This window comes from Streptomyces sp. NPDC041191, assembly GCF_055591945.1.
In genome coordinates this window covers 221,690-277,226 of sequence record NZ_JBVIZC010000003.1, presented here as the reverse complement: position 1 = coordinate 277,226, position 55,537 = coordinate 221,690, and the positions used below count along the sequence as shown (strand labels likewise).

Here is a 55,537-nt window from a genome sequence, read left to right as displayed (position 1 = left end):
AGGTCGGGGCCGTTGCTCGTGTCGAGCCCTTCGAGCCGGAGCGTGTGGGTGCCGTCGGCGAGCCGGACGATCCGCACCGTGCCGGTCGTCGTGTGTTCGTGGCTGATGAACGAGCCCCGCGCCACGGTGGCCGGACCGGCGGGCGGCGCGGCTCCCGGGGAGGAGGACGGGTTCGCGGACCCCGTCCGCGTCCCGGTCGGCGTGGCCACCGGGGGCAGTGCCTCGTTGACGGTCTCGTCCACCCACAGCGCCCAGGGCTTGAACCACACCAGCCCGGCCACCACGACCACGGCGGTGACGACCGCCGCCGCCCACCCCTGCTTCTTCGTGACGCGCCCCACGGCGCACCTCCTTCGTCCCTCACGTCTTCTCGGGGCCATCCAACGCGACCCGGCACACCGGCGGAAGACCCGGTCGGCGGTCGAAAGGCGTTGTGCCGTCGGGCCAGGACAGGGGGCGCCTCCGGGCGAGGGGCCTGCGGACGGGGAGGGAGGTCACGGCCGCGTCCGAAGGAAGGCGCTCCCCCGGTGAACCGGAGCGCTCTCTCCCCCGTTGCGTCGACGGGACGCGCGTGCGTCCCGGCGCCGCCGTGCGCTGCGGCCCTCGGCGGCACCACACCACCACGGAAGGAACAACGCACCAGTGAAGCGTTTCATCGCACGCCTCGCGGTGGTCGCGGCGGCCGGCGCCATGGCCGTCACGCTGCCGGCTTCGTCGGCGTTCGCCATCAACCGCACCGACTGCAACGGACTGGGCCTCCTGTCGCTCCACAACGCGGGCGGCTCCCTCTGCTTCGCCAACGCGGGCGCGCAGAACGTGGCCATCTACGGCGTGGACCGGATCTGGACCGGGGACAACAAGGTCACGCTGGAGTACGTCCCGAGGCTGGGCGCGCCGGCGACCGGCATGACCGTGGACAAGTGGCACTTCGGCAACGTCCCCGGCGGGTCCATCCACAAGATCACGAAGATCGTGATCTGGTAGCACCCGCCGCCGCGAACGAGGCGACGGCGGGCCCTCGTCGGCGAGGGCGCCGGTCGCCGGCCGGCACCGCCCGCACCACGGGGGTCGTCGCCCTCCCGGACACCCGGCCCGATCGAGGTCCTGCGCCAGGGTGAACCGGAGTACGTCCTGCTCGACGGGTCCCCCGCCGAGCGTGACCGAGTGGGCGACGGGCGGCCCGGCCACACACACCGGCACCGCCGCCACGGCCTGACCGTGCGGGTCGTGACCGACCCGCACGGTCAGGTGCTCCGGAACGGATACGAGAGGGCCCCACGACGCGCGAACCGCGAGATCCAGGACCCGGAGGCCGGAACGGCGACCGCACGGCCGCGGCGGAACCGCGGTCAGCTCGACGACGACCGGTCGCCCTCGTCCACGGCCTGATCCGCTCTCCGCCGACGTCTCAGGACACGGCCTTCACGACCCGGCTGCGGGACCCGCGCCCCGCCCGCGGCCGGGGAGTCCTCGTCACGGACGACTTCCCCCGCGATGACCTGGTCGGCGGGCTTGCCGCTCAGCACCACACCGGCTCGGCGCAGCTCATCGATCGCGGCGCTGGTGGTGTCGGCGGCAACGCCGGCGGTGCGGTCGAGCAGGACCCGGACGGCGAAGCCCGCTCGTACCCCGTCGAGCGCGGTGGCCTTCACACGGTGGTCGGCGGCGATGCCGACGACGTCGAGACCACGGATGTGGCGGGCACGCAGCCGGCCGGCCGGCGAGGTGCCGTCCTGAACCGAACCCTCGAAACCACTCTTCGAGGCGGAGTACGCCTCCGTGGAGAACACCTCGTGCACACCGCCAGAGGTGACGGCGGGCACGAAGTCCGGATGGAACTCGCCTCCCTCGCCGCCCACGACGCAGTGCTCGGGAAAAGAGTTCCGGAAGTCCGGGTGCTCGGAGAAGTGGGCCCCCTGGTCGACGTGGTGGTCACGGGCGGCGACGACGTGCGCGTACCTTCCCTCCGCGGGGCTGCGGAGAGCCGAATCCGCGCGGCCGTGGGAAGACTCGTGCCCCTACAGGGTTCGGCAGCGGGCCGCAGGGGGAGTCTGTGTCCTGCGGCCCGTCAACTGACCCGGTTCCCCTGCGACATGAGTGGCCGCTGTCCAGGAGCCGGGAAAATTCGGAGACGGAGTTGAGGCATCGTGGAACGACGCATGTCGGTCGCGACGCACTGGGGCAGTTTCGTCGCGGTGGTTGATTCCGGTCGGCTGGTACGCATCGAGCCGAGGGGCGACGACCCCGCGCCGTCGCCCATCGGACCCGGAATGGTGACAGCCGCCGACGACAGCGCCCGCGTGCTGCGCCCCGCGGTGCGCAAGGGCTGGCTGAACGGCCTGCCGCGCGCGCACGACACGGCCAGGGGCTCGGACGCCTTCTTGGAGGTGAGCTGGGACGACGCGATCACCCTGGTGAGCGAGGAACTGCGCCGGGTGCGTTCTCAGCACGGGGACAGCGCCGTGTTCGGCGGCTCCTACGGCTGGGCGAGCGCGGGCACGTTCCACAACGCGCAGGCGCAACTCCACCGGTTTCTGGCGTTGGGCGGGGGATACACCGACTCCCGCAACACGTACAGCACCGCGGCTTTGGAGGTCGTCCTCCCCCATGTGATCGGCGGAGCTCCGTGGAGCTACCAGTCCCGGATGCCGATGTGGGACGAGATCGCCGAGAACTGTGAGCTGGTGGTTGCGTTCGGAGGGCTGGCTCTCAAGAACAGCCAGATCAACCCCGGCGGACTGGCCAGACACCAGACGCAGGACCTGCAGCGAAAGTGCCGTGCGGCCGGGGTGCGGTTCGTGAACATCAGCCCCATCCGCAGTGACACCGCCGGCTTCCTCGACGCCGAGTGGCTGCCCGTCGTCCCCAACACCGACACCGCCGCGATGCTCGGCATCGCCCACACGATGCTGGTCAACGGCTGGCACGACGAGGACTTCCTTCGCCGTTGCTGCGTCGGCTTCGACCGCTTCGCCTCCTACCTGACCGGCGAAGTCGACGGCGTTGCCAAGGATGCCGCCTGGGCAGCGAGGATCACGGGCATCAGCCGGGACACGATCACCGAACTGGCTCGCCGCCTGTCCACGCGACGTTCGCTCATCATGGTCAACTACGCGATCCAGCGGGCGGACCACGGCGAACAGCCGATCTGGATGTCGGTCGTACTGGCCGCCATGGCGGGCTCGATGGGGCGGCCCGGCTGCGGCTGGGGTGCGGGCTACGCGACGATGGACGCGACCGGCGTCGCCCCGGGCCGGCCCCCCGTGGCGTCGGTTCCCCGGGTTTCCAACCCTGTCGCGGATTTCATCCCTGTCGCACGGATCGCCGACACTCTGCTGCATCCGGGCAGGACCATCGACTACGACGGCCGGCGCCTGACCCTGCCCGAGCTCCGCCTGATCTACTGGTGCGGAGGCAATCCGTTCCACCACCACCAGGATCTCCACCGCTTGACCCGCGCCTGGCAGACCCCTGACACGGTGGTGGTGCACGAAGCCTGGTGGAACACCACGGCCAAGTTCGCCGATATCGTCCTTCCCGTCGCCACCAGCCTGGAGCGCGACGACTTCGCCGCCGGATTCTCCGACCCCCACCTCGTCGCGATGCCGAAAGTCCGTGAGCCGGCGGGCGAGTCACGCACCGACCACCACATCTTCACCGCCCTGGCCTCCCGGCTCGGATACGAGCGCGAGTTCACGCAGTCACGCTCCGAGATCGAATGGGTCCGGCACCTTTACGAGCAGACGAGGGCCGACCTCGGCGACGACGGGGCCTTGCCGGGCTTCGACGACTTCTGGCGGAACTCCACGGCTGAGCTACCGGCGCTGCGCGGCCCGTTCCCCGGCAGCTTCGAGGCGCTCCGCGCGGACCCCCAGCGCTTCCCCCTGACGACCCCGTCGGGCCGGATCGAGATCTTCTCCGAGGAGATCGACTCGTTCGGCTACGACGACTGCGTCGGGCATCCGGCATGGTTCGAACCCGTGGAGTGGCTCCGTGCCGACCTGTCGGACCGGTTCCCGCTGCACTTGATCTCGAATCAGCCCGCCTCACGCCTGCACAGCCAGTACGACAACGGCGGCCACAGTCTGGGGTCGAAGATCCGTGGCCGTGAGCCCGTGACGATCAATCCGCTGGACGCCGCGTCCCGTGGCATCGAGAACGGCATGATCGTACGCGTCCACAACGACCGCGGCAGCTGCCTGGCGGGCGCAGTCCTGTCGGACGACGTCATGCCGGGCGTCATCCAACTGTCCACCGGAGCATGGTGGGACCCGGCCCGGCCAGGCCGGAGCGGCACCTTGGACCACCACGGCAATCCGAACACCCTCACGGCCGACCGAGGGTGCTCCCGCCTGTCCCAGGGGCCGAGCGCCCACAGTGCGCTCGTCGACGTCGAGCCCTACGACGGCCCCCTTCCGGACGTGCTCGCCTTCACACCACCCCACCTCGAACACTGACCCGCAAATCGTCCGCCTCTTCGAGCAGGTCCTCCGTGTTCGCCGTCGTCAAACGCGCAGCGGGCCGCCCCGGCTGCCGGAGGCTCCACTCCCGTTTTGCAATTGCGTAATCAGGTGAATACTGTGCGCAGTCGTGACTGCACTTCAAGACCTCAAGTACGGACAGTGGTTCAAGGGCGCCGACGTCGACGGCGACGGGTTCATCACCCAGCGAGACGTCCGCGCGATGAGCGAGCGCTACATCGCCGCCCGGGACACCGCGCCGGACTCCGCGACCGCCCGCCGACTCGTCGAGGGAATGGACGGGTTCTGGACGCATGTGATCGCCCCGATGGACCAGGACGGTGACGGGAAGGTCGATCTGCGGGAGATGACCGAAGGCTTCCGGAGCGCCCTGACCGACCCCGCCCTCTATCCGCAGCAGATCGCGCCGATCGCCGACTGCTTCTTCGACCTCGTCGACCTCAACGCGGACGGCAAGATCGACCAAGGCGAGTTCCAGCAGATGTTCGACTCGGTCGCCGGTGTGCCCGGCGAGGACTGCGCCACGGTCTTCACCGCTCTGGACAGGGACGGCTCCGGCGGGCTCGACCGCGCCGAATTCCACCAGGCCCTCACCGAGTTCTTCTACGGCAACGACCCGGACGCCCCTGCCAACCACCTCTTCGGCAGGGTCACCGCCTGACAGCCCGGCACCCGGCCGCCCGCACCACTGTTGTGCGGGCGGCCGGCATCGAGGCCCCGGACCAGGCAGCCCCTGGCGCGCCCCCCGTTCGGCGGCCGACCCGTCGTTCTCGTAGGACCCCGCAGCGCGTCCGGGTCGCGCAGCGAACGCAGAGCACCGGCGCAGTTCCGCCGACGAATCCCGCCGGGCATCGTGACGCAGCAGACTCATCCTCGCGGCCTTCGTGCGGGACGTGTGCGCTCCCTGGCCGGACCGCATGTTCAGACGAAGGCCGCTTCCGCGTACGACGGGTACCGAACCGGGTGAACGAGTACGACGCACCGTTCGAGGAACGGGTTCCCAGGAGGCACGCCCGTTCACGACCTCGCGGCCTCACGACCAGACGAGTCGCCCGTCGACAACCGAACAGACCGGACAGTCCCCCGCGCCGATCCTCGTCAGCGTCTCCGCCACGGAGTCGAAGTAGCGGGCCAATGACGCGTACTCGCCGGTGATCGTGGGCTCGCCCACGAACCATCTGCCGACACGTCCGTCCGCCGCATCAGTGAACTTCCCCATCCAGCCGTCCTGATCCGACAGGAACGGGATCCACTCCTCGCGCCATTCACCCCCGCCGGGCAAGGGGTGATTCGCGTAGAGCTTCTCCATCGCCCGGATGCCCAGAAAGAAGCTCCCCTCGTCCGGGAACCCGGCGTAACCGCAGCAGGCGACGTCGTCGTCCGCATTTTCCTCGGGAAGATCCAGGTTGTTCCGCAGCAGCCACGCCCGCAACTCCGGAGGCAATGAGACACCCATGCGTTCCTCGGCGGCCGCGAGCATCCGCTCCGTGGCCGGGCCGGGCAGATCCGCGTGATCGGCCGGAGCATGCTCCCGGAGGAGATCCATGACGCGGGACCAGCTCTCCACCCCACTCACCCCCCGCTCCCCCTCTCTGCACAGATTCGCCATGCCACTCGACGGGCTCGCCTACGGTAGCCGGACAGCACGGCGGGCCGGTCGAAGCGCCCCCGGGCTGCGGGATCCTACGCTCTGAATCGCCCCGGTTTCGATGGACATCGAAACCGCGAGGCCTGACAGTCGCCGAGAACGAACCGCGCGGAGGTGTCGAGCCGGCACCGGTCGAAACCGCAGGTCGGAGGCGCTCCCGGACATACGGCGAGACTCCGCACCATGCACCTTGGACAACAGGTCGAGGAACCACCGGCGATCCTCGGCAATCCAGAGAAACAGCAGCTCAGGGCCCCTTTGCTGCGGGCTCCAAGATTGCCACGCACTCCACGTGGTGCGTCATCGGAAAGGGGTCGGCCTAGACGGCTGTGCACGAAACAGCAGGTCAGGCGCCGTTTTCCGACTCGACCAGGGAGACGGACAGGGCTCGGAGCGTCAAACGAGCGTCACGGTGATGAATGGATGACGCTGGGGTAGACCGCTGCGAGACCCTACACCGCCGCCATAACGGCCGTGGCCGGTATCAGCCCGAGGTACCTGTACGGAGGACCATCGCACTCCAGGTACGGTCCACTCCCCTAGGTTGGCCTTCCCGCCCACGGACCGCCGAGGAGCCGACGTAGTGAAGTACGCGTTGACGGAGCCCCAAGTCGACTTGCTCCGTGAGATCGCGGCAGCTTCCAGTGCGATGCCTATCCCACCTGCCCGGATCCAGACGTCCTGGGCCTTGGAACAGCGGGACCTGATCAAGCGGACCTGGCGTGGAAGCGGACACGTCGCCGTAGTCACTGCGGATGGCCGTTACTACCTCAAGCACGGCAAGCATCCCCGGCAGGTCCAGGTCGAGAAGGAACGGCTGGAGGGCGATGCCGCCCAGGCCGCGCGGGCTCCGGCGGACGGAGCCGAGCTGATCTCCCGTCTACAGTCAGCCTCGGGGAAGATCACGGTTCCCGATCCTGCCGAGCAGACCCGGGGACGATGGCGGGCGGCGTACTACGACGCGCTCCACCACGGGCACGTACCCACAGGGTGCAAGCTGCGGTGGAACGGCCGACAGCGCGGCGATTGCGTCTTCACGCTGGTTGACGAGGAGGCTGAGAAGGCAGCACAGTCTCCTCCCGTTCCGGCCGTCCACGTGCCGGAGACCTTAGATCGCCCTCATCGTCTTGTTCGTGCGACGCGCAAGGCTCTCGGCCGATCCCGGAGCGTGGTCGACACCCGGGGCAAGTCGGAAGTCATCCCGCTGTACCTGTCGCGTCCACTCGCCGACCGGGCCCTGCGGATCATGCACGCACTGTTGAAGGAAGCGGAAAACCGCGGCTACGCGGTCGAGACCCAGAGCGACCTGAAGCGCGGAGAAGCCGTGCACACGGTGGCAATTGTGATCCGGGGCCGGACCTTTCCCCTCGCTCTCACCGAACGGACGACCAAGGTCCCGCACGAGCCCACCCCACAGGAGCTGCGTCAGCAGGAGCGCAACCCCTGGACGCGCCTGCCCAAGTACGACGAAGAGTTCAACGGCCGCCTCGCTCTCGGCGCGCCCTCTGGGAGCTGGTATCAGCACTCGTACTCCTACAGCGACGGTGCCCGGTGGACACTGGAATCACGGCTGGGCCATCTGCTGCAGGATCTCGAACGCCTTGCGGCGGAAGCCGACCGCCGGGAGCGGGAGAAGGAACTGCGTGAGGCCGAACAGCGGCGCCGCTGGTACGCGGCCGTCGCGCGGGCTCGCGAGCAGCAGATCGAGCAGCACCGGGCGACGGTTCTTACCGGGCAGATTCGGGCCTGGCGGCAGGCCGACGAGATCCGCGCCTTCTGCCAGGCAGCCCGCGCCCGAGCCGGCGACGCGCCGGTTGCGGCGGACGAGGCGGACTGGCTGGAGTGGGCTGAGGCGTACGCGGTGCAACTCGACCCCCTGAAGAAACCTTTGAGCCCTCCTGTGGATCCGCCGGCCGGGCGGGAGGTACTGCGTGAGCTGGCAAAGGTCGACTCCTACGCCTACCCGTGGCCATTCGACGCCGACGGCCGTTGGACGCTTCCCGACGACCGGCCAACCGACCCACGAACGTGACCCGGCCCTATCCGACCGGGAAACGACTTCGCCCTGTCCATGGAGGACAGGGCGAAGGAACGTTCATGCGGCGATGGTGAGCGGGGTTTCCATGCGTTCCCATGCTCCCAGCACGGCTTTGTGGGCGTCCGGCTGTAGGTGGGCGTAGCGCTGGGTAGTCTGGAAGCTCTCGTGGCCGAGGAGGTGCTGGACCTCGTAGAGCGAGACTCCCCTCTGGACGAGCCACGAAGCGCAGGTGTGGCGCATGGAGTGCGGCGGGTAGTGCGGGACGAGCTGCAACTCGCCGTCGTCGCCGAAATGATAGGCAGCCTCGACAGCAGGCCACCAGGTCTGCCGACGCCAGTTGCTGTCGGCGAGGAGGCGCCCGGAGCGGCCCTTGGTGATGGTCGTGAAGACCACTGCGTCGCGGTCGAACCGGTGGATGTGGCGTTCGAGGGCTTCGAGGACGTGGGGCGGGAGCGGGACTTCCCGGCGGCTCTTGGAGCTCTTGGGGTACTCCTTGATGCCACTCTTGGTATTGACCTCCACCACGAACAGGCGCGAGCGGCGTGTGTCGATGCGGTGGCGGTGCAGGCCGGAGAGCTCTCCCCAGCGCAGTCCGGTATAGAAGCCGAGCAGGCACATCGTCCGCCAGGCGGGGGCGAGTCCGTCGAGGATGCTCTGCGCCTGGTCGGGCGTGAACCACTGCGGCGGTTTGACCGCGATGGGCGGCAGGTCGATGCTGCGGCACGGGCTCACTGCGATCACATCGTCGTCGACCGCCGCACGCATGATGGATGACGTCAGGTTGTAGGCCCGCTTGATCGCGGCAGGGCCTGCGCCCTTCTCGACCAGGGAGCGTATCCAGCTCTGGACGTCCATGCGGGTGATGGCCCGCATTTCCCAGTCAGCCCAGTAGGGCATGACGTGATTCTTGATGCTGGACGCGTCGCCCCGCAGCGTGTGGGGTTCGACGATGCGGGCGTTCCACCACCGGTCGTGCCACTCCCGGAACGCGATCTCGCCGGCCCGCGGGTCGCGCATGGTTCCGCGGGCGAACTGGGTCTCTAGCTCGATGCCCCAGGCCCGCGCCTGGGCCTTGAGGGGGAAGGACTCGCTGAACCGGTCTCCGGCCCGGTTGCGTACGGTCGCCTGCCACTTGCCGGACTTCAATTTGCGCAGGTACGCGGTACTACTCCTTTGGTCGGAAGCGGTGAGGGCTGGGCTGGGGGCGAGAATTCACCGACGGGGGCGCGGGGAACCAACCAATCTCCTGGCGATGAACTCCTCAAGCCCGGCAGCAGGGACGCGGACGCAAGATCGTTCCGTCCCGGTGCGCAGATCGACGACGGGAAGATCGCCAGCGGCGATAAAGCGATAGACGGTGCGGCGGTCCACGTCCAGGGCGGCGGCCACAGCGGGAATGGACAGCAAACGGGCAGGCATGCGCGAGTCCTCGGAAACAGAAGGGGAAAGGCCAAGCAGGTAAATTGATCCAGCCGGGCTGCCGGCAGTCCACGGCACAGGTCAACCGGCCCTGTAGGGGAGTGGGACCAGATCGCTGAGGGTCGAGCCATGTGACACGGCCGCGTGCGGCGTGGACCGCCGACGTTCGAAATATGCTCGGCGGGTGGTCTCGCGCTCGGATCGTGAGTCAGAGCGCGAGAGGGGAAACTACCGCTCGGGAATGTCCGGAAGGCGCAGGATCTCTTCCAGGTGCTGCCAGTCGATCTCGACGTCTTCCAGCCGGAAGCGGTGCGGGTACCGCAGTGCAATCCAGCTCGCACTCACGCCAGCCCACTCGGCGACGCCCCACGCAGGAACGCCCGCCCCGAGCCAGCGGTCCAGGCAGGAGTCACGCAGGCTGGAGACCTGCTCCCCCAAGCCCGCCTGCACCTCGTCCGGGCTCAACACCGCTTGGCGAGCGTGCCTCCACGCCCTCTTGTACTCGGAGGACGCCAACGGCCCACCCTGCTTGGCCGGGAACAGCAGATCTTCAGCTTCCAGATCCACCTCGTCGACCCAGCGCCTCAGCACACGCACGATCTCCGGGGAGACAGGAACCCTCCGACTCTCGCCGGCACGGACCAGCACCTCCCCGAACTCCCCGTCCGGGAGCGTCACGTCCTTCACCCGGACCGAGGCTGCTTCGCCAGGCGAAAGCGCGGCGCCTGCCATAGAGGCGAGAAACGGGAAAACGGCCCCCGAAGATTCCTTCTGAATCCTCCCCAGAAGGGCGCGAACATGGTCTGCAGAGAGCAAGGACGATTCGTCTATGGCCAGCTTCGACAAAGCTACATGACTCCTCACACGAGACATCGGGACGCATCGGCGCCCCCTAGTCATTCAATGGTCTGGAGAAGCGCCGGTTTGGCCAACCGGCGATCGTCGACTATGTTGCGCCCGCGACGTACCTCTCACGGTCCCGGTTGGTGCCGAGAGAGTAGGTTCTGCTTTCCCAAGACCACTCTAGGTTTGCTTCCTTCGCCGAGTTAATCTAGTCCGTATGGGAATCAATGTGTCTGCTGTTGGCGAATCTGCCCAAACTCACATATACCTGCACGTCGGCGGCCATGAAACGCGAGGACAGAGCAGGCGTCTTCTAAGCGCTTGGCCGCAGGTTCGAGTCCTGCCGGGGGCGCCACTGACACCATGTCAGGTTGGCGACGTTTTCGCAGGTCAGAGTGGGTTTACCCGGCCTTCCAAGTAAACCGGACCCACTCCCTCTGCAGGCCACCGAGTCCGGCTGGCACCGGCCAAAAATGGGTTTCTACGGGCGTCCGTCCCACATACGTCCCACAAAATGAGGGGTGCGCGGACCGCTCTCCAGCCCCTCCCCGCACACAGCAGAGTGGCCTCGGAGCCCCATCTTCTGGAGTTCCGAGGCCACTCGTCACGCCGCCACCTTTGGAAGGTCTTGGTCACTTTCGATCCGGTTAAGGTAGTCGTCTAGCTGGCCGACAACGCATCGTGCGTAGATGGCCAGCAGCACCGGCACGCTGTTGCCAGCCCACTCGGCGACCTGGGCTGGCGGGATGCCGTTGTTGAGCCAGGTCGTCAGGCAGGTGTGACGCAAGTCATACACACGTTTGCCGGTCGGCGACTTGAATTCGTGCTCGGGCAGGATCTCCTCGCGAGCCTTCGCCCAGACACGCCGAAAGACCGAGCCCGCCAGCATGCCGCCCTTCTCCCCCGGGAAGAGGAGGTCAGCGGGCTTGAGGTCGTACTCCTTGATGATCTCGCGCAGGAGTACGACGAGGGAGGGGTGGATGGGCACCAGGCGCGTATCGCCTTCGCCACGCCCCTTGAGAGCCCGTTCCTCGTGTACTTTGCCGGTGTCGGTCCACTGGCTGCCGACTTCAGGCTGAGCTTCATGGACGAGGAACTCACCCCACCCCGTATCCGGCAGTGTGGCGTCACCCACCCGGAGGGCGACAGCCTCTTCAGGCCGGAGACCGGCGTAGTAGAGGGTGGCGAAGAAGGCCCGGTAGAGGCGCCCGCGGCGCGGGCGCCTGCCTATCCAGTCCAGCATCTTCGCGACCAGGTCACGGTTCAGCAGGCATCGCTTGTCGATGGCCGGCGCCACCTTCGGCACCGTGCGCTCACCCTTGCCCTTCGGGAGGGGATTGACCTTCAGGTAGTTGTGCCGGATCGCGTAGCCCATGACCAGGTTCATGATCCGGTCATTGCGCGCGATCGTACTGGCGGCTGCCGCAGTCCCGTCCAGCCGGGAACCGAGAGCCGTGACGACCTTGTCGACGGTCTCGGTCTTCTCCCAGGCACTCATCGGAAGGGCATTGCGCTGGACCCAGTCAAGAATCGTCTGGACCTCGGCCGGCACCGGCTTCTCGGGGTCGGTACGCCGGTTGACGTTGAAGGCATACTCTCGCAGCGCCCTACGGACCTGCACCGGCTCAAAGTGTTTCGGCGGCACCGTGCGCAGCAGCGCGATGGTCGCGGGCGTGAGCGCCTTGGCCATGTTCTTCCGGGTGTTTCCTGAAGAGCGGGGCCACTTCCAGTCGACGTACTCGACCGCGAAGTCGTACCAGTTGGCCTCGGCGGCCTTGGAGGTCCAGGAGACCGGCTGTCCAGTTTCGATGTCGAACGGCTCGCGCTTCCTGTGCGCAGACATCAGCTTCGCGCGCTCGTCGTCGGCTACAGCACTCTTCTTGTACGTCTTGCTGTGCTTCTTGTGGGCGACCTTCCAACGGACAGTGTAGGAGTTTCCCTTGGCTCGCTTGTTCGTCTCAATCGGATAGAAACGAACATCCAGGGAGCTGGTGTCCATCAAGAGGCGTCCTCGCAATCCATAAGCCAGTTCTCAAAATCTGCGCGCCGTATCCGAAGCGACCCGTTAGGCAGCCGGATACAACGCGGCCCGCGCCCCTTCTGGCGCCAGTCGTAGAAAGTGGACCGAGCGACCTGAAGTTCGGCGCAGACCTCATCCACCGTCAGCTTCTGGGATACCCTTGCCGCTGCTACCATGCGCCCACCCCCTCTCGCCAGGAGCTGGAAAGACTCGGCAAGTTCCTGAAGGAATCGGCTGAATCAAATCGAAAGAAGGCAGGGGGTATCGCAGATCGGCTCACGGGAGGGAATTTCCTTGCTGAAGCACGAGGAGTGAAAGCGGCAGCAGCACAACCTCGCGCAGCGACGCTAGGGTGACCGCCCGCCGACGGCCCGTGCTGCCCACGGCAGAGGCTGCCGTGGCGGAGCTACTCCGTGCCTCCTCTCGACTGCACGAAGCTGCTCACGTTCGCCACGGCTCCACCGCCAAGCGCAACCGAATGCGAACACTTCAATAGTCGCGGCGATCGCCGGTTTGGCTAACCGGCGATCGTCGGCTATGTTCCGCGCGCCGCGCCGGATGACCCCGGCGCTGTGCAGTGAAGCGGGCAGATCGAGTGGTGAAGTTTGACAGGTGGACCCCCGAGGCAGGACCGCGCCAGCACGGCAGCTTGACGCAGATGGTTTCCGATCAGCACATCCCTCTTGCCCTCGCGCAGCCCCACGATCTGACCTGGCGCTTTTCCGGGCCGTTGTACGTTGACATGGAACTGCCGGGCATATCCAGTCTTCCTTCGAGATTTCCCGTCTGCCGTAAGCGAATGGCCAGTCGGATCGAATCGGCGAAACAACTAATTTGGCCCCACGGAGACGGAAGCACGACACAGAGGGCACCGCAGGGCCGTTGCGCACCTCGTCGGCCCACACGCGAAGGTGTCCCCGGCGTGAGCCAGGGCCGCTCCCTGCGACGCGGTACAGCCGAAATCGCCTTCGCAGCGCCTCGCCTTGGCTCCCGCCAGGTTGAGGTGCTCTCATGGCTCCGCCGACAAGGGGCTCGACATCAGCACATGGTTCATGGCGGGCGGTCATAATCACCGTCATGAGGATTCTTGTGCTCGGTGGAAGTTGGTTCCTGGGGCGGGCGGTCACGCAGGCGGCACTCGATCGTGGGTGGGAGGTGACGGCCTTCAACCGTGGCCGGTCCGGGAGCGTGCCGGAAGGCGCTCGGACGGTACGCGGGGATCGCACCGTTGCTGCGGATCTCGTTCGGCTGGCTGGTGAAGGGCCGTGGGACGCCGTCGTGGATACCTCCGCGTCCGAGATGGCCCCACGCGATGTCCTCGCCGGCGCCCGTATCTTGGAGCCGGTCGCCGGCCGTTACATCTTCGTGTCTACGGTCAACGCATATCGTGGCTGGCCAAACGACCCGCTGACCGAGGGCTCCGAAGTTCTGGACGGTCCGCCGGACGCCGACGTGGACTACGGCCGTCTCCCCGACGACTGGGACGGGCCGGACTGGTATTACGGCCGTCAAAAGGCAGGGGCGGAGCGGGCAGCCACTGCAGCGTTCGGTGAGGACCGCGTGGTGATCCTGCGGCCCGGCGTCATCCTCGGTCCCGGCGAGTACGTAGGTCGTCTGCCATGGTGGCTCAACCGAGCGGCCCGCGGCGGCCGGATGCTCGCTCCGGGCACGCCGGGCACGTGGATCCAGCCGGTCGACGTACGGGATGTGGCAGGGTTCGCCCTCGATCAGGCAACTGTTGACCGGGGCGGGGCATACAACGTCGTCGCCCCGATCGGCAGAGACACCATGAGCGACCTTCTCACGGCCTGCGTGCTCGTCACCGGTGGGAACGCGCAGCTTGCATGGGCTCCGGACAAACTACTCCTGGACCACGGTGTGCAGCAGTGGACGGAGCTGCCTCTGTGGCGGACACATGAGGGTGTGTGGAGAGTCGATTCCGCCCGGGCGCAGGCGGCTGGGCTGGTGTGCCGCCCCCTGGCGGACACCGTCGCCGACACCTGGTCGTGGCTGCACAGGGGTGGTGTCCCGGTCGAGCACTCTCGTTGGGCCGAGCACGGAATCTCGCCGGAGAGGGAGAGGGAGATCCTGGCCGTGCTCGGCCGGTAGGTCAGCCTTCGATCGCCAGCGGGTTCGCGGCGCCGAGCCGGCGGATCGGGGAGAGGGAGCTGAACTCCTCGATCTGCTCCGCCAGCGACAGCGCTGCGGGTGCCGTGCCGATCCCCGGGCGTGTCAGCTCGATGCGGGCCGCCACCAGCCGCTCCATCATCCCGGATCCACGCCAGGCCGGCGGCACCTGGAAGACGGGGGCCAGGGCTTCCTGGGCCCCTTCCACCTCGTCGCGGAGCAGGCGCGCACGGGCGAGGTCGATGGCAGCCGGCGCCGCGACGACGATCGGCTGCTCCTCCTTGGGGAGCATTCTGAGCGTGGCGAGAGCGGTCGTGGCGTACTCCTCTGCGCCTGCGCCGTCGCGGAGCAGCAGGCACGTGGTTGCGTTGCTCATGGCTGTGCGGGCGGCGTCGAAGCCGAACTCGCCACCGATATCGTCGTGCAGCTCGTCCCGGCTGCCGCTGGCCTGGGCGAGTGCCTCTTGGATGGAGCGTTCGGCCTGGCCGGCGTTGCGCAGATGGCCGTGAGCACGGGCCTCGATGGAGTACAGGCGGCGACGAGCGGTGTCCCCCAAGCCGCCGAACTGCTGCCCCTTCTTCGCCAGGCGTACGGCCTCGGCGGGGCGTCCGTCCCAGAACGCCATGAAGGCCATCATCCCGTAGGCATATGCCTGCACCGGGCCATGATCGATGGTTTTGCCGTACTGCGCGGAGGAGCGGGCGAATGTGACGGCAGGGGCCAGGGCTCCCAGGTCGAAGGACACCGCGGCGAGCAGGGCGCTGGCCTGCGCAGCTGCGTAGTACAGCTGCGTGTGCTGTTCGGGAGAGCGCGTACGTTCGAGGAGTACCTGGGCCTGGTTCAGCAGGGTGGTGGCGCTCTGGTATGCCTCGGCCGGAGCGATGTGGCCGTAGCTGCGTGCGAGGTGGACCAGGTCGTCGTGGAGTTGGTCGAGGGTCATCTCGTCCAGGTGGAGCGAGGCTGCTTCGCCTGAGTGAGAGGCAGCGTCCCGAGCGGTCATCAGCAAATTACTTTCGTCGAGCACGGACGGGGAGGGGGTCCGAGTGGAATGCCCCGGCTCAAGCTCCGCGATAGCAGAGGCTGGGCGGAGCAGGTCCGCTACGGGCATTTGGAACATGTGCTCCAACACCCGCGCCGTCGAAGCGTGGGGGGCCGTCTTGATCTCCCCGGCCTTCAACAAGCGCTCGTAGTGGCGTGCTGTGGGAGCGGGAGCAACTTCGCGGCCCTCGCTCCGTAACTGGTCAGCCGTGCGCGTGTATTCATCGCTGAATGCCGGATAGGAGCGGATGCTCCGTCTGGTGACCAGCAGGAACAGCACCGTGCGCTGACTCTCGGTCATGTCCCCTCCACGGAATCAGTACCCCTCCATGGGATACCGCAGCGACCGCTCACCGGAACCGTCTCCCGCCAGAAGGCAGGAAGAAGTCATAACCCCGTCATGGTGTCACCCGAAAGGTCAGCGAGAAGTCCTAACGCCGACATAGGCGCCGCGCTCGCTCTCGCACGACGCTGGGTGCCCGCATCGTGACGAAGGGAAGTCAGTGGGTATCGCTACAGCGTCGAGTACGACCGGGCTTCCCGGGTGCAATCAGGACATCGCCACCCTCATCCTGTCGACCGGCGTAAAGGCCAGCGGGGCCGACAAGCAGCACGGATCGGGCGCTCCGCGAAGGAGGACGCCGATGGCCCTCCCGCTTTCCGCTCAGTTGACGGAGTACCTGGACAGGGCCGCCTTCCTCTCCCAGATCCCTCTGCACCCGCCGGCCGAGGCCCTGCCTCCCCTGACTCGCCTGGTAGGTCGCGGGCGAAAAACTCCGATGTGGATGGACGAGGAACGGGGCAGCCACAGATGGTGGCGCCTGGATCGTCTCGGCACCTTGCCGGACCCTCTCATCCGGCTCGGGACCGTCCGTCGAGACGTTCTCACACAGCGCCTTGGCGATCTCGCAGCGCGTGGCCGAACCCCCCGCGTGTGCATCTACACCCACGCCCTCAGCGAGGGGGGCCAGGCGTCCGTACTTGCCGAAGCCCGCATGTACATCGCCGCCGAAGGGTGGAGGGCTACGGGGCCGGAAGTTTCCGACCGTACTGCCACAGCTCCGGTACACCGGCCCGGGTGGCGCCTCGTCCTACGCCTGGTGCGTGCCGGAGAGATCGATGGCGTCGTGGTTCCCCTGTACGGCACCGTCAGCCGGCACCTGGACGAGTACGAGGACCAGCTCGCCCGTATAGAGCAGCTGGGCGGCTTCCTGGCCCTGGTGACGCCGGAGACGGGAGGAAAGCGATGACCCTCGTTCCCAGCACGCTCTCCGATCGCGCGGCGTTCGAGATCGCCATGGTCCCGGTGCTGACGTGTGCCACCGAGGCCCGGAGGGTGACGGGCGTCCACATGCTGCGCTGGAAGATCGCGTCCGAAGCGGCGGACGCCGCTCTCCTCATCGTCTCCGAGCTGGTCACGAACGCCGTTCTGCACGGTACGGGGACCATCGGATTACGTGTCCGGTATGAGGAGGGTGACCTGCGGGTCGAGGTCCGCGACGAGAGCCCCGTGCCGCCCCGGATCAGGGTCGCGGACGACGAGGACCTCGGTGGACGGGGGCTTCACCTGGTGGAGACCCTGTCGCGCAGCTGGGGCACGAGCACGGACGGCCACACCGCCTGGGCCGTCCTGCCGGGACGAGCGGAGGCGTCCTGATGCCGCCCGCCGCCACCGGCATGGTCGTGACCCTGTGCCCTTCGTCGGCATTCCCCGCACCGTCTTCCACAGTCAGTGTCCTGCGGGGCCGGCCCTCTTACCGGTCAGAAGCCGAGGGGCCGGGGGTGGTCACATGAACCTCGATTCGCCCCGCCTTCCTACAGAGGAGTTCGTCCGCAGGACTCAGGGCCTTCTCGTGTCACTGCGCGATTCCTTCCTACGCGACGAGGACCTCGCGAACGATGTGGACGCCGTCCTCGGTTCTTCTGGGGCGCCGGAAGGACTGGCCGGTGCGAAGCGGTACCACGGTCGGGCCAAGGGATTCCTCGGACGCCGGACCAAGCCCAGCAGTGACCGGGGCGCCGAGGCTGGCAGGGCCATCACCCGCCTGGACCGGATGCTCGGCCAACTCGTGAAGGTCGCGCAGGAGCGCGAGTGGCTGCCCCCTTACCCGGACGTCGGCGATGCGATTGCCCAGGCCAAGGCCGTACGAGGCCAGCAGGCCGGCCCAACAGGTGAGTTCGGAGCTGATCTGGCGCATCTGAGGCGGCTGGCGAGGGTGACGGATGAACTGCTCGGCCGACTGGCCGGCGACGAGGAGGAAGCATGACCGCCACACCTGGGGCGGCCCAGAGCCTCTTCCAGAAGGCACGGGCGCTCGCGGGCGGGACGTCCTCGGTGCCGCCGTTCGTCCTCACGGTCGACGCCGTCGTCCGGCGTGCGCAGAACCTCGCACGCCTCGTGACCGGGCTGCTGTCCGTCCTGGACGCCGGTCCTTCCGCTCCGCCCGCACCGGGCGGCAACACCAGCAACCCCTAATCGAAAGGATGGTCCGATGAGGATCAGTACCGCGGTACTGCTCGCGGGCGCGGCTGTCGTCGGCGTCGGCGTGGCCCGCCTGCGCCAGGAGGCAAAGCACCAGCACGAACGGGTCGACATCGCCCTCACGCAGAACCAGCTGGACTGGCTGGAGCAGGTCTTCACGGACCCCGCCGTGGCGGCAAAGTGGGCGCCTGCCGGCATGGGGGTCGAGGAGTACATGGGGCTGATGTCCGCCAACCACATGCTCTGCGGCCTCGACCTGCGTGACCGACTCGGCCGCGTGAGCAAGCACCAGCTGCACCTCTACGCCTCGATGATCATGGGCAATGAGGTGGCCCGACGGTACTGGGAGCGGTTCGGGCACCTGCGCGTCCAGGAAGCGGTGGGAGACCGGCGGGCCGAACGTCTCAACGACGCCCTGGCGAGGGCCGCGGACACGGCTGCGCGAGCCAAGCACCAGAACCAGCCCGCCACCACCTGATCCGGAGAAAACGTCCCGCGTCGCGATAAAGGCGCGGACCTGGACCGGGGCCTCCCTCACCTGGGGGAGGTGGCGCACCTGACGGTGCGCCCCGGCCGCCACTCCGTGGGGGAGGCTCGCGGTCGGCCCTTCCTCCCCACCGTCCCGGACCGGCACCGAAGCCGAGGCCGAGGTCGGCACGGGAACCCCTTTGCCCTAACCAGCCCCTTTAATCCCGATAGATCCGTAATTGGGGGCGTAGAGGCTCCGTTCCGCCTGCCGCTGGGTGGCTTCCAGGCCGTCCGCTTCTCGTGGCAGGCGCCGACAGACGTAGAGGGGAGGAGAGCGATGACGTGGTGGGGAGCGGTGTTCGTCGCCGGATTCTGCGGCGCGGTCGTCTTCCTGGTGGAGATCGCGCCCCGCCTGCCCGGCCAGCGACGCGACGCGGACACGCCGTCGCCGGTGGACGACCAGCACATCCAGAACAAGCAGAAGGGAGCGCGTTGAATGAGGGCCTCGGCCTCTTCGACGATGCGCAGGAACGCCGGTCCGGCGGTCCCCTCGAAAAGCCCCGCCCCGCCCGGTCCTGGCCGGGTGCGGACCGGTACGCGGCCCGCGGTCCGCATCCCGAGGATGGGTGCGGGTCCGGACGAGCCGATGCTGCTTACTCTTCGTGAGGAACTGCGCTCGGGTGCCTGGTCGCCGGGCACGCTTCGTACCCAGACCGGTCTGCGGGGCCGTTTCGGTGTGCCGCACCTGATGGTGAGCGCGGTGGTCCGGGTCCTGCGTGACGAGGGTCTGGTGACACTCGACGGGCAGCGCGGTGTGCGGGCCGCCCGGGCCGGTGCCCGCGCCCCGCGCCGGGCGGACGCCGTAACCGACCTGGTCGTACAGAGGGTCCGAAAGCGGCTGGCCGATCGCACCTACCCGCTCGGGCAGCGGCTGCCGTCCCAACGGGTGATCGCCCGCGAGTTCGACACGTCCCTGACGACGGTCCGACTGGCCCTGCTCCAGCTGACGCTGGAAGGGCTGCTGCGCCCCCACCATTCGTACGAGACGCCCGGGACGTACGCCGTCGACCCCTCGCGGGAGGCCCGGGAGGCTCTTCTCCTGGCCGATCTGCAGGCGGCGATGCGCCGGGGCGGATGGACGCGCACGGAGTACCCCGATGCCGTCGGGCAGGCGCTGCACGTCCTGGTCGGGTCCGCCGCGCGGGCGGGGGCTGAGCCGTGACCGACGCCTTCACCGCGCTCGCCGCCCTGCTGACGCTCGGCCTGGCCGGCCTGAGCGTCCGGCACCGGCAGAAGAGACCGGTCGCGGCGCCTGCGGCCCCGGAGGGCCGGAACAGCGGCTTCCTTTCCTGCGCCGGCTTCCTCGTCGTGGTGCTGCTGCTGATCGCCTCCACGTCGGTGATCGAACACAACCCCTGGCCCCAACCCTCTACCCTGACGAAGGAGTCCCGGTGAGTGAGTGGACCCCCGACGGGCCCGTTACCGAGCCCGTCTACGACCGGTCCGATCCGCAGAGCGGGCGCGCGCTGGTGGATTTCCGCCTGCGCGAGCTGGGGCTCGGCGAGAGCCGGCTCGTCAGGACCGACGCCGACGGCCAGCGCTTCTGCCGGCAGGTGGTGCCCCAGGGTCTGGGGGTGTGCCGCGCCTACGTGCTCACCGAGGCCGCCTGGCCCGAGGGCGCCGAACTGTGCGTGACGGTGGACTGGACACCTGACGCCGCGCTGCGCCGCGACGCGCGGACGGGCCGGGTGCCGGCCGGGGCCGAGGAGCACTGGCGGACGCGGATCGCCGCGACCGCCCAGGCCCTGGAGTCCCTCGGCTACGTCGTCGAGCCGAGCCGGGTCAGGTGCTCGCCCCGCTACCATCCCACCGCCGAGCTGCTCGTCTACCGGATGCCCGACGGCGTGCCGCCGAGGCCGGTGCCGGCCGACACCGCCTGGGCGCTGTCGGCTCCCGTTCCCCCGCACTACCAGCGAAGCGGCTGGTATCCCGACCGGTCACCGCAGGAAGTAGTCCTCGACGCCCTGCACGCGGCCGGACTCGGCTCCCACCGCCAGGACCAGATCTCCCCGTTCGGCCGGATCGGTGTCCGTGACATCACCCAGACGGTGTGGCCGCCCGAGGCCGACCGCTGCGCCTGGGTGATCTGGTGGCCGGCCGCCGCCTTCGTCCGCGACCCGGACACCGGTCTGCTGCCCGCCGGGGCGGAGGACCACTGGCGCGAGTGCCTCGATCGCCTGCGCGAGGCCCTGGCCGGTGCCGGTCTCGTCCTCCGTCCCCGCGCGCGCCCCTGGAACCCGGCCACGGACGAGACCGCCGACTTCCTCGTCTACCGCACCGCCCCCTCGACCTCAACCTCGGAGTGACCGTGTCCCGCTTCCCTTCCCCGCTCCGCCGACCGGCGGACCCGGCCACCGCAGCGACGGCGGCGATGCTGACGCAGGACCTCGACGCGCTGCGGAAGGTGCCCGTCGTCGGCATACGGACGGCGGGTGCCGTCGACGGCGCCTGCCACCGCATCTACGCGGCGACCGGACCGTGGCTGGGGCTGGCCCGATCCCGGCGCGACACCACCGACTCCCCCGCCGACCGGGCGCGCTGGGACGCCTGGATCTCCGCGCTGACGCCGCCCGAGCGCTCCGTCACCAGGGGCTATGCCGAGATGTGCGTCCTGTCCGGAAAGGGCCGGGAGATGCTGCGGACGCTGCGGCAGACGCTGCCGCCCTGCCCGTCGGTCGGGTCAGTGGCCGCCGAGATCGAACGGCAGATCCGCAGCGGCGAGCTGGCTCCGGGCAGCCGGGTCCGTCACGCCCCGCTGATCAAGCGTTTGCACGTGCCCGACCAGCACATCGTCCTGGCCTTCGCGGACCTGGCCGCGCGTGGCCAGGTGGAGGTCACCGCCAGTGGCAGGGCGGTGGTCACCAGCGCGCCGCTTCTTGCCTCCGGGCGTTCCATGGACGCCTACGGCCGGCAGGCCGTCACCCCGGGCGGGACCGGGGTGACGGCGGCGTGAGCGCGATACGGTCCGTCCCCTCCACGGCGCTTCTGCCGGATCTGGAGCGGCGTGTCCTTGTACTGGTCGCAGAGGGGCACCGGGATCAGGAGGTGGCCGCCCGGCTCGGGCTGCCGACCGCCCGTCGAGTGCCCTACCGGATCCGCCGGATCCGTGAGCACTTCGGGCTGGAGGCCGCGTCCCGGCCGCAGCTGGTCGACCACGCCTACACCGTCGGCGCCCTGCCCGCCCCCGACCCCCTCCAGCCCCTCGTCCCGAAGGCCGGCGAGTACCACCTCATCTGGACGCTCGCCGCCGGCGGCACCGTCGAGGCAGTCGCCCGGAGCCAGGGCCTGTCCCGGTTCCAGGTCGACTACGCGGTGCGCAAAGCCCAGAAGATTCTGGGCGCCGTCAACCCGCCCGACATGGTCCGCCGGGCCTGGCAGCGGCAGATCCTCGGGCCCACCCGCTTCGCCGCCGATCTGGCCCGGATGCGTGCCCAGCAGCCGGCCGAGCCGGACCTCGGGCGTCACGTGATCGTGCCGCTGGCCAGCGGCCACCGCCTGGCGCTCCCGGCCTGGGGGCCCCACCCCACCCGGCACCTCGACGTCCACGACGAGACCGAAGCCCTCGCCGCGGCACGGCTCCTCTCCGGCCGCGACGGCTACGCCCTCGTGTGGATCTCGCCGCCCGCGAACTCCGGCGGCCCGTTCCGCGTGAGCTGGGGACGGCCGGAGGCGATACCTCGGACCGGTCCCGTCCTCATTCGGCCGAGACAGCCGCCTCTGCCCCGAAGCCGACCCGCCTGACACACCGTCCCCCTCGTCCCACCACAACCTCCCCTGCCGAAAAGGGATCCACCATGTGCCAGCACCAACCCGCCTGTCCCACCGCCGACTCCGCCGACCGGGAGGCGGCCCGCCCGACCGCGGCCCATCCCGAGCAGGGGTGGAGCCTGCTGTGCAACGGAGTCCTGCTCTTCGAGGACACCGGGGAACTGCTGCCCGACGGACAGATCATCGCCCCGCACCGCCCCACGACGGCGGTGGCCGCGTGAACGCCTTCGCCGACTCCCGCACGCTCGCCCGGCAGAGGGACCTCACCTCGGCGCGTGCCGCGCTGCGGACCCTCGTCGGCCGGCTTCCCTACGACACGGCCCTGCCCCCGGTGGAGACCCTGGCCCGGGAGATAGCCCGGACGGTGAAGCTCACCCGGGAAGCCCTGCGCGAGCTGGACGCAGACGGCGACATCGTCCTCCCCGGCCGGGGGCCGGCCCGGCGCCTGCGCCCGGACGAGGCACACCCCAAGGACACCGGCCTCGTACGGGAGATCCGTGACCAGATCCTCTGCGGGCACTACCGCAGCGGCACGCCGCTGCCGACCGGGCTGCTGGTGCGCCGGCACGGCCTCGGGACCCGCCGGATGGCGCGGGTGTGCCGGCCCCTGCTCGCCGGCGGCCTCCTCGTCCACCGCGACGAGCCCGGCGGCCCCCGCCTCTACGTCACCCCGCCCGCCCCGGACCAGAACGGTCCGGGGCTGATCGAGGACTACGCCCTGCTCAGCGACCAGCGGGGCTCCGCGCTGGTGCGGCGGGACGGCAGCATCGACTGGCTGTGCCTGCCCCGCTTCGACTCCGCCGCCCCCTTCGCCCGCCTCCTGGGCACCGCCGAGCACGGCTTCTGGCAGCTCGCCCCCACCACCCTTCCCGGCGCCGCCGCGCCCGTCCCGGTGCGCCGGTACGCCGCCGACTCCCTCGTCCTGGAGACCGAGTGGGCCTGCGAGACCGGCACGGTGCTCGTCACCGACTTCATGGTCCCGGACGAGGTACCGCAGGTCGTCCGCACCGTCACCGGCATCCAGGGCCACGTGCCGATGCAGATGCTGCTGCGGGCCCGGCCCGGATACGGACGCGACCTCCCCCGCCTTGGGCGCCTCGACGAGCGGCGGGTGGCCATCGACCTCGGCGAAGACGCCGGGCGGCTGTGGTTCGACGGCACCCTTCGCGTCCAGACGGACGACGGCGACATCCACGCCCGCTTCACCGTCACCGAGGGCGAGACGGTCTCGGTCACCCTGGCCTGGCGGGAGGGCGCCGACAGCCCGCCGCCGCAGCCGGCCCCCGACGCCCTGCTGAAGGCGACCCTCGACCACTGGTCGGCGTGGGCGTCCCGCTGCACCTACACCGGCCCGGACCGCGCGGCCGTCGTCCGCTCGCTGCTGACCCTGGCCGCCCTCGTCTACGCCCCGACCGGGGCGATCGTGGCCGCGCCGACCACCTCGCTGCCCGAGGAGATCGGCGGCGTACGGAACTGGGACTACCGCTTCGCGTGGCTGCGCGACGGCGCCCTCGCCGTCACCGCCCTCGCCCGCTGCGGGTACCTGGACGAGGCCCTGGCCTGGACCAGCTGGATGGTCCGCTCGTGCGCCGGCACCCGCGGGCGCAGGCAGATCATGTACGGGATCGGCGGCGAGCCCGAGCTGCCCGAGCAGGACCTGCCCCACCTGCCCGGATACGAGGGCTCGACGCCGGTGCGGACCGGCAACGGCGCGGCCGGCCAGCTCCAGCTCGACGTGTACGGCGAACTGGCCGACACCCTGTACGAGGTCGCGCTCGCCGCCCCGAACGCAGCGCCCGGTATCGCCGCCGTTCTCGTCGACCTGGCCGCGGAGCTGGAAGTGCTCTGGGACGAGCCGGACATGGGTATCTGGGAGATCCGCGGGCCGCGCCGCCACTTCACCCACTCCAAGATCATGGCCTGGGTGACCCTCGACCGGGCGGTCCGGGCCGTCGAACGCGGCTGGGCCACCGGCCCGCTGGCGCGGTGGCGGGCCCTGGCCGAGACGATCCACCGCGAGGTCTGCGAGCAGGGCTACGACCCCGACCGCAACACCTTCGTGCAGTCCTACGGGTCGGCCGCGCTCGATGCCTCCCTCCTGCACGCCATGCTCGTCGACGGGTTCCTGCCGGCGGACGACAAGCGGGTCATCGGCACGATCGAAGCAGTGCAGCACGAACTGGGCACCGACAGCGGGCTCGTCCTGCGCTACCGGACCGAGGGCGAGCAGCCGGGCGTCGACGGCCTGCCCGGCGACGAGTCGCACTTCCTGATCTGCACCGGCTGGCTCGCCCAGTGCCTCGTCCGGATCGGCCGCACCGACGAGGCCGCCGCGGTCCTCGACCAGCTGCTGTCGCTGCGCAACGACGTCGGCCTCCTCGCCGAGGAGTACGACCCGCACACCCGCCGCCAGCTCGGCAACTTCCCCCAGGCGTTCAGCCACATCTCGCATGTGTGCGCGGCCCTGGAGATCGACTCCGCCCCCGCCGGCGGCGAGCCCGCCACCGTCCTGGCGGCCATCCCCGCCCAGGCCACCCCCGACTCCGAAAAGGTCCACCAGCCGTGAGATTCCAGAAGGCCGCCTTATCCGCCCGGTACGGAAGGACCGCCCGTGCTCCCCACGGTGTCCCCGCCGGCCTCGTTCTGATCGGGGCGAACGTGGCCGGTTTCATCCTGACGAGCAGTGTGGTCGCCCAGGAGTTCAACCGCCCCCCTGTGCTGGGGGCCGTGATGGTGCCGGACGAGGTACCTGCCGAAGAGCAGCCGCAGCCGCAGCAGCAGCGCAACGCGGCCAACGCCACGGCAGGCAGCATCCGGACCTACCGCTACATCCCTCGCACGACGGGTCCGGCCCGCCGGACCGCCCCGTCGCCGCTCCGCGGTGATGGCCTTCGCGGGGAGGTCTGGTCGTGACCCGTCACCCGGTCACCTCGTACATCGGCGACAGGCCGCCCACGCTGGCCGAGCTGGACCAGGAACTGGGGAAGATCGCCGCCGAACACCCGGCGGTCGCCCTGCGCGAGATCGGCCGCTCCCGCGACGGCCGGCCGATGACGATGCTGACCATCCCCGGCGGCCCCCTGCCCGTCCTCGTCCTCGGGGCGCCCCACCCGAACGAACCGATCGGGCTGGCAGTAATTCCCGCGCTGGCCCGGTACGTCGCCGAACACCCCCAGGCCCGTGAACAGGTCTCGTGGCACCTCGTGGGATGTGCCGATCCCGACGGCGTCGCGGCCAACCAGGACTGGTGGGCGGCGACTTGGCCGCCGTCGGTGGAAACGTACCACCGCGGCCTGTACCGGCCCCCGGTGGCCGCTCAGCCCGAGTGGACCTTCCCCGCGCCGGACTTCACCGCGACCCTGCCGGAGACCCGTGCCCTCATGGGCGTGATCGACACGGTGCGGCCGGCCCTGACCCTCTCGCTCCACGGAAGCGACTCCGGCGGCGTCTGGGCCATGGCCTCCCGTGCCGAGCCCGGCCTCGCGGAGATCATGGCGGACCTGGCCGCCCGGTACGAACTGTCCGTCGAAGAGGCGCCGATGGACTGCGTCGGCCTGCCCGCCAGCGGCCCGGGAACCTTCGTCCTGCCGTCCCCTTCCGCCCCGGAAACGAGCGGGAAGGCCGAAGGCGCGGAGCGGGAGTGGGAGCCGGCCGGTGCCAGCAGTGCTCACTACACCGCCCGGCACGGCGGCCTCGGCGTCCTGCCAGAGGTGCCGATGTGGGCCACCACCCGGATCAGCCTCCCGCCCGAGCAGGCCGTGGACATTCTCACCGACGCCCACCGCACGCTCGGCGAGTTGATCGCGCTCCTTCCGCAGGAGGCGTCGTGTTCCTGACCGCCGCGACCGAGGCCCGGTCGATCATGCGCCTGATGATCCGGCAGGTCCAGGAGCATCCCGAGGCCGGCCGGGACCAGGACCTGCTCCTTCTCGTGCCGGTCCGGGCCGCGGGCATGCTGCTGCGGCACATCGAGACCCTCCTCGCCGCCGACCCGCACTGCGAGCAGCTCCACGCGGTACGCGACCAGACCGAGACCGTCCTGCGGGCCTGGTGCCACCGCGCGGAACAGGCCCTCCGGCCCCGGCCGCTGCCGCTGTCCCGCACGGCCGGCTACCAGGCGGAGATGGTCCTGGCCCTCGCCGGCCTGCTCTCGGCGGCGCCCCCACCACCTCCCGGACCGGAGGCACGCGGTGAGCACTGACGAACTGCTGCTCGCCGACCGCTACCGGCTGCCCGCCGGGCCGGGCGCCGGGGCCGGTACCGACCTGCGCACCGGCATCAAGGTCCGTCTTACTCCGCTCGTCTCGGGGCGGCACGTCGCCCGGGACGGACGGGACCCGGACATCGTCCTGCGGCAGGTGGCCGAGGCCGCGCACACACTTCGGTGTCTGCCGGTCCACCCCCGCGTCGTGTCGGTTCTCGACGCGGTCGTGGACGGCGGTGTGGTGTGGGCGGTCACCGAGGCGGTTCCGGCCCGGTCTTTGGCCACGGTGCTTGCCGGCGGGCCGCTGCCGGTCTACCGGGCCGCCGAGGTCGCCCGGGACGTGCTGGCCGGGCTGCACCACCTTCACCGGCACGGCTGCCTGCACCGCGACCTGACGCCTGGGTCGGTTCTCGTGACCGCCACCGGGCGGGTGCTGCTGGACGGGCTGGCCCAGAGCATCGCCGCCGAGACGCTCTGCGGCTACCCGCCCCTCCCCCTGACCCACGACACCGGCGTCCCGGCAAACCCGCCGGCCAGCACGGCATCGGACACCCCCTCCCCGGCGGCGTCCCCGGATCAAACCGCCCCTCATCCTGCTCCCGGCGCCGCGAGCGGGGCAGGGTGGCTGGGCGATGCCCGCAGGGCGGACGAACAGCGCCGCCCCGCTCCTCCACCACCACCGGCCCCGCAACACCGGGCCGGCGCGGCGGCCAGCAGCACGCCCGGGACAGGACCGGCCGTGGACATGCCCAATCCCGGCTCGCCCCGGGAATGGGAAGCCGCGCGGCAGCGGCGGATCGCGCTCCTCGGACCGGTCGCCGAACGGTGGGCGCCCGAACAGGCCGCTGCGGGCCCGTGGCCGGCCCCGATCGGCCCGTGGACCGACCTGTGGAGCCTGGGCGCCCTGCTGGTCCGGGCGATCGAGGGGCATCCGCCCTACCCCACGAGCACGACCACCGAACTGCTGCTGGCCGTGTGCACGGAAACGCCGGCCTTGGCCGAGCGGTCCGGCCCCCTGCGTCCCGTCATCGAAGCCCTCCTTCGCCGGGACCCCGGCAGGCGCCCGGACATCCACACCACGGACGCCTGGCTGCAGACCATCCTCCGCGCCGCCCCCGAACCCGCCCCGCCGGCTTCCCCGGCCCCCGCTCCCCGGCCCGCGTTCCGCCCGCCGGCCCCCGGCCCGGCCGGGCGCCACCGTCTGCCGCGCCCCGCCCGCCGCCTGTCCGGATACATCGCCGGCCTCCTGCCCAGAAACCCGGCGCTCCCCGGCATCGGCGAGGACTCCAGCCCCGCCGCCCCGCCCGGGGCCGGTCCCGGGACGGATGCTTCGCCCCGGGGCAACGCGTACGCCGAGATCCTGCGGGCCGCACACGCCGGACGGCACCAAGAGGCCCTGGCCATCGTTGCCGCCCAGGAGGACGACGACCTGCGCCGGCACGGCATCGCATCCCTGCGAGCCGTCCACTGGATGGAGGTACGGGCCGACCTTGCCCGGCTCGCCGGCGACCCGGCGGGCAGCTGCGCCCTGTGGGTGGCCGCCGCCCGCGCCCGCCTCGTCCTGCTGCAGCCGCCGGACACTCCGGGGGTGATCGCCGCCGTCGACAACGCTCACCACCAGTGGCGTCTCGCTGTCCGCGCCGCTCCGGACCGGGCCTGGGATCTCGGTCCGGCGCTGATCGCCCTGCGCCACCACGTCCCCGGCAAACCGGGTGCTCGGCACGACCTCGAACAGCTCGTGAAAAAGCTCACCATCACCCGCGGACCGACGCCCGCCGCCACTTCGCAACCGGCGGAACCGGGCCGCTCCGCTCCTGCGCCGCCCAACGCCACAGGGGCCAGGGCAGTGCCTGACGGCAGGCATCTGCCTGCCATGGTCAACGCCGCCACGGCGCATCTCCTGCCCACGTCATACGGCTCGGGTCCTCGCTCCTCGACTGCTCATTCGCCGCCGCGGAAGACCTAGCTATTGGCATGCGTGTGTCATGGCGACGGGCCATGCCGCCACGGCAGACGTCGCAAGTACCGCTACGAAGAACACGCAATGGGTTCGACTCATCCGACCGCCACGTTGAGCCTCCACAATGATTGCCCCCAGGACTCTGATCATGACCCGCTACTTAAATGCCCTACCTCGGCAACAATTCGCCCTATATTGGCGAGTTAGACCAGGCTCTGCCCAGGGTCGCCACCGGTCCCAGGAGGTCTTTCGCCGCAGGGAAGGGATCACGCCGGCTGCGGGCGGATCAATGCGCGGCCGGTGTGCCGAGCAGTGTGCGCTGCCACTGGGCTGGTTCCATCGCAATGGCGGCGTCCGCGAGGCTGCAAGCGGATCCAGTCGCCAGCGTGGCGCGGCACCTTTCGATCTTGCCGTCGGTGCGGTAGCCGATCGCCCGGTATTCCAGGGCCCGGTAAAGGCAGTCCAACTTGTCGGCGTCGCGGGCACACCTGGCTTCGAGGGTCTCGCCGGCTTCGAACTCCTCAACGGCCGCTGTCACGGTACTCCCGACGGCCGGATGGGTGCCGGTCACCTGGTCGGCCGTCACCTTCCGCGGGTCGACGGTCGTGACATAACGGCGGGTGACCGGCGTCTGATCTCCGACGCGGGTCTCGTGAAGGTCATGGAGCGCACACAGCAGAGCGGTGCGGGCGGGGTCGGCGCCTTCCATCGCGGCCAATGCGACGCTGATGACGGTCGCGCGATGGCTGTGCTCGGCGACGGTCTCGGTGGCAGAGACGGGAACGCCGTCATAGGGCCAGCCGGTGCGCGGCTGGTTACGCAAGGCGCCGGCTTCGAAGAGCAGGGCGGCTGTGGCGACGGTTTCGGCGTCAGAGGGCATGTGTTCGGGCACGTCGTTGCTCCTGGCAGTACGTCAGTTCATCTGCTGGAGACGGTAGTGGACCGATTCGATGTCCCGCCGCGATACCGGCGACAGGGCCCCGGCGTCGAGGAGTTCGACGGCGCGGTCCTTCAGGTGCCGGGCGGAGACAGGGTCGGCCAGCGGCAGCCAGGGGTGGAGGTGAAGCAGGGTGTGGAGGGAGTGCACATACAGGTCGACGGTACCGGGCGCGTCGTGGAGCGAGCCGGTCAGCTGCTGGAACAGATGGGTCGGGCTCCACGCGGCCGGATCGGGCCGGTGGAGGAACCCGTCATCCGGCTGGGTGGGTGGCATGGCGCCCAGCCAGTAGGCCCAGTATGCGAGGTTGGCAAGCTCGCTGTGCTGGTCACCAGCCAGGGCGTCGACGAAGTCGTACAGGGGCACGGGGTCGCCCTGGCGGGCGGCGACCGTCGCGGCGGTGCGGGCCTCGATCCATCGTGGCGTGTAGGCACGCAGGGCCAGGGCCGGGCGCATGGTGCGCAGTGCCTGCTCTGCCCAGTCCTCAGCGTCGGGAGCCGGGTCGTAGGAGGCAAGGTAGAGGCTCTGACGGCGCAGGAGCAGCCCGCGCTCCCCCGCCTGGTCGGCGCCTTCCGCGGTCCGGCGAAGCTGGGCGAAGAAGTCCGCCCTGTCGGCGGCCGAGAGCTGGGGTCCGGCGGCGACGGGACCGCGGCGTTGCCGGGTGGCGCGCGACCGCAGGGCGGGCGGGGTGATGCCGCGTACTGCCCAGGCGACCAGGTGCGCCGTTTCGCGGGACTGCACCCAGCCCGCCAGCGGGTGGTCGGCGGGGTCGACCGGCGGGTGCAGTACGGCGCTGAGGATCCGGTCGGCGTCCAGTGCGGCGTCCAGCCATCCGAACAGGGATCCGTCGGCACCCAGGAGCGCCAGGGTGCGACGCAGCTGCAGCAGATCCATCGTGCGGACGTTGCCGAGCGGCCGACGCCCGCTCTCCCAGCCCTGGACGGTGCCGAGGTCGATACTCAGACGCTCGGCCAGGCCGGTCTGCGGGAGGGGGATGCTCTCGCGCAGCATCCGAAGGACGAACCCCGAAACCATGCCGGTGGCGGGCCGGCTGCGGCTCCCGGTCCCCATTGTGGTTCCTTCCGGTCGGCCCCGGTTGTGTCTCGTGCCCGCCCGCGCGGACAAACCCGTACCGGGAGTGAGTCTTTTTCAGGATGCCGTTTTCTTAGGCTAGTTCGGCGAGTCGGACCGCAGTGGCGGTTCAGGACATCGGCCGGGGCGCGAGCGCAAGGCCGACCCCAGCTCGATGCCGTGCCGTCCGGGTGCGTTGCCCAATTCCCTGTTCCTGCTTCCGGTCCGTCGTGCTCGTACGGGCAGCGGTCGGACCGGTCGACCATTCGAGAGGAGATCGACGTGCAGTCTCCGTTGGATCGGGCGAACTCCGTGCCGTCCGTCCCTGTCCGGTCCAGTGGGCCGTCCTGGCTGGTGACTCCCGGCATCACGCCCGCGCGTTTCGACACGGCAGTCGAATCCGGTGCTGAGGTGGTGCTGCTCGACCTGGAGGACTCGGTGCCGACCGGGGCCAAAGCCGATGCCCGGGCGGCCGTGCTGGCGTTCGCCGGTACACGGACGCGGGGGGTCGACGGGCCGCTGCTGGGCGTGCGGATCAACGCGGTGGACGACGCCGAGGGCCTGCGGGATCTTGCCGCCATGGAGGAAGGGCGGTTATGGCCGGACCTCGTCGTGGTGCCCAAGGTTGAGTCGGGTTGCGAGATCGAAGCCGTCGTGCAGGCTGTGAGCGGGGGGCGGACGGCGCCGAGGGTCTGGGCCCTGATCGAGTCTCCGCAGGGGATCGTCAGGCTGTCCGGCATCATGCACACCCCGGGCCTGGCGGGCGTACTCTTCGGCGCCGCCGACTACGCGGCGGCAGCCGGGTGCCGGCTCACATCCCGGGCGATGTGGTACCCGCGCGCTCAGCTCGTCACTGCAGCTGCCGCAGCCGGAATCCCTGCCGTGGACTCGCCCTTCTTCACCCTCGACGACCAGGACGGGCTGCGCCGGGATGCCCTGGAGGCGGCCGAGCTGGGCTTCGCGGGCAAGGTCGCTGTCCACCCGTGCCAGCTGAGCGTCATCGCGCAGGCGTTCGCTCCGAGCCTGCACGAGCTGGAGGTGGCTCGGGCAGTGCTCGACGCGGCCTCCTTGGCGGCCGAGGCCGGCGGCGCCATCACCACGGCGGGCGGCGTGATGGTTGGGCCGCCGCTCGTCGAGGCTGCCCTCGCGGTCATCCGCCGGGCCGGCCACCACCCCACCGTCACCACCACCTCTGTCACGAAAGCGAGCTGATGATGCAGAAGCAGCAGCCTCCGTCGTCCGTCCCGGCCGGGTTCCGCCAGGTGGAGGACGGCCGCCTCCGCGAGGTTGTCGGCCTGGGCCTGGACGACCTCGCCCCCGGCCTGGTCATCGAGCACCGGCCCGCCCGGACGGTGACCGAGACCGAGCACATGCAGGTCCTCGCGCTGATGGGCAACGAGGCACCGGTCCACTCCGACATCGAGTACTGCCGCCGTACCGGCCACCAGCGAGTTCTGGTGTGCGGGATGCTCACCCTCAACATCGTGCTCGGCATGACGGTCCGCACGACCAGCGGCATGACCACCGGCAACCTCGCCCTGGACGAGGTCAGGTGGAAGAAGCCCGTCCACGTCGGCGACACCCTGTCCGCGCGTAGCACCGTCTTGTCCGCCCGCCGCTCGAACAGTCGCCCCGACCAGGGCATCGTCACCTGCCGGGTCGATGGGTTCAACCAGCGCGGCGAGCTGGTCGTCACCGGCACCCGCACCTTCTTCGTCCCCGCCGATCCGGACGCCGTTCGCGACGCCACCGGTTACTAGAAGAAGGGGAAGCCGCCACCATGGACGTGGAGTTCACCGAGGCCGACGACGCCCAGTGGAAGGAATACGACGCTCTGGCCCGCCGTGCCTACGGCCAGCCGGTACCCGACATCACGGGCCTGGGTCCGTACGCGGACCGGCGGGTGGCGCTGCGCGGCGGCCGGGTCGTCGCCGGGGGCATGGGCATGCTGGTGCCGCAGTGGTTCGGCGGCAGGTCGGTGCCCGCCGCGAGCATGGGCTGCGGATGCGTCGCCCCGGAGGAGCGTGGGAGCCATCTCGCTGCCCTCCTCGCGCAGGAGAGGGTACGCGCCTTGCAGGACCAGGGCGCGGTCCTCGCCACGCTGTGGACGGCGTCCAACGGCTACGTGCGGCGGCTGGGCTGGGAGGCCCCGGCACAGGTGTTCTCCTGGACGGTGCCCACCGCCGCCCTCAAGCAGGCCGCCGCCGACACGATGGAGATCACCCACGGCGACACCGCGCAGCTCGCGGAACTGCGGGACCGGCTGGCCGGGCGGTGGAACGGGCCGTGGCAGCGCCCCTCGTGGTGGGGCAGTTGGCAGCAGGAACGGCACCCTGACTCGGAGACCTACGCGTTCGCCGGGCACGGGCGAGAAGCGAACGGCGTCCTGACGACGGCGACGCAGCGCACCCCGGGCGGTCGGCAGCTGGTCGTCCACGACTTCTGGGCCGCCGACGCGCCGACCGCCGACGCGATGCTCGCCTTCCTCGGACGGCACCACGGCCGCATCCCCACCGTGATGTTCGAGCGCACCGGCCTGCCTCCCGGCCCGCTGCTGCAGCAGCGCCTCGCGAGCGTCGGCACGGCGACGGCCAGAGCCTGGCATCCGTGGATGCTGCGCGTCCTCGACCCCGCCCGCGCCGTCGAGCTGCGCGGCTGGCCCGGGCACCTGGACGATGAGATCGTGCTCGACCTCGCCGACCTGGACGGCGCCGGATTCAGCCGCCACACCCTGAGCATCAGCGCCGGCAGCGCCCGCCTCACCCCCGGCGGCGCACGGCGAGGCCGTACCGCCGACGTCACGCTGACGATGGGGCAATTCGCGCTCTGGTACGCCGGCGGCTACCGCAGTCCGGCCGCCGCCGCGATGGCGGGCCTTCGCGGGAAGGACTCCGCCCTCGCCCGCCTGCTGGCCGCCACCTCCGACCGGGAGCCGTGGCTCGCCGACTACTTCTGACCCTCGCACCCCGCCCGGCACCTGGCCGTTGAACCGGCAGGAACCGTCGCGCGCCCCTCGCACCCGCGGGCACGGCCCCACCGAATCCACCCGCTTCACGCCCGTTCGGAGACCTACCTTCATGACGACCGCCAAGCCCACCAAGCCCTTCCCGCCCGAGCTGCGCGACTGGGTCGCCGGCCATCTACCCGGCCTGGACGCGAACGAAGACCGTTCCTGGCCCCGCAGCACCTCCCTGGTGTGGCGCGTGAGCGCGGCCGGCAGGGACGCCTACGTGAAGATCAGTCCCAGCGACCTCGAATTCGAGCGCGAAGTCGCCGGATACGCCTTCACCGCGGCGCACCTGAGCGAGACGGAGGCTCCGCGGCTGCTGGCCTGCGACCCGGGTCTGCGCGCGATCCTCAGCACGCCGCTGCCCGGCCGCGTCGTACGGAACCTGCCCCTGGAACCCGGCACCGAGCTGCGCCTGTACGAGGATGCCGGGCGGCTGCTGCGCCGCTGGCATGACGCGTCCGAGCCCGGTACGGACGCGGACCGCGCCGCGGTGCGGTCCGACATGGAGGATAAGGCCCGCGAGGCCGCCGACTGCCTGGAGGATGTCGCGCCGCACCTGGCCGCCGACCGGCTCTCCCTGGTCGAGGCCGCGTCGAAAGAACTCCCCGGCCTCGCCGAGCAGCTGCCGCTGGTGTACCGGCACGGCGACTACGAGACCCGGAACTGGCTGTACGACGAGGCCACCGGTCGTCACGGTCTGATCGACTTCGCGATGGCCGCGCACGGTGTTGCCGCGTCCGAGTTCGTGTGGCTGTGCGGCGCCGTCTGGTCGGTCCGCCCGGAGCTGCGCGAGGCGTATTTCACGGGCTACGGCCGGCCGCTGACGGCTGAGGAGGATCGTCTGCTGTATCTGCTGACCGTCCGCCTCGGCGTGTCCTACCTGCGCAACGGCCTGGTCAAGGACCGCAACGAGTTCGTGGCGCGCGGCCACCTCGTCCTGGACCGGATGGCCGCCCATCAACCCTAGCGCACGAACCGTGCGCGGACCCGGCACGCCCCCCAGACAGGGTCCGCGTCCTTCCCCCTCTGCCGCAGCGATCCGGATCAGGAGGTGCCCGATGACTCTCACCCCCGACCTGCCCGCCCTCGCCTCGCCGACCGTGTGGGGCGGCGTCCCGCAGCCGCTGCGCGCCGCCGTCGAGGCCGCCGCCGGACCGGTCCTCGACGCCGTCGAGGCCGCGGCGGGCAGGACCGCCCGGTTGCGCCTGTCCCTGGACGTCCCCGGGGGCCGGTTGTTCCTCAAGGCCACTCCGCTGTCCCACCGCCACGCGCCCACCCTGGACACCGAGGCCCGCCTCGCGCCCGCCGTCCGCGCGCTCGCACCCAGGCTGCTACACCACGGCACCGCCGGCGCCTGGCGGTGGCTGCTGTTCGAGCACGTCCCCGGCCGGGCGGTCGACCTGTCCCCGGGCTCGGCGGACCGTGACGCCGCCGCCCGCGCGCTGCGACGCCTCGCGTCCCTGCCGGCCCCCGCCGCCACGCTTCGGGCCGAGGACCGGTGGGCGCACCTCGGCGCCGACCTGGACCTCGGCCTGTTAGTCGGCGACCGGCTCGTGCACACCGACCTGAACAAAGGGAACATCCTCGTCCAGGGCGACGGCAGTGCCGTCCTGCTGGACTGGGCGTGGCCCGGGCGCGGCGCCGGGTGGCTCAGCGCCGGTTTCCTCCTCGCGCAGCTGATCGACGCCGGCACCCCAGCGGCCGACGCCGAGGCGTGGGCCCGCCGGGCGCTGCCCGGCTGGGCCGCCGCCCCCACCGACGCGGCCGACACCTTCGTCACCGCGCTCACCCGGCGCCGTGCCGAACAGGCCGCCACCTGCCCTCCGGACCGCCGCGCCGAGCGGGAGGGGCAGTTGCGCTCCGTCACGACCTGGCACCGCTTCCGCACCCACACCTGAACCGCCCCCTCTCTCCTGCCACCGTCGAACGGAGAACCATGTCCGACACCACCATCTCCACCCCCGGCCCCGCGCCCGCCGAACCGGCGAGCGTGCAGGTGCCGATCGCCGACGTCGAGGACCTGATGGCCCGGATCTGCGCGGTCGCGGGCGTCCCCGACCGCGCGGCCCGCCGGGTGGCCGACCACTTCATGACCGGCGAACTGCGCGGCAAGCCCTCCCACGGGCTGGCGAAGTTCGCCTTCGAATCCCGGTTCTTCCCCGAGCGGCAGGCCCTGCCCGAGATCGTCCGCGAACGCGGGGCGTTCGCCGTCATCGACGCGCACCGCGAGATCGGACCGCTCAGCGCCGACTTCGCGACCGCCGCCGCCATCGAACGGGCCCGCCGTCTCGGCGTCGGCCTGGTCGGGGTCATCAACACCCAGCGCTACGGCGTCCTGTCCACCTTCACCGAGGCCATCGCCGCACACGGCCTGGTCGGCATCGCCGCCAACACCTCCCGGGCCGAAGCCGTCCCGGCCGGCGGCGTCACCCCCGTACTCGGCGTCAACCCCCTCTCCTTCGCCCTGCCCACGCTCGGCGAGCCCCTGAGCGCGGACATGGGTACCACCCTCGCGCCGATGGGCGTGCTGTGGGAGCACCGCCGCTCGGGCCGGCCTCTGCCCGAAGGGTGCTTCGTCGACGCCGACGGCCGCACCACCCGCGACCCTGACGCCGCCTCCTCCGCGATCGTCTTCGGCGACCACCGCGGTCTCGCCTTGTCCCTGCTCATCCAGGTCCTGACCGGTTCCCTGTTCGGTTTCCCCATGGGCAGCGACGTCGACTCCACCTGGACCACCGGGTACGCCTTCATCGCTCTCGACCCCGCCTTCGCCGCCCCTGACCAGGACGCAGCCGCCGCGAACACGCGCCTCGCGGACCAGTTGCGGGCCTCGGCGGCGGCTGACGGTACCTGGCGCGTTCCCGGCGACCAGGGCCGCGCCCGCGAAGCCGCCGCCCGTAGGAACGGCACCATTCCCGTCCCCGGCCCGCTCCTCGCCCGCCTGTCCGCGCGCGCGGCCGGCGACTTCACCTCCGACTGACCCCCAGGAGACTTCCTTGACCAGCTTGCAGTTCCACTGGTTCCTGCCGACCGGCAGTGACGGCCGCACCCTGACCACCGGGATGCGCGGGGTCCACGGGCCCGGCCACGACACAACCACTGCGGCCGGCCCCGGCGCCGACCGTCACCGCGCCCCTGACCTGCCCTACCTCACCCAGATCGCGCAGGCTGCCGAGCACATGGGCTTCGACGCGATCCTCACCCCCGCCGGCACGTTCAACGAAGACCCGTGGATCACCTGCGCCGCCCTCGCCCAGGCAACCGAGCGTCTGAAGTTCCTGGTCGCGCAGCGCCCGGACTCGATATCCCCGACGCTCGCCGCGCAGATGGCCGCGACGTTCCAGCGGCAGACCCGGGGCCGGCTGCTGCTGAACATCGTCACTGGTGGCGACGCGGCTGAGCAGGCCCGCTTCGGCGACCACCTCGACAAGGCCGCCCGCTACACGCGCACCGACGAGTGGCTGACCATCCTGCGCGGCGCTCTGTCCGGCGAGCCGTTCGACTTCACCGGTTCGCATTACGACGTACGGGGAGCCACCGTCTTCTCGGCTCCTGACCCGCTGCCCGGCGTGTACTTCGGCGGTTCCTCCGTCGAGGCCGCCCCGGTGGCCGCCCGGCATGCGGACGTCTACCTCACGTGGGGCGAGCCGCCCGCCGACGTCGCCGCCAAACTGGACCGCATTCGCGCCCTGGCCGCCGGTGCCGGGCGCAGCGCACCGCGGTTCGGGATCCGGTTCCACGTCGTCGCCCGCGACACGAGCGAGCAGGCGTGGGCCGCCGCCGAGCGCCTGCTGGCCGGGGTCGACCCTGAGCACGTCGCACGGGTGCAGGCCACTCTGGCCCACAGCCAGTCCACCGGGCAGGCCCGGCAGAGCAACCTGCACGCCGCCTTCCGGGACAGCGGCCGGACCTCCGACCTGGAGGTGTGGCCGAACGTGTGGGCCGGGGTGGGGCTGCTTCGCGGCGGCGCCGGCACCGCGCTGGTCGGCTCGCACCGCGAAGTCGCCGACCGGATCGCCGAGTACGCGGCGCTCGGCATCACGGAGTTCATCTTGTCCGGGTTCCCCCACCTGGAAGAGGCGTACGAGGTCGGCGAGGGTGTCCTGCCGCTGCTCGGCGCCGGCATCGGCCGCGGGGCGGTGGGCAGGTGAGCGGTGCCGTGAACGTGCTGGTCGTCGGGGTCGGCCCGCACACCCGCCTCAATCACCTGCCCGCGCTGGCCATCGCGCAGGACGCGGGCCTCGCGGGCACCGTCACCGGCGCCGACCTGCCCGACGCGGCTGCAACCGTGATCGAGTACGGCATGCCCGGCCGGCCGCGGCGGATGCCCGTCGTCCGCGTCCAACCGTTCTCCGTCCCCCGGCGATCCCTGCCCGGTGGGGTGCGACGCGTGCTGGAGGACGTGGTGGTGCGGGAGCGTATCGGTGCGGTCGTCGTGGCGACCGAACCGTCCGTACACCTGCCCTACGCCCTGTGGGCGATGGAGCGGGGCCTGCCAGTGCTGCTCGACAAGCCGCTGACCGTGCATCCGGGCGCGTCCACCGACCCGGAAGCCGCAGCGGCGATCGCCGACGACTTCGACACCCTGCTGTACGCCTACCGGGCGGCGCGGCGGCGCGACCCGCGAATGGTGGTCAGCGTGATGAGCCAGCGTCGCTGGCACCCCGCCTTCCGCCGGGTGCGTGAGCTGATCGCCGAGGTCGCCGAGGCCACGAACTGCCCGGTCACCTCCGTCCAGTCCAGCCACGGCGACGGCCAGTGGCGGCTGCCGGACGAACTCCTCGACCTCAGCTACCACGGCTTCGATCGCGGCTACGGCAAGGCCGCGCACTCCGGCTACCACCACTTCGACACCGTGTCGTGGTGGCTGGCCGCGGGCGAGCGCCCGGGCAAGGAGATCGACGAGATCGAGGTCCACGCCGCGTGCACCAGGCCCGCCGACTTCCTCGCCCAGCTCACCGTCGCCGACCACGCCCGGCTGCTGCCCGGCTTCGCCGACCGCAACCCGTACACCATGCAGGACCTGGACCGGATGACCGCCGGCTTCGGCGAGGTCGACGTGTTCCTCAACGTCACCTACCGCAGTCGCGGGCGGGTGATGGCGCTCGGCAGTCACAACCTCGCCCACACCACCTTCTCCCAGCGCAGCGCCCTTCACCCTGTGCCCGGCGGCCTCTACAAGGGCAACGGCCGGATCGGACAGGAAAACCACATCATTCAGCAAGGGCCCTTCCAGGCCCTGCACCTGCATGTCCTGCAGACCCTCCACGGCGACGAGGACGGGGCCGACCGGCGGGCAGCGGGCGGTGCTGACCACATCGAACTCCACGTCTTCCGCAACGACCGGCTGCGCCCCGACTGGCAGCGGCACCGCGCGCTCGGCTTCGCCGACCTCGTCCACGGCAGCGGCGACAACGCGGTGCTCCCGACCCAGCGCTCGGCCCGCACCTGCGCCATCACCGAGTTCCTCTCCTACCTCACCGGACGCATACCCCGTACGGAGATGGCCTCCGACCTGGCCGACCACCGGCGCCCGGCGCGCCTGATGGCCGGCGCCTACCTGTCGATGTCCCGCCGATGGGCCGATGCCGGCCGCCCCGCCGCCCCCGTCGTGCTCGACTTCCACCCGGCCGCCACCCCGGCCCCGACCGCGCACGCCCTCGCCGCCCTGGGAGCCACGCGATGACCAGCCTTTTCGTCACCGGCCGCATTGAGCCCGATCTGGGAACGGTCCTCGGCCCGCACCTGCGCCAAGTCCTCGCCGCGTGCCGTCCGCACATCGGACGCCCCGCCCGCATCGAGGCGTGCATCGGCGGAAACGTCAGCCACGTCTACCGCCTCCACGGCGAGGCGGGCACCGTCATCGTCAAGGTCCGCGGACGCCGCTTCGCCCGGATCACGCACATCGCCACCGACCCGGCGCTGATCTCGGTCGAGCACCGTGCCTTGGTGCTCCACCACGACCTGCTGCCGGACCTCTTCCCGAAGGTCCTGGCGTTCCTGCCCGAGGCACACGCCATGGTGATGACCGACGTCTTCCCCGACGGTCGAACCTGGCGCGAGCACCTCGACCAGCGCGCCGCCACCGTCGAGGAGTGCACACGACTGGGTACCGCCCTGACCCGCATCCACCACGCCACCGCCGGTCTGCCGCCGCTGCGCGACGGCGACGGCGACGCCCTCTTCCGTGCCGAACACGCCTACGGCTACTGCCTGCGCGCCTGCGGCCATCGTGCCCTCGACGAGGCATGCCGCCGCCTGGACGCCCTGCCCGATCCGCAACTGATCCTCGGCGACACCTGCCCGAAGAACCTCAGCCTCGCGGCGGGCCGCACCGTGTTCGTCGACCTCGACAATGTGCACACGGGTGCGCCGCTGTTCGATCTCGGCTACCTCCTCGCGCACGTGGTCCTGCACCACGCGGCCCGGCCCGAACTCCTACACCCGCTCGCCGCCGCGTTCCTCGACGCCTACGCCCTTCCCGGTCCTGCCCGGCCCTGGCGCGGCGACGACCTCCTCGCGACGGTGACCGCCGGAGTGCTGCTGTACCGGCTGGAGGCCCGCACCGTCCCCTATCCGACAACCGCCCCTCCCGCCACCTCCAACCAGCTGCTCCACACCCTGCGCCGTCTACTCGACGCCGGGCCGTTCACCGTCCCCGACCTGCTGGACGCCGCCAGGCCGGTGACGGCATGAACGTCCCCCTCTCCCCGCCCGGTGACCATCCGGACCTGATCCCGCTCGCCGAACTGAGCGCCCGCGGCATCCACGCGCCCAGCGTCCAGTCGCTGGCCCGCGACCAGAGCCCGTTCGCCTGCCCCACCCCGGCCTGGACCCGCCACCTCGCACCGGGCGTCATCCTCACCGCCCGCCCGATCGACCTCAGCGACGGCTGTCTCACCAACGCCTACACCCTCACCGTCGACCTGGACCGCGCCCGGTGCCGACCCGTCTCCTCCCCGCGCGGGTTCCGCCTGCGCCGCCTCGTCACCGGCCCCGTCGTCGCCGCGGTCTCCGGCGCCTTCGCCTACATCTCCGACGACCCCGACTACCAGCCCGCCGAACCCTGCCTCGACCTCGCTGTCCGCGACCACCACGCCGCCAGCCTGCCCACCGTCACCAAACCCGCCCTCCTCATCCACCACGGCCGCCCGGTCGTACGCACCCTGGCCGCCACCGGCACCCTCACCGTCGCTGGCCACCCGCACGCCTGGACCGGCTCCAAGCAGCCTCCTCCGCATCCGGCCCCGCCCGGCCACCTCACCGTGTACGGCGCGGCGAACTGCCGCATCCGCTACCACGACGACCCCCGCACGGGCTTTCGCCGCGACGTCGACCCGGCAGCCAACACCACGCCGCGCGATCCGGCTGTCCTCGACTGCACCGTCGTTCCCACCTCTGCCGGGGCGCGGATCACCGCCGTGCACCCCGGCGGCGGCGCCGACCTGTTCGCCGGCGCCTACGTCCTGCGCAGCCGCCGGCCCTGGCCCGACCACCTCGTCCCCGGCGCGCCCGTCGACGTCACGGCCCTCGACACCCTCGCCACCGCCGGTGTCGGCAGCGCCTTGTCCCTGGGGCCGTCCGCCGCCGACGCCGCCGCTGGCCTCACCGCCGCCTGGGACCAGAGCCTCGGCACAAGCCCTTTCCGTCCCGATGCCCGCTACGCCCGCACCCTGCTCTCCCTTGATGGCCGGCATCTGACCCTGACTGTCCTGGACGGCGCACCACTCGCACCCACGTTCCAGGGCGTCACCGTCCAGGAGACCGCCGAGCTGTGCGAGCAGGCCGGCCACGACCCGGCGGCGGTGTTCCACCTCGACGGCGGCCAAACCTCCAAGATCGCCTTCCGGTACGGCCGCGAACCGACAGACGCCGTCGGCAACCTCCACTACCTGCGCTGGCCCCGGCACGAGCACGAGCCCTTCCGCTGGCAGGGCCTCGACGGCCGCCGTCTGCACAGCGCTCTGCAGATCACCTCCACCGAGGAGTCCCGTTGACCACTTCCCGGTCCGTCCTGGTCGTCGTCGCCCACCCCGACGACGCCGAGCTCGCCATGGGCATGCGCATCCGCGACCACGTCCTCGCCGGCGACCGCATCCGTGTCCACTGCCTGAGCACCGGTCGCGCCGACAAGGACGACGGCGCTGCGCGCCGCGACGAGTGCCTGGCCGCCGCGAAGATCCTCGGCATCGGCGGCTACACCTTTTCCCAGATCCCCGACACCCGGTTCACCGACCACCGCGGCGCCATCAACGCCGCCCTCTTCGACGCCTTCGCGACCGAGCGCCCCGATGTCGTCTACACCCACTACCCGGACGACCAGCATCTCGACCACGCCGTCACCGGCGAGGAGGCCACCACCGTCGCGATGCGAGAGGCCGCCGACCTAATCCACTTCCGCTCCCCCTACAGCCGCAACTTCGAACCGAACCTCTACTTCGTCGGCACCCCCGACCTCCTGGAAGCCAAGCAGGCGGCACTGGCCTGCTTCACCTCACAGCAGCAGCTCGACATGGCGGTCTTCAGCGGCCTGACCGAACTGGCCTACCGACAGCACGTGCATCACCGCGTCGTGGAGCGTTTCCCCGCCCAGGCCCATGGCGCCGAGATGTTCCGCACCACCCGTCAGATCGTTCACGCCCGTAGACGTGAGGCAGAGGACACGCCCACCCTCCAGCACCCCGGCTGCCACTCGACCAGTGAGAGGCACACCAGATAGGCAGCACTCTCACGCACAGCAGCAAGGAGCCCCTCTCTCCCCCCATAGGACACGGTCTTAGTGCGCGGTGTGCCGATGAAAACGGGTCTGACCAGCGCGAACGAGGAGGACGGACAGCCATGTGTGTGCTGGTAACGTTACGAGTTTCGGCTGGACTCGAATGAATGGCCGGACCGGGTCCGATGATCTCGGCTGCTCGTCCGTCTCTTAGTCGGGTAGCCGGGTCACGTCTCCGTGACCCGGCTACCCGACTTAAGCAGTCGAGGTCGAGTCGAGTACGTCGGCGACGGCGTCCAGGGCGGCCCGCCACGGGTACGTGGCGGGGTTGCCCTGGCCAGGTTCGTTCGGGGTGAAGCCGTCTTCGCCGTACAGCACCCGGACCCCGGCTCCCCGGAGGGTGTCGATCGAGCGCTCGAACTGCGGATGGGCGACGTATGCGGAGTTCACGCACGGCATCATCGCCATGGGGATGCTTTTGCCGATGCCTTCGGCGACCACGCCGACGAGCCACTTGTCGGTGATCCCGAGCGCCCACTGGTTGATCGTGTTGAAGGTCGCCGGGGCGAGGACGATCGCGTCCGGCTTCGGCCACACGTCCGGCTGGCCGGGCATCCGGTAGTCCCAGCGGACCGGGTGGCCGGTGAGGACGGCGAGGCCGTCGAGGGAGCCGGCGAGCCAGCGGGCCGCGGTGGGGGTGAGACCGAGGCATACGTCCCAGCCGTCGGCCTGCGCTTCCTCGATGACGCGGGCGACGTCGAAGACGGGCGGGGCCGCGCTGCTGAACAGGTACAGGATCGGAGCGCTCATGAGGGCCATCCGATCACAGCCGGGCCGCCGTCAACGTGGCGGGCTCCGTGGGGAATCGGCCCCTCGCGACCTGGAGCAGCGCGTAGCGTTCCGGGTGACGGGTCACGGACGGGAGACCGGTATGCCGACGCGGGATGATGACCACACCGGTACGCGGATCAAGGAGCAGCGGAGGCTGGCGGGGCTGACGCAACGGGAGCTGTCCGGCCGGATTCCGTATTCGTACAGCTGGCTGACGCAGGTGGAGTGCGGGGCCCGGCCGGCGTCCGTGGACTTCGTCGCGGCGACCGCGCGGGCGCTGCGGATCGACGTCACCGTGCTGACGGGGCAGCCGTATGTGACGCAGATGCAGCAGGACCGGCTCGCGGAACTGATCCGGCCGATCCGTGAGTCCCTCGACCTGTACGACCTCGGCGACGATCCCCAGGTCACCACGCGCACGGCCGGCGAACTCGTCACCGCCACCGAGGAACTGTGCGCCCATGTGCGTGCCACTCACCTGCACGCGGCGGCGGCGGCCCTTCCAGACGTCATCACGGAGCTGACCGTCCTGTGCTGGCGCTCGCCGGCGACGAAGCTGTGGCGGGCCCTGGGGTCCGCTTACCGCACCGCACACGACGTCACGGTGAAACTGGGGTACTTCGACCTCGCCGGCGTCGCCCTCGACCGGCTGGGCTGGGCCGCGGAGCGGGCAGCCGACCCGTGCCTGGCCGGCATGCGGCAGTACTTCCGGGGCCTGGTCTACTTCCGCGAGGGCGAGTACACCATCGGCCTGCGCCTGGTCCGCTCCGGCCACAGCCTGCTCGACCCGGGTGACTCGACCCGCGAGGTCCTCACCGTCGCCGGCCAGCTCCACCTGGGAGGCTCGGTGCTGGCGGCGCGGGCGGAGGACGCGAACCTGGCCGCCGACCACCTCGCGCGGGCCCGCGAGTACGCCGAGCGGGTCGGCGACGCCAGCCGGGTGCACTGGCTCAACTTCAGTCCTGTGAACGTGGCCCTGCACGAGATGAGCGTGGCGATGGAAATGCGCCAGTACGACGAAGCGCTGCGGCAGGCCAAGGCGATCAGGCTGCCGGGCTCGATCGCGACGTCCCGCCGCGCGCACTTCTTCATCGACCGGGCCCGCGTGGAGATGGAGCTGGGCCGGAGCGAGCCGTCGCTGCGCTCGCTCTGGGCGGCTCGGCGGGCGGCTCCGGAGCAGACCCGCTACCACCCCGGGGCCCGGGAGACGATCCGCGGGCTCGTCCACCTCGCCCGCCGGGCCCCGGAGCCGCTGCGGAACATGGCGACCTGGATCGGCATGTAGGGGCCGCTGGGACTCTCTCTCAAGTGAAAGAGTTTCCGGGGCTCTCGGTGGCCACGATGACGGCGTGAGCGATGACACGGACCTGACGACGGAACTGCTGGACGGGCTGTCTCCCGAAGCGGTAGAGCAGGCCCACGCGACCATGGCGCGCCGCGAGGGACCCGCCGACGTGGAGACCTGCGACTACTGCCGGTCCGCCAGCGAGTCGACGTTCCAGGCCCTGGTGGACGACGAGGGGTTCGAGGAGCAGGCGGAGGTGGCCTACTTCCACATCCACAACGCGCACGCCGACCAGGCCACCGAAGGGCAGAGGGTCTGAGCGTCCGCACGCACCACCCACAGACTTCCGAGACCCGGCGCGACGCGTCAGGCCGGCGTCCCGCCGGGTCTCGGAACCGAACACCCCGGACGCCTCCTGTCCAACCCACGCCAACGCGTCCGGGGGCAGCACTCCCACCCGGTCGTCCCTCCGTGGGGACGGAAGACGGCCGGGCGGGCTCCACAGAAGAATCCGCGACCGAGAAGGAGACCAGTATGGGATGGGGTACGGGCAAAGGCGGAGGCGGCGGCAACGGGCAGCATTCCGGGGGCAAGGATCCGGGAACGTCCAAGCCGTCGTCGGACACGGCCAAGCCGAAGGACCCGCCGAAGCACAAGAAGGACGAGTAAGTGGCACCGGATCGCGTGGTGTCCGAGCACATCGCCCTGCGCGACCTGCTTGGCGCGGTGAACGAAGACATGAACCTGCCCCTGGCGCCCGAGTGGGAGCGCGCGGCGTGGGCCGTCCCCCGGTCGGCGTTCGTCCCCGACCGTATCTACCTGGGCGACGATCTCGAACCGTGCGACCGAACCGACGCCCCCCAGACGTGGCTGCGGGCGGTCTACGCCAACGACAGCGTCGTGACGCAGGTCAACGACGGCCAGGCCCCCGGTGACGGCGAGCGGTGGGCGTCATCGTCCGCTTCGGCCCCGGCCATCGTGTTCCGGATGCTGCACATGCTCGACGTGCGCGAAGGACACCGGGTCCTGGAGATCGGCACCGGAACCGGATGGAACGCGGGCCTCCTGGCCCACGTCGTCGGCCCCGGGAACGTGACGACCGTCGAGGTCGACCCCTCACTGGCGGCCGAAGCCGCGGAGCGCCTGCGGAAGGAAGGCGTCGCTGCGGCCGTAGTGGCCGGGGACGGGGCCAAGGGGTACGCGGACAACGCGCCGTACGACCGGCTCGTGGCCACGTGCTCCGTACGCTCCGTCCCGCGTCCGTGGGTCGACCAGGTCACGCCCGGGGGCGTCATCCTCACCCCGTGGGAAAGCCCCTGGATCTGCTACGGCCTGCTGCACCTGACCGTGGACACCACCGGAGCCGCGTCGGGGAAGTTCTCGCCGCACTCCGCGTTCATGCTCATGCGGAACCAGCGCACCGACCTGCGAATCTTCCGGGACGTGGTACGCGACGACCACCAGCCCGACGAGTCGACCACCAGCCTCCCGCCGTGGCGGGTGACCGGGGACGACCTCGCCGCGCAGTTCGCCCTGGGGCTCCAGCTCCGGGACGTGTGGTGGACGTGGCACGACGACCCGGACGTGGACGGGGTCGCGTCCCGGCTGTGGCTCGCCACAACCGACGCCACGTCATGGGCGGCCGTGGACTGGGACGGAAAGTCCGACGACCGGTGGACGGTGTGGCAGCACGGCCCGCGCCGGCTGTGGAACGAAGTGGAAGCCGCGTACACCTGGTGGACCCACGCCGGCCGACCCGGACCCGACCGGTTCGGCCTGACGGTCACCGCCACCGGTGAAACCAGATGGCTGGACAGCCCAGGTCAGCCCGTCCCCCGGACCGGCTGACCGAAGGACGCCCCGCTCGTGCGCTGCCCCCGTGGCGCACGAGCGGGGTTCTCAATGTCCGGAACTCCAGTTGAAGCACCCGTAGCGCTGCCCTCGTAGGTGAACCGGCTGTGCGCGGCCGTCGGAAACACGTCCGCCGGCTGCGGACCGGGTCGCTACGCCAGGACGGGAAGCGAGGCCGGACCGCGAACGAGACGGGTGTGCCGCCGGGCGAGTCGGTCGGCCGGTACGGCGAGCCGGATTCCGGGGAATCGGGTGAGCACCGCGCGCAGGACGATCTCCATCTCGGCCCTGGCCAGGGGTGCGCCGAGGCAGCGGTGGATGCCGTGGCCGAAGGCGAGGTGGGCGGCGGCGTCCCGGTCCAGGTCGAGCCGGTCCGGTGCCGGGAACCGTGCAGGGTCTCGGTTGGCCGCTCCGAGCGCGACCATGACGGGGGCGCCGGCCGGAACGTCGGTGCCGCTCAGAGTGATGGCTTGCGTGGTGAACCGGAAGGTGGCCGTGCTCACCGCGGAGTCGAAGCGGAGCAATTCGTCCAGCGCGGCCGGGATCCCGTCCGGGTTCTTCCGCAGGCGGTCCAGTTCGGCCGGGTGCTGGAGCAGGGCCAGCAGGGCGTTGCCGAGGGCGTTGGTGGTGGTCTCGTGTCCGGCCACGAGCAGCAGCACGGCCAGGGAGACCAGCTCCTCCTCGCTCAGGTGGTCGCCTTCGTCGCGGACCGCGACGAGCCGGTCGAGCAGGGAGTCGCCGGGGTCGCGTCGCTTGTCGGCGACGAGTGCCATCATGTATCCGGCCATCGTGTGAGAGGCCGCGTCGACGGCATCGGGCTCTCCGGCCGTGAAGAGCTGGGCGGACCAGCGCCGGACGTCGGGCCGGTCGGCGGGCGGTACTCCGAGGAGTTCGCAGATGACCGCGACCGGCAGTGGTACGGCCAGGCCGGTCATGAAGTCGAACGGGGTGCCGGCGGGCCACCGGTCCAGCAGCTCGTCGGCGGTCCGGGTGATGAAGGGGCGCAGCTGGGTGACGGCTCCGGTGGTGAACGCCCTGGTCACCAGCTTGCGCAGCCGGGTGTGCCGGGGCGGGTCGCTGGCCAGCATGGTGTGGGCGACCGCGGGATGCAGGCGACGCCGTGACCCGGTGCCCGCGAAGAAGACGGCCGTGTCCTTCGAGAGCCGGGCGTCGCCGAGGGCTTCCCGGGCTTCCGCGTAGCCGGTGACCAGGTAGCTGGGACGCCCGCCGGAACCGGCGGGCACGGGCTGCACCGGGCAGGTCGCCCGCAGGGCCGCGTAGGCCGGATAGGGGTCCTGGAGGAAGTCTGGATCCTGAGTCGGGTCGGTCATGCTCTCAGGCTCCAACGGGCTCCGTCCGGACATCGCCGACGACGCGCCCGACCTGGTTGGCGTAGGCGTCCGCCACCAGGAGGAACCACTCCGTGTCCGCGCGCAGGTCCTTGCGGAAGGCAGCCCCCGCCGACGGCGGGGCGACATCGTCGGCGAACCGGCCGGTCTCCAGGCCGGCGAGCGCCGCCTTCACGACAGCAGCTTCGACTGCTGCCGCATCGCACACCGTTGCAGCGTCGAAGGCGCTCTGGGCCGCCTCCTGCACCTTCCGGGATCGGTACGGCCGAAGGGTGAGGATGGCGTCGCTGATCTCGATGACCCGCCGCTGCAGCAGGAAGTCCGAGTCGGCCGCCACGTCCTCGGCGTCCGTGGGCGACAGGACGATGTGCGGCATCGCAGCCGACAGGTCTTGCCACAGGGGGCCCAGCGCCTCGAAGGAACGCATCTCCCAGCGCCGGCGGCGGGCCTGGCTGATCGGGTAGGCCACGGCGGGCAGGGTCAGGCCCAGGCAGATCAGCAGGACGGCGAGCGCCGGTGCGGTCACGCTGAAGGCGCACCTGCCGACGAGCGACGAGCACTCCGCACGGTTGTCGAAGAGTCCCAGATCCAGGCCCAGGTCGACGAGACGGGTCGTCTTGTAGGCGACGTAGATCAGAGCGAAGACACAGCCCGCCGCTGCCACTCGGAGGCCGGCGCGGACACTGCCGCGGCGTGTCGACTTCGACTGGCGCACGGCCTGCAGCATGAAGTCGACGACCGCGAAGCCGAGGTAGGACACGTACAGAAGCAGGTACACGGCATACACCCGCGGGGACCGGTGGGTCGTCTGCTCGTAGGCGAACAGGATGGCCATGCCGACGACGGCCACGGCAAGCAGACCGAGGCGTATTCGGATGCGTCGGCGGGCCTCGGACGGCTCCAGGTTGAGCTGGAACGAGACGGCCACGACTGCCGTGGCAGCCGCCAGCGAAGCGGAGTTGCTCAGCAGCCGGGCGACGTCCGGCACAAGCGCCTCGACCGTGTCCTCGACCAGCGGCGCGTAGGAAGCGAACGCCAGGGCGAAAGCCCCGAGCAGCGCGCCCATGGCCCACGTGCCCGTCGGACGGGGCGTTCCCCGGCCGAATACCCAGTAACCGGCAGCCGCGGCAAGCAGAAGAGCCATACCAAGGAAGACCGCATTCATCGCGTTCATCGGCCGAACCGACCTCTCTTGAAGGGCTGGGCGAAAAGCGCGTCCCAGCTGTCCGGTCCCTTCTCGGGCCGGAGGGAAGGGGATTCCCGGTCGCGATAGATGCGCCGGCGGATCACCGACGCCATCATCTCGGCTTGCCGTTCATAGGTCTCCGAGTAGCTCGTACGTCCCGACATGCGCATCACCTGGGTGGGGTTCACTCCGAGCGACCGGGCCGTCTTCGCGTCGATCTCCAGGCTTCCGGGATGGTCGCAGTACACGTGGCACATTTCGTGCGTGAGGATGTGCCGCTGGTGGTGCACAGACGTGCCTTCCTCGTAGAAGAGGAGGTCGGCCTCCGGGAGTTCCAGCCGTATGCCGCAAGGCGCGTCGACCGTGCCGAGCGTGGTCAACGGCTTCAGGATGATCGGCTTCCCCCGTCGTTCGGATATCGCATCGCGCAATTCACGCGTGCTGAACCGGTGCGACAGGTTCAGTAGATCGACCTGCTCCTCGCACCAAGTGCGCAGTTGACTCTCGTCATTGTCTGGCAAGGACATCGAAATCCCCATCGGCCGTGGCTGTACGCCACCTCGCTGGTGAGCGGCCACGAGAATGCCAAGAGGAAGGCGGAACTCGCACTTCCCGGAAGTCACAGTTCCGGTTACGGAAAGTGAGCCGCCAGGGCCCTATCCCTCCGGCGCGGAACGGCTTCAACCCCGTCCAGAGCGGCGCGACACCCACCATTCCGGGCCCGCGCACCGAGCGGCCAATTTGCTTGAAAAGTTGACCATCCGTTATGTCCGACTACTCTGAATGACTGATTCATGATCCGCCAGCCATAATCGAGAAGGCTGCGTGGCGCACGTCACCCGGCGATGTGACTTATTTTCAGGTCATGGACCCCGGGGGTGAGCAGGTTGAGAGAAGAAAGCCTGACGGCGAGTCCCTGCCTGCGTTGCTGCGATCGTGGCGGAGGCGTACGAATCCCCGAAAGGTCCCGGGCCTGGTGGTCACGGGGCGGCGGGGGGACGGGCTGACCCAGAGCGACGTCGCCCGTCTGGCGGGGGTGAGCGTCCGCTGGTACGGCGCACTTGAGCGAGGCATCGAAGCCGACTACTCGACCGACTTCCTCGACCGGGTCTCGGCCGCACTCCGACTGAGCCCTGCGGAACGCCGGGCCCTGTACTTGAAGGCGGTGGGGCGCCCGCCGGCCCTCACCGCGCCGTCGGAAGCGGAGGTGGACGAGGCACTGCTGCAGCAGTTCCTGGACAACCAGGCCCCCGCGCCCGCGTTCGCGATGGATCTCGCATGGAACGTGATCGGCTACAACAGACCGTTCCTGGACTGGTTCCCCGGAGTCACCCACCGGGCCAATCAGCTGAAATGGGTATTCTTCGCGCCAGAGGCCCGTGAGCAGCTCGTGGCCTGGGAGCAGGAGTGGGCACGCCCCTACCTGGGACACCTCCGCTATGAGCGGGCTCATCACCCCGAGGACAAGACGCTGCTACAGCTGGAGCGGGACATCCTCGCGGGGTCGGCCGCCGCGAGGGAGCTGTGGGACCGCCGCGAAGTGGTCGAACATTCTCACGGCGCCCGGCGCCGCCTCAGGCTCCCGTATCACCAGGGGCAGGAGGTCGCCGTGCGGGTCGTCGCACTACGGCCGACACGCACGGACCTCCTCCGCGTGGTCGTACTACTGGAGGACCGCGGAGGGGCCGGCAACACCTGAGCGAACCGCAGAACAGGCGGACGCTGCACTTCCAGCGGACGACCTCACTCGTCGTCGAGCAGGTCGGACTCCTCCGACTCCGACATCCCCTCAAGCCGACGTGCCTGGGTGATCACGCTGGTCACCATGTCCAGGCTCCCCGCGCTGAGCCCATTGGCACGCAGGGCGATCCGGCGCACGCCCTGGTCACGCATCGCGTCGAGAAGCCGAATCTCGGCGCGCTCACGCTCGGCTTCCTCCTCGTCCTGGCGCTCGGCTTCCTCCTCGCCGAAGAAGTAGCTCGGCTCTACCTTGAAGAAGCCGGCCAGCGCCCGGATGGTGTCCCTCTTCGGGTTCCGATTGACTCCGGTGCGGAGCTGCTGGATGGCGCTCGCGGAGACCTTCAAGCCGGAGGTCTCGCGGATGCCCTGCGAGACCTGCTCGTACGAGTACGAGCCGCGCCCTCTCGGGTGCTTCGTCCGAAATAGATGGTCGAGCAACTCCGCGAAGCTCTTCTCAGTCATCCCCTGCCCTCCGTCATGACCACCATCATATCCACTCCAGTGGCAGTCACGCCCACTCTCGCCTCCGGGGGCAACATCACAGTTGACGACCATGCGACATTGCGATGTACGTTAGTCCCCACAGCCACCCAGTCCAGTGTTGACTCCCTGGTCAGACGGACGCGCGGAGGGCGAACTTAAGTCAAAAGTCCCATACAGAAGCAAACGGGGAGGAAGGGGAAGTTCCCGCACGTGCTGCGACATATGCGGCACACGAGCACACTCGCGACTATCCGGCCAGTGCCAGGGCGCCACGTCCGGCGAAACGGAGAAGCGCCATCGGGCCCCGAGAGCGGCAACTCTCGGACGGGCGCAGTAACGGAATTCCCCGTGACTCTCTGCAACCAGTACAGAGTTTAAGAACCAAGTCTGGATCTTGACACGGGCGCGTGCGTATGTTCGTCGTCCCCCGGGCATGCCGCCCGGCACGTCGAACGTAAGGAGCGCGGCAGATCGACCAGACCGTATAGGTCCGCATACAGCGACGGCGCCCGGGAGCGGTAACTCCCAGACGCCGAACGCTAAGTGGCATGTCCGCCCCGGCAAGGGCGGAGGTTGCCCACCATCACCACGCTGAGTCCTTCCGAGGGGCGCGTCAGCGTGGCAACACTGCAACGAGGAGTATCGCATGCCTCCTGCCCTGCGCAAAAGGCCCTTCCGTCTGGCCTGCGCGGCAGCCATCTCCGCCTCAGCGCCTTCGCGCACCGTGCCGGAGCACACCACCCCGGTCCCGGCGAACCGTCGGCTCCGCCCCCTCACCGGGAGCGGGCGATGAGCAGCGAAGCCCGCGAGTGGGTCTGGGAGCACAGCTCCAGTCGGGGGACCGCGCGCCTGGTCCTGCTGTCGATCGCCGACCGGGTGGCCGACGAGCAGTGCGTCTCCTGGGCCTCGCTGTCCAGCCTGGCCAAGCGCACGCGCGCTTCCGTCTCCACGGTGCGCGAGGCCATCGACCGCCTGGTGCATGCCGGTGAGCTGGAGCAGCTCGACGACCTCACCGGCCCGCAGCGCAGCACGGTCTACCGCCTCCCCCTCGCCGCCCAGGCCGTGGCAGAGACCGCGGAAGACGAAGGCGCTGACCAGGCGCCGGAGGGCGAGCGCGAGGCCGCCCCCGTCCTCCGGGTCTCGGTCCTGCGGCGGTACGGAATTCGACCGCGTGAGGTACCGGAATCCCCTGCAAGGGACCGGAATCCGGCAGTACCGGAAACCGGCAGGTCCCGGCGGAAACCGGCACCCCGACGTACCGGGAACCGGCACAGCGGTGTACCGGAAACCGGCACACAGAACCGTAGTGAACCGGATTTGAACCGTAGGTACAGCAGTGGTGCTGCCGTCATCTCGGCCAGCGAGTGGCAGGTCGACCCCGCCACCCACACCTGGACCCGCGAGCAGGGACACCTCGACCGCCTCGGCCAGGACGGCCTGCGGGCAGCCGACGCGAAGTGGCGTGCCCACAGGGCGGCCTTCAAGCCGAGGCCGGCGGACGCCTGGGCCACCGACTGGCGCTCCTGGATCGCCCGGGAGCACGCCCCCAGCCGCCCGAACCTCTACGCCGTGCCCGGCAGAGCCTCCGCCGCCCCCGGCGGTATGACGCGGGCCGAAGCCCACACCGCCGCCCTTCTCGCCGCCCTCGACGAGCCGACCGGAACGGAGGGCTGACCGTGGACCGCCGCGAAATCGCCGCCCTGCTGGCCTACATCGGCCGGCTCGACCCCCGCACCATCCGCACCGACCAGGGCGAGGCCCGCGACCAGCTCGCCCAGTGGCACGAGCTGCTCGACGACGTGCCGATGGCCACCCCACACGGCTGGGACGCCCGCGTCGCCGCCCGCCAGCACATCCGCACCTCGCCGTACCAGATCCTGCCTGCGGACGTGGCACGTCCCTGGGAGAGCTACCGGCGCGACCGCCTGGCGAGGCACTCCGACCCCATGCCGTCCGTCGACCCGGACGACCAGGCCGCCTGGACCGCCGAGCTGGTCGGCACCCGCCGCGCCGTCGCCGCCGGCTTCGCGCAGCCCGCGCAGGCCAGGGCGATCACCAGCGGACGCAGCAGGATCGACCCGAAGCTGGAAGCACGGCTGCGGGAGATCGGCTCCTGCATACCGCCCGCCGCCCGGGACGCTCTCGCGCCCTACCGACCCGCCCGGGCAGCCCGCGAGGCCGCCGTCGCGCAGGGACAGCCCGACGCCCTGAGCGTCCGGTGCGAGTGGTGCCTGGCCCAGCCCGGCGAGCCCTGCCGCCGACGCCGGGTCGGACCCGACGGCGGAGCGCGCGGAACCGCCCCGCTCGCCACCCCGCACCCCAGTCGCCTCGACCTCGCCGTCCAGCAGGCCCAGCAGCCGGTCACGGCCTGACCGGCCCCCGCAGGCGGTGCATCCCGTCCGGTACACCGTCACCCACACCACCATCCCGCCCCGGCTGCGACGCACGCTCTTGTACCGCGGCCGGCACCCGAGACCGCGCCCGCCGAGGATCGTCCCGGCCGGACGGCGCGGCAGCACATCGGAGAACCCCCTTGCGCCACATCACCACCCACGATGTCCCGGCTACCGGCCTGCGCGGCATCGCGGACACCAGCTGGCACGACCGCGGAGCGTGCCACGGCATGGACGTCGAGGACGCCGATGCCGTGTTCTTCCCCCTCCCCCGGGACCACGAGGCCATCGCCGAGGCGAAGGAGCTGTGCGGCTGGTGCCCGGTGCGCAGCGACTGCCTCAACTACGCCCTGGAGAACGTCCTCAAGGAGGGCATCTGGGGCGGGCTCACCGAGGCCGAGCGGCTCCCTCTGCACAAAAACCTGTCCCATCGCCTCGATTACCGGCGCGTAGTCGGGTTCTTCCAGGGACGCGACGTCCACCTGACCGAGGCGGAGCGCCAGGTCGTCGTCGACCACGCCTACGTCCGGGGCTGGCAGCCCGACCGACTCGCCGGCGGCCTACAGATCAGCTACAAGCACGCCCGTGACCTGCTGCGGCAGGCCGCCAACAAGGTCTTCGACCGCGACCGCCGCCAGGGCGTGCCCCGGCCCAAGAAGAAGCGGAAGAAGACCGTCCTGGCAGCAAGCGGTCCCATGTCCACCCAGCCCGGCACACGCCAGCCGGTGTCCCGCCCGGCAGCGTCGGCCTCGACGCCCGCCTCTTTCGGAAAGGCCGCATGATCCACCCCGTCCTGTCCCTCGGTGCCGCTCCGGACCTCCCCCTTCTCCTCGTCGCCGGCGTGCCCGCCGCCCTCGCTCTGGTGGTGGCCGCCTGGACGATCCGGCGCCGGGGCACACGCCCGCAGAAACGTCTCGGCGGCCCGGCGGTCAAGGTCGCCGCCCTCGCCGCCCTGGGCTGCACCGCCTACAGCGCCGACACCTCGTGGCGCTTCGCGGCCGACTACCTCGACATGGCCGGCACCGCCGAGCGAGCCGGCATGTTCGCCGCCGCCGAGCTGGCGCTCTTCGCCACTGCACTGATGGCACGGCAGAACCTTGCCGTCCAAGGCGCCCCCGGCCTGCCGGGCACGCTGGTCTGGGTGATCACCGGAGTACAAGTGATCCCCGCCTACGCCGAGAGCGGTCCCGTCGGCGGCACCGTCCGGGCCTTCGTCGGTCCGATCATGGCGGCGATGCTGTGGCACCTCGCCATGGGCATCGAGCTACGCCTGCGCACCCCGGGCGCCGCCTCCCACGGCCTGCTCGCCGTCCTGGGACGAGAAGCACGCGAACGGCTCCTGTCCCGCCTCGGGATCGCCGCCCGAGACCGAGACGCCGCGCAGATCACCCGGGACCGGGCCACTGCCCGAGCCGTCACCCTGGCCGCCCGTCTCGCCGAGCGCACCCCCGAGCAGCAGCAGAGCTGGCGCGGCCGACAGCTCACACGGCGCCTGTCGAAGGCGGTCGGCAGGGCATCGGTCGGCACCGACCCCCACCAGCGCACACAGTTGCTCGACCAGCTCGCCGCCCGCCGGCACGCGCTCGCGCTCGCCACGGTCTCGCTTCCCTCCCCCTGGTCCCCGGCGCACAGGGCCACGGCGGCAGCCACGGTCTCCGCGCAACCGGCCCCGCGAGCTTCGGTCCCCGGAGACGGTCCCCACGAAGCTGATGGTCCGGTCGGGGACCGGGGACCACGCAACCAGAGGGAGCCGGTCCCGGTCCCCGGAATCACGGACGCGAAAGTGTCCTCGAACGCGGGGGCCGGAGGAGGCGGCACGGGGACCGCCGTGGGGACCGAGTCCCCGGAAGTGGACGCGGTCCCGGGGACCGGTCCCCTCGACACGGAAGCCTCGGCAGGGGACACCCGAAGCGCGGGGACCGACATCCCTACCCAAGAAACCCCAGCTCAGGGACCTGATTTGGACCGGGGACCGATTACCGCCGAGTCGGGGACCGAACCCACCGGGGACCGGGGACCGACCCCCACCGACACGGGGACCGAACCCACCGGGGACCGGGGACCGACCCCCACCGACACGGGGACCGAACCCACCGGGGACCGGGGACCGACCCCCACCGACACGGGGA

57 protein-coding genes and 1 pseudogene (1 of these 58 only partly in view) are annotated in these 55,537 nt (G+C 70.6%); 42 read left to right on the top strand and 16 right to left on the bottom strand.

Translation table 11 applies throughout. The annotated features are described in order from the left end of the window. A protein-coding gene (locus ACZ6AQ_RS07360) for a DM13 domain-containing protein (protein WP_468758188.1) crosses the window boundary here: on the bottom strand, positions 1-341 show its 5' portion. Its footprint begins 220 nt before the window's first position; only the first 341 of its 561 coding nucleotides appear in the window; it begins with the start codon at positions 339-341; its stop codon lies off the left edge, out of view. Positions 342-642: 301 nt separating this feature from the next. Between ACZ6AQ_RS07360 and ACZ6AQ_RS07355 the strand changes: the two genes are divergently transcribed. Continuing rightward, positions 643-984 (top strand): beta/gamma crystallin domain-containing protein, encoded by a 342-nt coding sequence (locus ACZ6AQ_RS07355; RefSeq protein WP_468758186.1) that lies wholly within the window; start codon positions 643-645, stop codon positions 982-984. Between the two features lie 365 nt (positions 985-1,349). Here ACZ6AQ_RS07355 and ACZ6AQ_RS07350 read toward each other — a convergent pair. After that, positions 1,350-1,895: pseudogene (locus ACZ6AQ_RS07350) on the bottom strand (isochorismatase family protein); the annotation flags it as partial. A 264-nt stretch (positions 1,896-2,159) separates the two neighbouring features. Between ACZ6AQ_RS07350 and ACZ6AQ_RS07345 the strand changes: the two are divergent. Next, complete coding sequence (locus ACZ6AQ_RS07345) at positions 2,160-4,457, top strand: molybdopterin-dependent oxidoreductase (RefSeq protein ID WP_468758185.1); 2,298 nt, start codon at positions 2,160-2,162, stop codon at positions 4,455-4,457. A gap of 133 nt (positions 4,458-4,590) precedes the next feature. Then, complete coding sequence (locus tag ACZ6AQ_RS07340) at positions 4,591-5,142, top strand: EF-hand domain-containing protein (protein WP_468758183.1); 552 nt, start codon at positions 4,591-4,593, stop codon at positions 5,140-5,142. Positions 5,143-5,514: 372 nt separating this feature from the next. Here ACZ6AQ_RS07340 and ACZ6AQ_RS07335 read toward each other — a convergent pair whose 3' ends face one another. After that, positions 5,515-6,048: an SMI1/KNR4 family protein gene (locus tag ACZ6AQ_RS07335; RefSeq protein ID WP_468758182.1), complete on the bottom strand. Its 534-nt coding sequence runs from the start codon at positions 6,046-6,048 to the stop codon at positions 5,515-5,517. A 664-nt stretch (positions 6,049-6,712) separates the two neighbouring features. Here ACZ6AQ_RS07335 and ACZ6AQ_RS07330 point away from each other — a divergent pair. Beyond that, positions 6,713-8,161, top strand: coding sequence for a hypothetical protein (locus ACZ6AQ_RS07330; protein ID WP_468758181.1), 1,449 nt, complete (start codon positions 6,713-6,715; stop codon positions 8,159-8,161). 63 nt (positions 8,162-8,224) lie between these two features. Here the strand turns inward: ACZ6AQ_RS07330 and ACZ6AQ_RS07325 are convergent, their stop codons facing one another. The 5 genes from ACZ6AQ_RS07325 to ACZ6AQ_RS07305 all read right to left on the bottom strand — a co-directional run bounded on the left by ACZ6AQ_RS07325 (position 8,225) and on the right by ACZ6AQ_RS07305 (position 12,625). Then, positions 8,225-9,313 (bottom strand): tyrosine-type recombinase/integrase, encoded by a 1,089-nt coding sequence (locus ACZ6AQ_RS07325; RefSeq protein ID WP_468758180.1) that lies wholly within the window; start codon positions 9,311-9,313, stop codon positions 8,225-8,227. A gap of 66 nt (positions 9,314-9,379) precedes the next feature. After that, positions 9,380-9,586 carry a helix-turn-helix domain-containing protein gene (locus ACZ6AQ_RS07320; protein WP_468758178.1) on the bottom strand — a complete coding sequence of 69 codons (207 nt, stop codon included), beginning with the start codon at positions 9,584-9,586 and terminating at the stop codon, positions 9,380-9,382. A 228-nt stretch (positions 9,587-9,814) separates the two neighbouring features. After that, positions 9,815-10,432, bottom strand: a complete 618-nt coding sequence (locus tag ACZ6AQ_RS07315; protein WP_468758177.1) for a tyrosine-type recombinase/integrase — start codon at positions 10,430-10,432, stop codon at positions 9,815-9,817. A gap of 601 nt (positions 10,433-11,033) precedes the next feature. After that, positions 11,034-12,428 (bottom strand): tyrosine-type recombinase/integrase, encoded by a 1,395-nt coding sequence (locus tag ACZ6AQ_RS07310; protein WP_468758175.1) that lies wholly within the window; start codon positions 12,426-12,428, stop codon positions 11,034-11,036. Then, positions 12,428-12,625, bottom strand: a complete 198-nt coding sequence (locus ACZ6AQ_RS07305; RefSeq protein WP_468758174.1) for a helix-turn-helix transcriptional regulator — start codon at positions 12,623-12,625, stop codon at positions 12,428-12,430. Before ACZ6AQ_RS07305 ends, ACZ6AQ_RS07310 begins: the two co-directional genes overlap by 1 nt. Positions 12,626-13,526: 901 nt before the next feature. On the opposite strand from ACZ6AQ_RS07305, the gene ACZ6AQ_RS07300 reads away from it, so the two are divergent. Beyond that, positions 13,527-14,558: an NAD-dependent epimerase/dehydratase family protein gene (locus ACZ6AQ_RS07300; protein ID WP_468758172.1), complete on the top strand. Its 1,032-nt coding sequence runs from the start codon at positions 13,527-13,529 to the stop codon at positions 14,556-14,558. A gap of 1 nt (position 14,559) precedes the next feature. On the opposite strand, the gene ACZ6AQ_RS07295 is transcribed toward ACZ6AQ_RS07300, so the two are convergent. Beyond that, positions 14,560-15,915, bottom strand: a complete 1,356-nt coding sequence (locus ACZ6AQ_RS07295) for a hypothetical protein (protein WP_468758170.1) — start codon at positions 15,913-15,915, stop codon at positions 14,560-14,562. 826 nt (positions 15,916-16,741) lie between these two features. On the opposite strand from ACZ6AQ_RS07295, the gene ACZ6AQ_RS07290 reads away from it, so the two are divergent. The 17 genes from ACZ6AQ_RS07290 (at position 16,742) to ACZ6AQ_RS07210 (ending at position 28,562) form a co-directional block, all read left to right on the top strand. After that, positions 16,742-16,864 carry a hypothetical protein gene (locus ACZ6AQ_RS07290; RefSeq protein WP_468758168.1) on the top strand — a complete coding sequence of 41 codons (123 nt, stop codon included), beginning with the start codon at positions 16,742-16,744 and terminating at the stop codon, positions 16,862-16,864. Next, entirely contained in the window at positions 16,861-17,271 is a 411-nt protein-coding gene (locus ACZ6AQ_RS07285; RefSeq protein ID WP_468758166.1) for an ATP-binding protein, read from the top strand. Before ACZ6AQ_RS07290 ends, ACZ6AQ_RS07285 begins: the two co-directional genes overlap by 4 nt. A gap of 133 nt (positions 17,272-17,404) precedes the next feature. After that, positions 17,405-17,881, top strand: a complete 477-nt coding sequence (locus ACZ6AQ_RS07280) for a hypothetical protein (protein WP_468758165.1) — start codon at positions 17,405-17,407, stop codon at positions 17,879-17,881. After that, the gene (locus ACZ6AQ_RS07275) at positions 17,878-18,090 is read left to right on the top strand and encodes a hypothetical protein (RefSeq protein WP_468758164.1); all 213 of its coding nucleotides are present in this window, start codon (positions 17,878-17,880) and stop codon (positions 18,088-18,090) included. Before ACZ6AQ_RS07280 ends, ACZ6AQ_RS07275 begins: the two co-directional genes overlap by 4 nt. Before the next feature lie 16 nt (positions 18,091-18,106). Next, complete coding sequence (locus tag ACZ6AQ_RS07270; protein ID WP_468758163.1) at positions 18,107-18,574, top strand: DUF6082 family protein; 468 nt, start codon at positions 18,107-18,109, stop codon at positions 18,572-18,574. Between the two features lie 327 nt (positions 18,575-18,901). Beyond that, positions 18,902-19,060 carry a hypothetical protein gene (locus ACZ6AQ_RS07265; RefSeq protein WP_468758162.1) on the top strand — a complete coding sequence of 53 codons (159 nt, stop codon included), beginning with the start codon at positions 18,902-18,904 and terminating at the stop codon, positions 19,058-19,060. A 126-nt stretch (positions 19,061-19,186) separates the two neighbouring features. Then, positions 19,187-19,786, top strand: a complete 600-nt coding sequence (locus ACZ6AQ_RS07260) for a GntR family transcriptional regulator (RefSeq protein ID WP_468758160.1) — start codon at positions 19,187-19,189, stop codon at positions 19,784-19,786. Further along, the gene (locus ACZ6AQ_RS07255; RefSeq protein ID WP_468758159.1) at positions 19,783-20,019 is read left to right on the top strand and encodes a hypothetical protein; all 237 of its coding nucleotides are present in this window, start codon (positions 19,783-19,785) and stop codon (positions 20,017-20,019) included. The genes ACZ6AQ_RS07260 and ACZ6AQ_RS07255 overlap by 4 nt, the downstream gene beginning before the upstream one ends. Beyond that, entirely contained in the window at positions 20,016-20,930 is a 915-nt protein-coding gene (locus tag ACZ6AQ_RS07250; protein ID WP_468758158.1) for a hypothetical protein, read from the top strand. The genes ACZ6AQ_RS07255 and ACZ6AQ_RS07250 overlap by 4 nt, the downstream gene beginning before the upstream one ends. A gap of 2 nt (positions 20,931-20,932) precedes the next feature. Continuing rightward, positions 20,933-21,577, top strand: a complete 645-nt coding sequence (locus tag ACZ6AQ_RS07245) for a hypothetical protein (RefSeq protein ID WP_468758156.1) — start codon at positions 20,933-20,935, stop codon at positions 21,575-21,577. A gap of 128 nt (positions 21,578-21,705) precedes the next feature. After that, positions 21,706-22,365: a hypothetical protein gene (locus ACZ6AQ_RS07240; protein WP_468758155.1), complete on the top strand. Its 660-nt coding sequence runs from the start codon at positions 21,706-21,708 to the stop codon at positions 22,363-22,365. A gap of 53 nt (positions 22,366-22,418) precedes the next feature. Further along, positions 22,419-22,613 carry a DUF5999 family protein gene (locus ACZ6AQ_RS07235; RefSeq protein WP_468758153.1) on the top strand — a complete coding sequence of 65 codons (195 nt, stop codon included), beginning with the start codon at positions 22,419-22,421 and terminating at the stop codon, positions 22,611-22,613. 365 nt (positions 22,614-22,978) lie between these two features. Further along, positions 22,979-24,958, top strand: coding sequence for a glycoside hydrolase family 15 protein (locus ACZ6AQ_RS07230; protein WP_468758566.1), 1,980 nt, complete (start codon positions 22,979-22,981; stop codon positions 24,956-24,958). Further along, positions 24,955-25,305, top strand: a complete 351-nt coding sequence (locus tag ACZ6AQ_RS07225; protein WP_468758152.1) for a hypothetical protein — start codon at positions 24,955-24,957, stop codon at positions 25,303-25,305. Before ACZ6AQ_RS07230 ends, ACZ6AQ_RS07225 begins: the two co-directional genes overlap by 4 nt. Beyond that, the gene (locus tag ACZ6AQ_RS07220; protein ID WP_468758151.1) at positions 25,302-26,228 is read left to right on the top strand and encodes a M14 family zinc carboxypeptidase; all 927 of its coding nucleotides are present in this window, start codon (positions 25,302-25,304) and stop codon (positions 26,226-26,228) included. The genes ACZ6AQ_RS07225 and ACZ6AQ_RS07220 overlap by 4 nt, the downstream gene beginning before the upstream one ends. After that, entirely contained in the window at positions 26,219-26,593 is a 375-nt protein-coding gene (locus ACZ6AQ_RS07215) for a hypothetical protein (protein ID WP_468758149.1), read from the top strand. Before ACZ6AQ_RS07220 ends, ACZ6AQ_RS07215 begins: the two co-directional genes overlap by 10 nt. Continuing rightward, positions 26,583-28,562, top strand: a complete 1,980-nt coding sequence (locus tag ACZ6AQ_RS07210) for a protein kinase domain-containing protein (RefSeq protein ID WP_468758147.1) — start codon at positions 26,583-26,585, stop codon at positions 28,560-28,562. Before ACZ6AQ_RS07215 ends, ACZ6AQ_RS07210 begins: the two co-directional genes overlap by 11 nt. A gap of 280 nt (positions 28,563-28,842) precedes the next feature. Here the strand turns inward: ACZ6AQ_RS07210 and ACZ6AQ_RS07205 are convergent, their stop codons facing one another. Both ACZ6AQ_RS07205 and ACZ6AQ_RS07200 read right to left on the bottom strand, forming a co-directional pair. After that, positions 28,843-29,448, bottom strand: coding sequence for an HD domain-containing protein (locus ACZ6AQ_RS07205; RefSeq protein ID WP_468758146.1), 606 nt, complete (start codon positions 29,446-29,448; stop codon positions 28,843-28,845). Between the two features lie 21 nt (positions 29,449-29,469). Then, the gene (locus ACZ6AQ_RS07200) at positions 29,470-30,564 is read right to left on the bottom strand and encodes a helix-turn-helix domain-containing protein (protein WP_468758144.1); all 1,095 of its coding nucleotides are present in this window, start codon (positions 30,562-30,564) and stop codon (positions 29,470-29,472) included. Positions 30,565-30,846: 282 nt separating this feature from the next. On the opposite strand from ACZ6AQ_RS07200, the gene ACZ6AQ_RS07195 reads away from it, so the two are divergent. From ACZ6AQ_RS07195 to ACZ6AQ_RS07145, 11 genes are all read left to right on the top strand, one after another. Beyond that, a complete protein-coding gene (locus ACZ6AQ_RS07195) occupies positions 30,847-31,776 on the top strand; it encodes an HpcH/HpaI aldolase/citrate lyase family protein (protein ID WP_468758142.1) in 930 nt (309 codons plus the stop codon). Further along, positions 31,776-32,324 carry a MaoC family dehydratase gene (locus tag ACZ6AQ_RS07190; protein ID WP_468758141.1) on the top strand — a complete coding sequence of 183 codons (549 nt, stop codon included), beginning with the start codon at positions 31,776-31,778 and terminating at the stop codon, positions 32,322-32,324. Before ACZ6AQ_RS07195 ends, ACZ6AQ_RS07190 begins: the two co-directional genes overlap by 1 nt. Positions 32,325-32,344: 20 nt before the next feature. Next, positions 32,345-33,520: a GNAT family N-acetyltransferase gene (locus tag ACZ6AQ_RS07185; RefSeq protein ID WP_468758139.1), complete on the top strand. Its 1,176-nt coding sequence runs from the start codon at positions 32,345-32,347 to the stop codon at positions 33,518-33,520. A 121-nt stretch (positions 33,521-33,641) separates the two neighbouring features. Then, on the top strand, positions 33,642-34,541 hold the full coding sequence (locus ACZ6AQ_RS07180; RefSeq protein ID WP_468758138.1) for an aminoglycoside phosphotransferase family protein: 900 nt from the start codon (positions 33,642-33,644) through the stop codon (positions 34,539-34,541). A gap of 91 nt (positions 34,542-34,632) precedes the next feature. Further along, on the top strand, positions 34,633-35,472 hold the full coding sequence (locus tag ACZ6AQ_RS07175) for a hypothetical protein (RefSeq protein WP_468758136.1): 840 nt from the start codon (positions 34,633-34,635) through the stop codon (positions 35,470-35,472). Positions 35,473-35,510: 38 nt separating this feature from the next. Beyond that, the gene (locus ACZ6AQ_RS07170) at positions 35,511-36,554 is read left to right on the top strand and encodes an Ldh family oxidoreductase (protein ID WP_468758135.1); all 1,044 of its coding nucleotides are present in this window, start codon (positions 35,511-35,513) and stop codon (positions 36,552-36,554) included. A gap of 25 nt (positions 36,555-36,579) precedes the next feature. Further along, positions 36,580-37,725 (top strand): LLM class flavin-dependent oxidoreductase, encoded by a 1,146-nt coding sequence (locus ACZ6AQ_RS07165; protein ID WP_468758565.1) that lies wholly within the window; start codon positions 36,580-36,582, stop codon positions 37,723-37,725. Beyond that, entirely contained in the window at positions 37,722-39,260 is a 1,539-nt protein-coding gene (locus ACZ6AQ_RS07160; RefSeq protein WP_468758134.1) for a Gfo/Idh/MocA family oxidoreductase, read from the top strand. Before ACZ6AQ_RS07165 ends, ACZ6AQ_RS07160 begins: the two co-directional genes overlap by 4 nt. Then, the gene (locus tag ACZ6AQ_RS07155; protein ID WP_468758133.1) at positions 39,257-40,270 is read left to right on the top strand and encodes a phosphotransferase; all 1,014 of its coding nucleotides are present in this window, start codon (positions 39,257-39,259) and stop codon (positions 40,268-40,270) included. The genes ACZ6AQ_RS07160 and ACZ6AQ_RS07155 overlap by 4 nt, the downstream gene beginning before the upstream one ends. Beyond that, positions 40,267-41,571 carry a phosphodiester glycosidase family protein gene (locus ACZ6AQ_RS07150; protein WP_468758132.1) on the top strand — a complete coding sequence of 435 codons (1,305 nt, stop codon included), beginning with the start codon at positions 40,267-40,269 and terminating at the stop codon, positions 41,569-41,571. Before ACZ6AQ_RS07155 ends, ACZ6AQ_RS07150 begins: the two co-directional genes overlap by 4 nt. Next, positions 41,568-42,293, top strand: a complete 726-nt coding sequence (locus ACZ6AQ_RS07145; RefSeq protein WP_468758131.1) for a PIG-L deacetylase family protein — start codon at positions 41,568-41,570, stop codon at positions 42,291-42,293. The genes ACZ6AQ_RS07150 and ACZ6AQ_RS07145 overlap by 4 nt, the downstream gene beginning before the upstream one ends. A gap of 252 nt (positions 42,294-42,545) precedes the next feature. On the opposite strand, the gene ACZ6AQ_RS07140 is transcribed toward ACZ6AQ_RS07145, so the two are convergent. After that, a complete protein-coding gene (locus ACZ6AQ_RS07140) occupies positions 42,546-43,100 on the bottom strand; it encodes a flavoprotein (protein ID WP_468758130.1) in 555 nt (184 codons plus the stop codon). Between the two features lie 121 nt (positions 43,101-43,221). On the opposite strand from ACZ6AQ_RS07140, the gene ACZ6AQ_RS07135 reads away from it, so the two are divergent. The 4 genes from ACZ6AQ_RS07135 to ACZ6AQ_RS07120 all read left to right on the top strand — a co-directional run bounded on the left by ACZ6AQ_RS07135 (position 43,222) and on the right by ACZ6AQ_RS07120 (position 46,254). Further along, entirely contained in the window at positions 43,222-44,406 is a 1,185-nt protein-coding gene (locus tag ACZ6AQ_RS07135; protein ID WP_468758129.1) for a helix-turn-helix domain-containing protein, read from the top strand. 64 nt (positions 44,407-44,470) lie between these two features. Next, a complete protein-coding gene (locus ACZ6AQ_RS07130; RefSeq protein ID WP_468758128.1) occupies positions 44,471-44,725 on the top strand; it encodes a hypothetical protein in 255 nt (84 codons plus the stop codon). 215 nt (positions 44,726-44,940) lie between these two features. Continuing rightward, entirely contained in the window at positions 44,941-45,075 is a 135-nt protein-coding gene (locus tag ACZ6AQ_RS07125) for a hypothetical protein (RefSeq protein ID WP_468758126.1), read from the top strand. Beyond that, a complete protein-coding gene (locus tag ACZ6AQ_RS07120) occupies positions 45,076-46,254 on the top strand; it encodes a methyltransferase domain-containing protein (protein WP_468758125.1) in 1,179 nt (392 codons plus the stop codon). It begins immediately after the preceding gene. 155 nt (positions 46,255-46,409) lie between these two features. On the opposite strand, the gene ACZ6AQ_RS07115 is transcribed toward ACZ6AQ_RS07120, so the two are convergent. Genes ACZ6AQ_RS07115 through ACZ6AQ_RS07105 form a run of 3 tightly spaced genes read right to left on the bottom strand, consistent with a single transcriptional unit; the run spans position 46,410 to position 49,319 of the window. Beyond that, positions 46,410-47,588: a cytochrome P450 family protein gene (locus ACZ6AQ_RS07115; protein WP_468758124.1), complete on the bottom strand. Its 1,179-nt coding sequence runs from the start codon at positions 47,586-47,588 to the stop codon at positions 46,410-46,412. A 4-nt stretch (positions 47,589-47,592) separates the two neighbouring features. Beyond that, the gene (locus tag ACZ6AQ_RS07110) at positions 47,593-48,780 is read right to left on the bottom strand and encodes an MAB_1171c family putative transporter (protein ID WP_468758123.1); all 1,188 of its coding nucleotides are present in this window, start codon (positions 48,778-48,780) and stop codon (positions 47,593-47,595) included. Beyond that, complete coding sequence (locus tag ACZ6AQ_RS07105) at positions 48,777-49,319, bottom strand: regulator component (RefSeq protein ID WP_468758122.1); 543 nt, start codon at positions 49,317-49,319, stop codon at positions 48,777-48,779. Before ACZ6AQ_RS07105 ends, ACZ6AQ_RS07110 begins: the two co-directional genes overlap by 4 nt. A gap of 338 nt (positions 49,320-49,657) precedes the next feature. Here ACZ6AQ_RS07105 and ACZ6AQ_RS07100 point away from each other — a divergent pair, with 338 nt between their 5' ends. Beyond that, positions 49,658-50,491, top strand: a complete 834-nt coding sequence (locus tag ACZ6AQ_RS07100; RefSeq protein WP_468758121.1) for a helix-turn-helix domain-containing protein — start codon at positions 49,658-49,660, stop codon at positions 50,489-50,491. 44 nt (positions 50,492-50,535) lie between these two features. Here the strand turns inward: ACZ6AQ_RS07100 and ACZ6AQ_RS07095 are convergent, their stop codons facing one another. After that, positions 50,536-50,994, bottom strand: coding sequence for a Secondary metabolite protein (locus ACZ6AQ_RS07095; protein WP_468758120.1), 459 nt, complete (start codon positions 50,992-50,994; stop codon positions 50,536-50,538). Between the two features lie 810 nt (positions 50,995-51,804). Here ACZ6AQ_RS07095 and ACZ6AQ_RS07090 point away from each other — a divergent pair. The 4 genes from ACZ6AQ_RS07090 to ACZ6AQ_RS07075 all read left to right on the top strand — a co-directional run. After that, positions 51,805-52,689, top strand: a complete 885-nt coding sequence (locus ACZ6AQ_RS07090) for a helix-turn-helix domain-containing protein (protein WP_468758118.1) — start codon at positions 51,805-51,807, stop codon at positions 52,687-52,689. Positions 52,690-52,691: 2 nt separating this feature from the next. Beyond that, entirely contained in the window at positions 52,692-53,387 is a 696-nt protein-coding gene (locus ACZ6AQ_RS07085; RefSeq protein ID WP_468758117.1) for a zinc finger domain-containing protein, read from the top strand. A 161-nt stretch (positions 53,388-53,548) separates the two neighbouring features. Beyond that, positions 53,549-54,190 carry a WhiB family transcriptional regulator gene (locus ACZ6AQ_RS07080; RefSeq protein WP_468758116.1) on the top strand — a complete coding sequence of 214 codons (642 nt, stop codon included), beginning with the start codon at positions 53,549-53,551 and terminating at the stop codon, positions 54,188-54,190. Next, a partial coding sequence (locus ACZ6AQ_RS07075) for a hypothetical protein (protein ID WP_468758114.1) occupies positions 54,187-55,537 on the top strand: 1,351 nt, incomplete at its 3' end. The genes ACZ6AQ_RS07080 and ACZ6AQ_RS07075, both read left to right, overlap by 4 nt.

What these genes read in the sequence shown, in the direction of transcription:
- ACZ6AQ_RS07140 (WP_468758130.1), bottom strand. Translation starts at nt 43,100, where the DNA reads ATGAGCGCTCCGATCCTGTACCTGTTCAGCAGCGCGGCCCCGCCCGTC.
- ACZ6AQ_RS07265 (WP_468758162.1), top strand. Translation starts at nt 18,902, where the DNA reads ATGACGTGGTGGGGAGCGGTGTTCGTCGCCGGATTCTGCGGCGCGGTC.
- ACZ6AQ_RS07155 (WP_468758133.1), top strand. Translation starts at nt 39,257, where the DNA reads ATGACCAGCCTTTTCGTCACCGGCCGCATTGAGCCCGATCTGGGAACG.
- ACZ6AQ_RS07230 (WP_468758566.1), top strand. Translation starts at nt 22,979, where the DNA reads ATGGCGCGGGTGTGCCGGCCCCTGCTCGCCGGCGGCCTCCTCGTCCAC.
- ACZ6AQ_RS07105 (WP_468758122.1), bottom strand. Translation starts at nt 49,319, where the DNA reads ATGTCCTTGCCAGACAATGACGAGAGTCAACTGCGCACTTGGTGCGAG.
- ACZ6AQ_RS07305 (WP_468758174.1), bottom strand. Translation starts at nt 12,625, where the DNA reads ATGGTAGCAGCGGCAAGGGTATCCCAGAAGCTGACGGTGGATGAGGTC.
- ACZ6AQ_RS07270 (WP_468758163.1), top strand. Translation starts at nt 18,107, where the DNA reads ATGAGGATCAGTACCGCGGTACTGCTCGCGGGCGCGGCTGTCGTCGGC.
- ACZ6AQ_RS07310 (WP_468758175.1), bottom strand. Translation starts at nt 12,428, where the DNA reads ATGGACACCAGCTCCCTGGATGTTCGTTTCTATCCGATTGAGACGAAC.
- ACZ6AQ_RS07320 (WP_468758178.1), bottom strand. Translation starts at nt 9,586, where the DNA reads ATGCCTGCCCGTTTGCTGTCCATTCCCGCTGTGGCCGCCGCCCTGGAC.
- ACZ6AQ_RS07285 (WP_468758166.1), top strand. Translation starts at nt 16,861, where the DNA reads ATGACCCTCGTTCCCAGCACGCTCTCCGATCGCGCGGCGTTCGAGATC.
- ACZ6AQ_RS07110 (WP_468758123.1), bottom strand. Translation starts at nt 48,780, where the DNA reads ATGAACGCGATGAATGCGGTCTTCCTTGGTATGGCTCTTCTGCTTGCC.
- ACZ6AQ_RS07170 (WP_468758135.1), top strand. Translation starts at nt 35,511, where the DNA reads ATGTCCGACACCACCATCTCCACCCCCGGCCCCGCGCCCGCCGAACCG.
- ACZ6AQ_RS07185 (WP_468758139.1), top strand. Translation starts at nt 32,345, where the DNA reads ATGGACGTGGAGTTCACCGAGGCCGACGACGCCCAGTGGAAGGAATAC.
- ACZ6AQ_RS07095 (WP_468758120.1), bottom strand. Translation starts at nt 50,994, where the DNA reads ATGACTGAGAAGAGCTTCGCGGAGTTGCTCGACCATCTATTTCGGACG.
- ACZ6AQ_RS07235 (WP_468758153.1), top strand. Translation starts at nt 22,419, where the DNA reads ATGTGCCAGCACCAACCCGCCTGTCCCACCGCCGACTCCGCCGACCGG.
- ACZ6AQ_RS07115 (WP_468758124.1), bottom strand. Translation starts at nt 47,588, where the DNA reads ATGACCGACCCGACTCAGGATCCAGACTTCCTCCAGGACCCCTATCCG.
- ACZ6AQ_RS07180 (WP_468758138.1), top strand. Translation starts at nt 33,642, where the DNA reads ATGACGACCGCCAAGCCCACCAAGCCCTTCCCGCCCGAGCTGCGCGAC.
- ACZ6AQ_RS07295 (WP_468758170.1), bottom strand. Translation starts at nt 15,915, where the DNA reads ATGACCGAGAGTCAGCGCACGGTGCTGTTCCTGCTGGTCACCAGACGG.
- ACZ6AQ_RS07260 (WP_468758160.1), top strand. Translation starts at nt 19,187, where the DNA reads ATGGGTGCGGGTCCGGACGAGCCGATGCTGCTTACTCTTCGTGAGGAA.
- ACZ6AQ_RS07125 (WP_468758126.1), top strand. Translation starts at nt 44,941, where the DNA reads ATGGGATGGGGTACGGGCAAAGGCGGAGGCGGCGGCAACGGGCAGCAT.
- ACZ6AQ_RS07280 (WP_468758165.1), top strand. Translation starts at nt 17,405, where the DNA reads ATGAACCTCGATTCGCCCCGCCTTCCTACAGAGGAGTTCGTCCGCAGG.
- ACZ6AQ_RS07275 (WP_468758164.1), top strand. Translation starts at nt 17,878, where the DNA reads ATGACCGCCACACCTGGGGCGGCCCAGAGCCTCTTCCAGAAGGCACGG.
- ACZ6AQ_RS07100 (WP_468758121.1), top strand. Translation starts at nt 49,658, where the DNA reads ATGGACCCCGGGGGTGAGCAGGTTGAGAGAAGAAAGCCTGACGGCGAG.
- ACZ6AQ_RS07135 (WP_468758129.1), top strand. Translation starts at nt 43,222, where the DNA reads ATGCCGACGCGGGATGATGACCACACCGGTACGCGGATCAAGGAGCAG.
- ACZ6AQ_RS07200 (WP_468758144.1), bottom strand. Translation starts at nt 30,564, where the DNA reads ATGGGGACCGGGAGCCGCAGCCGGCCCGCCACCGGCATGGTTTCGGGG.
- ACZ6AQ_RS07190 (WP_468758141.1), top strand. Translation starts at nt 31,776, where the DNA reads ATGATGCAGAAGCAGCAGCCTCCGTCGTCCGTCCCGGCCGGGTTCCGC.
- ACZ6AQ_RS07345 (WP_468758185.1), top strand. Translation starts at nt 2,160, where the DNA reads ATGTCGGTCGCGACGCACTGGGGCAGTTTCGTCGCGGTGGTTGATTCC.
- ACZ6AQ_RS07150 (WP_468758132.1), top strand. Translation starts at nt 40,267, where the DNA reads ATGAACGTCCCCCTCTCCCCGCCCGGTGACCATCCGGACCTGATCCCG.
- ACZ6AQ_RS07090 (WP_468758118.1), top strand. Translation starts at nt 51,805, where the DNA reads ATGAGCAGCGAAGCCCGCGAGTGGGTCTGGGAGCACAGCTCCAGTCGG.
- ACZ6AQ_RS07175 (WP_468758136.1), top strand. Translation starts at nt 34,633, where the DNA reads ATGACTCTCACCCCCGACCTGCCCGCCCTCGCCTCGCCGACCGTGTGG.
- ACZ6AQ_RS07300 (WP_468758172.1), top strand. Translation starts at nt 13,527, where the DNA reads ATGAGGATTCTTGTGCTCGGTGGAAGTTGGTTCCTGGGGCGGGCGGTC.